Source organism: Lysinibacillus sp. UBA5990 (assembly GCF_002429815.1).
Classification (GTDB): Bacteria; Bacillota; Bacilli; order Bacillales_A; family Planococcaceae; genus Lysinibacillus; species Lysinibacillus fusiformis.
Window position 1 is genome coordinate 52,122 of record NZ_DJAY01000002.1, and the last position, 57,671, is coordinate 109,792.

General features: G+C 37.0%; 41 protein-coding genes (1 of these 41 only partly in view). 24 read left to right on the plus strand and 17 right to left on the minus strand.

The annotated features are described in order from the left end of the window. The 3 genes from B3D94_RS01095 to B3D94_RS01105 all read left to right on the plus strand — a co-directional run. A partial coding sequence (locus B3D94_RS01095; RefSeq protein ID WP_291753738.1) for an InlB B-repeat-containing protein occupies positions 1 to 2,490 on the plus strand: 2,490 nt, incomplete at its 5' end. Between the two features lie 315 nt (positions 2,491 to 2,805). After that, positions 2,806 to 4,515, plus strand: coding sequence for an RTX toxin (locus tag B3D94_RS01100; protein WP_069479725.1), 1,710 nt, complete (start codon positions 2,806 to 2,808; stop codon positions 4,513 to 4,515). A gap of 24 nt (positions 4,516 to 4,539) precedes the next feature. Then, positions 4,540 to 7,011 (plus strand): S-layer homology domain-containing protein, encoded by a 2,472-nt coding sequence (locus B3D94_RS01105; protein ID WP_291753742.1) that lies wholly within the window; start codon positions 4,540 to 4,542, stop codon positions 7,009 to 7,011. Positions 7,012 to 7,057: 46 nt separating this feature from the next. On the opposite strand, the gene B3D94_RS01110 is transcribed toward B3D94_RS01105, so the two are convergent. Both B3D94_RS01110 and B3D94_RS01115 read right to left on the minus strand, forming a co-directional pair. After that, positions 7,058 to 7,762: a response regulator transcription factor gene (locus tag B3D94_RS01110; protein ID WP_291753744.1), complete on the minus strand. Its 705-nt coding sequence runs from the start codon at positions 7,760 to 7,762 to the stop codon at positions 7,058 to 7,060. A gap of 4 nt (positions 7,763 to 7,766) precedes the next feature. Continuing rightward, entirely contained in the window at positions 7,767 to 10,790 is a 3,024-nt protein-coding gene (locus tag B3D94_RS01115; RefSeq protein WP_291753746.1) for an ATP-binding protein, read from the minus strand. A gap of 278 nt (positions 10,791 to 11,068) precedes the next feature. Between B3D94_RS01115 and B3D94_RS01120 the strand changes: the two genes are divergently transcribed. After that, positions 11,069 to 11,884: a metallophosphoesterase gene (locus B3D94_RS01120; RefSeq protein ID WP_069479729.1), complete on the plus strand. Its 816-nt coding sequence runs from the start codon at positions 11,069 to 11,071 to the stop codon at positions 11,882 to 11,884. Positions 11,885 to 11,898: 14 nt separating this feature from the next. Here B3D94_RS01120 and tatC read toward each other — a convergent pair whose 3' ends face one another. Genes tatC through B3D94_RS01140 form a run of 4 tightly spaced genes read right to left on the minus strand, consistent with a single transcriptional unit; the run spans position 11,899 to position 15,461 of the window. Further along, positions 11,899 to 12,744: a twin-arginine translocase subunit TatC gene (tatC, locus tag B3D94_RS01125; protein ID WP_069479730.1), complete on the minus strand. Its 846-nt coding sequence runs from the start codon at positions 12,742 to 12,744 to the stop codon at positions 11,899 to 11,901. Between the two features lie 11 nt (positions 12,745 to 12,755). Further along, positions 12,756 to 12,959, minus strand: a complete 204-nt coding sequence (gene tatA, locus B3D94_RS01130) for a twin-arginine translocase TatA/TatE family subunit (protein ID WP_069479731.1) — start codon at positions 12,957 to 12,959, stop codon at positions 12,756 to 12,758. Between the two features lie 28 nt (positions 12,960 to 12,987). Further along, positions 12,988 to 14,700, minus strand: a complete 1,713-nt coding sequence (locus tag B3D94_RS01135; RefSeq protein WP_036220295.1) for a GMC family oxidoreductase — start codon at positions 14,698 to 14,700, stop codon at positions 12,988 to 12,990. An 11-nt stretch (positions 14,701 to 14,711) separates the two neighbouring features. Further along, complete coding sequence (locus B3D94_RS01140) at positions 14,712 to 15,461, minus strand: gluconate 2-dehydrogenase subunit 3 family protein (protein ID WP_193834142.1); 750 nt, start codon at positions 15,459 to 15,461, stop codon at positions 14,712 to 14,714. Positions 15,462 to 15,790: 329 nt separating this feature from the next. Here B3D94_RS01140 and B3D94_RS01145 point away from each other — a divergent pair, with 329 nt between their 5' ends. Next, positions 15,791 to 17,788, plus strand: a complete 1,998-nt coding sequence (locus B3D94_RS01145; RefSeq protein ID WP_069479733.1) for a methyl-accepting chemotaxis protein — start codon at positions 15,791 to 15,793, stop codon at positions 17,786 to 17,788. A gap of 48 nt (positions 17,789 to 17,836) precedes the next feature. Here the strand turns inward: B3D94_RS01145 and B3D94_RS01150 are convergent, their stop codons facing one another. Next, positions 17,837 to 19,015 (minus strand): alanyl-tRNA editing protein, encoded by a 1,179-nt coding sequence (locus B3D94_RS01150; RefSeq protein ID WP_291753764.1) that lies wholly within the window; start codon positions 19,013 to 19,015, stop codon positions 17,837 to 17,839. A gap of 158 nt (positions 19,016 to 19,173) precedes the next feature. Here B3D94_RS01150 and B3D94_RS01155 point away from each other — a divergent pair, with 158 nt between their 5' ends. The 7 genes from B3D94_RS01155 (at position 19,174) to B3D94_RS01185 (ending at position 25,878) form a co-directional block, all read left to right on the plus strand. Then, positions 19,174 to 19,461 (plus strand): DUF6509 family protein, encoded by a 288-nt coding sequence (locus B3D94_RS01155; protein ID WP_036122218.1) that lies wholly within the window; start codon positions 19,174 to 19,176, stop codon positions 19,459 to 19,461. A gap of 255 nt (positions 19,462 to 19,716) precedes the next feature. Further along, a complete protein-coding gene (locus B3D94_RS01160; protein ID WP_193834138.1) occupies positions 19,717 to 20,862 on the plus strand; it encodes a VanZ family protein in 1,146 nt (381 codons plus the stop codon). A 13-nt stretch (positions 20,863 to 20,875) separates the two neighbouring features. Continuing rightward, positions 20,876 to 22,210, plus strand: a complete 1,335-nt coding sequence (locus B3D94_RS01165; protein ID WP_291753767.1) for an FAD-dependent oxidoreductase — start codon at positions 20,876 to 20,878, stop codon at positions 22,208 to 22,210. 17 nt (positions 22,211 to 22,227) lie between these two features. Then, positions 22,228 to 22,701 carry a glutathione peroxidase gene (locus tag B3D94_RS01170; protein ID WP_291753770.1) on the plus strand — a complete coding sequence of 158 codons (474 nt, stop codon included), beginning with the start codon at positions 22,228 to 22,230 and terminating at the stop codon, positions 22,699 to 22,701. Positions 22,702 to 22,894: 193 nt separating this feature from the next. Beyond that, positions 22,895 to 23,662, plus strand: a complete 768-nt coding sequence (locus B3D94_RS01175; RefSeq protein ID WP_069479738.1) for an ABC transporter ATP-binding protein — start codon at positions 22,895 to 22,897, stop codon at positions 23,660 to 23,662. Continuing rightward, entirely contained in the window at positions 23,649 to 25,517 is a 1,869-nt protein-coding gene (locus tag B3D94_RS01180; RefSeq protein WP_291753772.1) for an FtsX-like permease family protein, read from the plus strand. The genes B3D94_RS01175 and B3D94_RS01180 overlap by 14 nt, the downstream gene beginning before the upstream one ends. 1 nt (position 25,518) lies before the next feature. Then, the gene (locus B3D94_RS01185) at positions 25,519 to 25,878 is read left to right on the plus strand and encodes a YxeA family protein (protein ID WP_025116912.1); all 360 of its coding nucleotides are present in this window, start codon (positions 25,519 to 25,521) and stop codon (positions 25,876 to 25,878) included. Positions 25,879 to 25,903: 25 nt separating this feature from the next. On the opposite strand, the gene B3D94_RS01190 is transcribed toward B3D94_RS01185, so the two are convergent. Together B3D94_RS01190 and B3D94_RS01195 are read right to left on the minus strand one after the other, a co-directional pair. Next, a complete protein-coding gene (locus tag B3D94_RS01190; protein ID WP_069479740.1) occupies positions 25,904 to 27,292 on the minus strand; it encodes a sensor histidine kinase in 1,389 nt (462 codons plus the stop codon). Then, positions 27,289 to 28,011: a response regulator transcription factor gene (locus B3D94_RS01195; RefSeq protein WP_069479741.1), complete on the minus strand. Its 723-nt coding sequence runs from the start codon at positions 28,009 to 28,011 to the stop codon at positions 27,289 to 27,291. Before B3D94_RS01195 ends, B3D94_RS01190 begins: the two co-directional genes overlap by 4 nt. A gap of 217 nt (positions 28,012 to 28,228) precedes the next feature. Here B3D94_RS01195 and B3D94_RS01200 point away from each other — a divergent pair, with 217 nt between their 5' ends. The 4 genes from B3D94_RS01200 to B3D94_RS01215 all read left to right on the plus strand — a co-directional run bounded on the left by B3D94_RS01200 (position 28,229) and on the right by B3D94_RS01215 (position 32,740). Then, a complete protein-coding gene (locus B3D94_RS01200) occupies positions 28,229 to 28,843 on the plus strand; it encodes a PH domain-containing protein (protein ID WP_036122248.1) in 615 nt (204 codons plus the stop codon). Between the two features lie 120 nt (positions 28,844 to 28,963). Next, positions 28,964 to 30,319, plus strand: a complete 1,356-nt coding sequence (locus B3D94_RS01205; RefSeq protein ID WP_193834132.1) for an acetamidase/formamidase family protein — start codon at positions 28,964 to 28,966, stop codon at positions 30,317 to 30,319. Positions 30,320 to 30,514: 195 nt separating this feature from the next. Continuing rightward, the gene (locus tag B3D94_RS01210) at positions 30,515 to 31,069 is read left to right on the plus strand and encodes an HPP family protein (RefSeq protein WP_069479743.1); all 555 of its coding nucleotides are present in this window, start codon (positions 30,515 to 30,517) and stop codon (positions 31,067 to 31,069) included. 195 nt (positions 31,070 to 31,264) lie between these two features. After that, positions 31,265 to 32,740 carry a hypothetical protein gene (locus tag B3D94_RS01215; protein WP_291753781.1) on the plus strand — a complete coding sequence of 492 codons (1,476 nt, stop codon included), beginning with the start codon at positions 31,265 to 31,267 and terminating at the stop codon, positions 32,738 to 32,740. A gap of 48 nt (positions 32,741 to 32,788) precedes the next feature. Here B3D94_RS01215 and B3D94_RS01220 read toward each other — a convergent pair whose 3' ends face one another. Further along, on the minus strand, positions 32,789 to 33,973 hold the full coding sequence (locus tag B3D94_RS01220) for a CaiB/BaiF CoA transferase family protein (RefSeq protein WP_291753784.1): 1,185 nt from the start codon (positions 33,971 to 33,973) through the stop codon (positions 32,789 to 32,791). A 496-nt stretch (positions 33,974 to 34,469) separates the two neighbouring features. Here B3D94_RS01220 and B3D94_RS01225 point away from each other — a divergent pair, with 496 nt between their 5' ends. Together B3D94_RS01225 and B3D94_RS01230 are read left to right on the plus strand one after the other, a co-directional pair. Continuing rightward, a complete protein-coding gene (locus tag B3D94_RS01225) occupies positions 34,470 to 36,038 on the plus strand; it encodes a sensor domain-containing diguanylate cyclase (protein WP_291753786.1) in 1,569 nt (522 codons plus the stop codon). A gap of 446 nt (positions 36,039 to 36,484) precedes the next feature. Further along, positions 36,485 to 40,735 carry an S-layer homology domain-containing protein gene (locus B3D94_RS01230; protein WP_291753787.1) on the plus strand — a complete coding sequence of 1,417 codons (4,251 nt, stop codon included), beginning with the start codon at positions 36,485 to 36,487 and terminating at the stop codon, positions 40,733 to 40,735. A gap of 420 nt (positions 40,736 to 41,155) precedes the next feature. Here B3D94_RS01230 and B3D94_RS01235 read toward each other — a convergent pair whose 3' ends face one another. The 5 genes from B3D94_RS01235 to B3D94_RS01255 all read right to left on the minus strand — a co-directional run bounded on the left by B3D94_RS01235 (position 41,156) and on the right by B3D94_RS01255 (position 46,887). Next, complete coding sequence (locus B3D94_RS01235; RefSeq protein WP_291753790.1) at positions 41,156 to 41,956, minus strand: alpha/beta hydrolase; 801 nt, start codon at positions 41,954 to 41,956, stop codon at positions 41,156 to 41,158. Further along, positions 41,953 to 42,945, minus strand: coding sequence for an ABC transporter substrate-binding protein (locus tag B3D94_RS01240; protein WP_291753792.1), 993 nt, complete (start codon positions 42,943 to 42,945; stop codon positions 41,953 to 41,955). Before B3D94_RS01240 ends, B3D94_RS01235 begins: the two co-directional genes overlap by 4 nt. Positions 42,946 to 42,990: 45 nt before the next feature. After that, on the minus strand, positions 42,991 to 44,178 hold the full coding sequence (locus tag B3D94_RS01245; protein WP_291753794.1) for an AraC family transcriptional regulator: 1,188 nt from the start codon (positions 44,176 to 44,178) through the stop codon (positions 42,991 to 42,993). Positions 44,179 to 44,204: 26 nt separating this feature from the next. Further along, complete coding sequence (locus tag B3D94_RS01250) at positions 44,205 to 45,833, minus strand: ABC transporter substrate-binding protein (protein ID WP_291753797.1); 1,629 nt, start codon at positions 45,831 to 45,833, stop codon at positions 44,205 to 44,207. 97 nt (positions 45,834 to 45,930) lie between these two features. After that, complete coding sequence (locus tag B3D94_RS01255) at positions 45,931 to 46,887, minus strand: ABC transporter substrate-binding protein (protein ID WP_291753799.1); 957 nt, start codon at positions 46,885 to 46,887, stop codon at positions 45,931 to 45,933. Between the two features lie 226 nt (positions 46,888 to 47,113). Here B3D94_RS01255 and B3D94_RS01260 point away from each other — a divergent pair, with 226 nt between their 5' ends. Both B3D94_RS01260 and B3D94_RS01265 read left to right on the plus strand, forming a co-directional pair. Beyond that, complete coding sequence (locus B3D94_RS01260; RefSeq protein WP_291753801.1) at positions 47,114 to 48,280, plus strand: MFS transporter; 1,167 nt, start codon at positions 47,114 to 47,116, stop codon at positions 48,278 to 48,280. Between the two features lie 90 nt (positions 48,281 to 48,370). Beyond that, the gene (locus tag B3D94_RS01265) at positions 48,371 to 49,345 is read left to right on the plus strand and encodes a helix-turn-helix transcriptional regulator (protein ID WP_291753803.1); all 975 of its coding nucleotides are present in this window, start codon (positions 48,371 to 48,373) and stop codon (positions 49,343 to 49,345) included. A 37-nt stretch (positions 49,346 to 49,382) separates the two neighbouring features. On the opposite strand, the gene B3D94_RS01270 is transcribed toward B3D94_RS01265, so the two are convergent. Further along, on the minus strand, positions 49,383 to 50,339 hold the full coding sequence (locus B3D94_RS01270; protein WP_291753806.1) for an ABC transporter substrate-binding protein: 957 nt from the start codon (positions 50,337 to 50,339) through the stop codon (positions 49,383 to 49,385). A 99-nt stretch (positions 50,340 to 50,438) separates the two neighbouring features. Here B3D94_RS01270 and B3D94_RS01275 point away from each other — a divergent pair, with 99 nt between their 5' ends. The 3 genes from B3D94_RS01275 (at position 50,439) to B3D94_RS01285 (ending at position 55,472) form a co-directional block, all read left to right on the plus strand. Continuing rightward, positions 50,439 to 52,004, plus strand: a complete 1,566-nt coding sequence (locus tag B3D94_RS01275) for an ABC transporter substrate-binding protein (RefSeq protein ID WP_069479756.1) — start codon at positions 50,439 to 50,441, stop codon at positions 52,002 to 52,004. A gap of 101 nt (positions 52,005 to 52,105) precedes the next feature. Continuing rightward, complete coding sequence (locus B3D94_RS01280; RefSeq protein WP_291753810.1) at positions 52,106 to 53,050, plus strand: ABC transporter substrate-binding protein; 945 nt, start codon at positions 52,106 to 52,108, stop codon at positions 53,048 to 53,050. A 493-nt stretch (positions 53,051 to 53,543) separates the two neighbouring features. Then, positions 53,544 to 55,472, plus strand: coding sequence for an AraC family transcriptional regulator (locus tag B3D94_RS01285; RefSeq protein WP_291753813.1), 1,929 nt, complete (start codon positions 53,544 to 53,546; stop codon positions 55,470 to 55,472). 85 nt (positions 55,473 to 55,557) lie between these two features. Here the strand turns inward: B3D94_RS01285 and B3D94_RS01290 are convergent, their stop codons facing one another. Continuing rightward, positions 55,558 to 56,850: a hypothetical protein gene (locus tag B3D94_RS01290; RefSeq protein WP_291753816.1), complete on the minus strand. Its 1,293-nt coding sequence runs from the start codon at positions 56,848 to 56,850 to the stop codon at positions 55,558 to 55,560. 463 nt (positions 56,851 to 57,313) lie between these two features. Between B3D94_RS01290 and B3D94_RS01295 the strand changes: the two genes are divergently transcribed. Beyond that, positions 57,314 to 57,671, plus strand: partial view of a response regulator gene (locus tag B3D94_RS01295; protein WP_069479760.1) — the 5' end (the start) only. Its footprint extends 803 nt past the window's final position; only the first 358 of its 1,161 coding nucleotides appear in the window; the start codon lies at positions 57,314 to 57,316; its stop codon lies off the right edge, out of view.

A 57,671-nucleotide genomic window follows, 5' to 3' on the forward strand; every position in this document is an offset into this window, starting at 1 on the left:
ACAGAAAACACGACAATTTATGCCAAGTGGAATGCACAGACGTATACCGTGAGTTTTAATACAGATGGAGGAAGTGCGGTATCTAACCAATCAGTACTGCACGGTGGAAAGGCAATAATACCAGAGGTACAGCCGACGAAAGCGGGCTATACATTTGGAGGCTGGTATAAAGATGCTGGTAATACAGAGATTTATGACTTTAATAGTGTTATCACTGAGGCTACAACAATTTATGCGAAGTGGGAACCACTGAATTATACTGTTAGTTTTGAAGTGGACGGAGGAAATCTAGTACCAGATCAATCCTTAGCCCATGGAGAAAAGGCAAGTGAACCAACCCCAGCACCGACAAAAGCAGGCTACACATTTGGAGGCTGGTATAAAGACGCTAGTTATACAGAGACCTATGATTTTACTAGTGTCATCACAGAAAACACGACAATTTATGCGAAGTGGAAACCACTGAATTATACCGTAAGTTTTAATACAGACGGAGGAAGCGCAGTATCCAACCAATCAGTACCACACGGTGGAAAGGTAACAATACCAGAGGTAGAGCCGACGAAAGCGGGCTATACATTTGGAGGCTGGTATAAAGACGCTGGCCATGCACAGGTCTATGATTTCACTAGTGTCATCACAGAGGCTACGACAATTTACGCCAAGTGGAAACCACTGAATTATACCGTAAGTTTTAATACAGACGGAGGAAGTACAGTATCCAATCAATCTGTAGCTCATGGAGGAAAGGCAAGTGAACCAACCCCAGCACCGACAAAAGCAGGCTATACATTTGGAGGCTGGTATAAAGACGCTGGCCTTACACAGGTCTATGATTTCACTAGTGTCATCACAGAGGCTACGACAATTTACGCCAAGTGGAATGCACAGATGTATACCGTGAGTTTTAATACGGACGGAGGAAGTGCAGTATCCAATCAATCTGTAGCTCATGGAGGAAAAGCAAATAAACCGACGTCAGTGCCAACGAAAGCAGGCTACACATTTGGAGGTTGGTACTCAAGCAATACACTAGAAAAACTATTTGACTTCGAAAGTAGTTCTATTACAAGAAACATTACTATTTATGCCAAGTGGGTCAGTAATGTATCACCACCTACCAGCAATAATAGTAGTAACAGTGATAGCTTTACTCCTACAACAAACACGGAACGTATTGTTGTAGAGGTCGAAGGAGAAGACGGTGTAAATTTATCTAAAACTCCGATTACTCGTACAACGATGCCAGATGGAGTTATAAAGGATCATGTTTCGATGTCAGAGGATATCGCTAAGGAAACTATAGAAAAAGCGAAACAATTGGGTAATGATTTTGCTCGTATTATTATTCCTGATACAACTGATAAAGTTAGTGAAGTTGTCATTGAGATTCCCAAATCTTCATTAGTACAATTAAGTTCTGGAAACATAAAGTTAGAAATGGCTACTGCAAATGTGGTGATTTCGATCCCTGATTTATCGAATTTTAACGATGATTTATACTTCCGTTTGGTTCCTATTAAGTCATCAGAACAGCAACATCGAGTGGAAGAAAGAATATTAGAAGAAGATATAATTAAGAATTCAATACAAAGTGAAAAAGTGCATTTAATTGGTCGTCCAATGACAATCGAAACGAATATGCAAAATCGTCCTGTGACTTTAACACTACCATTACCAAAAACTATCACTCAAGAACAACTTGATAATTTAGCTATTTTTATCGAGCATAGCGATGGCACAAAAGAGTTATTGCGTGGGAAAGTCGTAGATTATCAAAAAGATATGCAAGGTTTGCAATTTGAAGTTCAGAAATTTTCTACCTTCTCGATTCTCTATTTGCCAGAGAAGGGAAAAGTGGAGGAACCGACAACTAACCATGTGACACATATACCTTATATTCAAGGCAATTCAGATGGTACATTCAGACCGAATGCTTCTGTAACTCGCGCCCAAATGGCAAGTATGTTTGCTAGACAACTAACTGGTAATACAATCCCTACGTCGAAGGCAACATTTACAGATACTGTTCAGCATGATGCCAAAGATGCAATTGAATTTGTGAAAAATACAGGTTTATTTAACGGTGTTACGGAGACAAGCTTTCATCCAAATGGCTTCATTACACGTGCCCAAATGGCTTCAGTAGCGGCTCGTTGGATAGAAAAGCATTGCGCAAACAATCCAAACGCAGGTTTTTGTAAACCGACTTCACAAGGTAGAGTTTTCAAAGATGTTAGTAATAATCATTGGGCTGTTCAAGCCATTAATACTGTTAATGCAAGAGGGATTATGACCGGTACAATGGCAGACGCATTTGACCCCGAGGTTTATTTAACACGTGCACAAGCAGTGAAGGTACTTAATCGCTTGTTTGAGCGTCAAGCAGTGACAGAACTTCAACAGCCAATATTTAAAGATGTCCCAAGCGATCATTGGGCATTTAACGAGATTCAGGAAGCGGCCGTCAAGCATATCCATAGTAAATAACAAGTTAGATAAAATGGCTAGAAGTTGTAAGCACTTTAGCTAAGTAAAACCCAAACAATATTACAAAACTATCATTTTAGTTTTGTAATAGTTTGGGTTTTCTGTTTTATTGCTTAGTTAACGACAGCAAGATTATGTAATTGTATTTGATATATCAAATAAAGGTTAAGAAAAATTAACTTTTGTTATTATGATATTCCGTAGTTAGGTTTTTAGTACTGATATATAATAAAAAATGAGTTGAAAGTCATGATAAAGGAGAGGTTATTTGCCGATTGTTGTATTTACATAATTTTGAAAAGAGGAGGGGTCACTTTGTATCGAAAAAGAAAATGTCTTATGATAGCCATTTTACTAACTTTAATCTCTAGTTTTTGTTTTCAAGAAAAATTAGCCTATGCAGTATCTGTTAATCGTCCACCTGTAGTTGTAGCTTCTGAAATAATTCCAAAGCAATCCATGACACTTGGTCAAGAGAAAATTGTCATTGATTTAAGTAAGTTATTTTATGATGCTGATAATGATCCTTTAATACTTAAAGCTATTACTGAAACTGTAGGCATTGTCACAACCGAGGTAAGTTCAAATTTATTAACAATTGAGGCACTATCACCTGGAAAGACAAAAATAAAGGTTAGTGCTGATGATAGAAAGTTAGGAAGAGCAAGCAGTAGTTTTGAAGTAGAAGTTTTACCTAAGTCGAATAATATGCCAGTAGTAACGCAATTGATAAATGATCAAACTGGGCATGTTGGTGATCCGCCAATGCTGATTGATGCAAGTCACGTATTTACTGATGTAGATAATGATCCTTTAACTTTATCAGTTAGTTCCACTGATGAATCAGTTGCTATAGTGCAACTGAATTCTCAAATGATAAGTATCGCACTAGTAGGATTAGGTCAGAGTATCATTTCAGTACAAGCGGATGATGGTAACGGAGGTAGCGAAACGACAACATTTGCTGTTACCGTAACGAGCCCACCAAACCAACCTCCTGTGGTTGAACAACCTATAAGTAACCAATTAGGTATTGTGAATGATGAAATCATTATAGATGGCACTGGTATTTTTTTTGATGCAGACAATGATGTTCTCACAGTAAACGTTACTTCCAGTGATGAATCCATTGCTACAGTTCAAATAAATGCACAAACCATTACTGTTCTACCGATTGCTGCTGGTGTAAGTACAATTACAGTCCAAGCAGATGATGGAAAAGGAGGGCAAGTATCTACAACCTTTTTAGTTACTGTATCAACTCCTACTGTAAATCATCCCCCTAAAGTTGCTAAGACCATTAGTAATCAGAGAGCAACAATGGGAGGGGATAGTTGGAATGTCTTAGTGGATGGTATATTTTCAGATGATGATAACGACCCATTAACATTAACTGTAAGCTCAAGTAATAGTGGAGTAGCAACAGCTAGTCTGAATGGTACGTCTCTTAAAATTACTCAACATTCATTGGGGACAAGCGTTATAACTATCACAGCAGATGATGGAAAAGGAGGGCAAGTATCTACAAGCTTTAATGTCAGTGTAGATGCACCAGGACTTTTTATATCAGACTTTGTGCAAAATGGAGAATATAATGATGTCCTAGAAATTTATAATGCAACAATGGTTCCTCTATCAAATTATAAAGTAGAAATACAGCAGTATAATTTAATATTTAAACAACATACGGTCCAAACATTAAATATACCTTTAATACACCCAAACACTAATTTTGTAGTAATCCATTCTTATTTTTATGATTTTTTTGATATTACTGTTTCACCATATTTCAATGATGAATTTGTTTTTAGAGATGCAACTAGAATAACAGTATCCATTACATTAAAAGACAGTAATGGAAATGTCATAGATATGTTAGGAACTCGGGATTCGAACATATCTATATTGCAAAGTGGCGGTGGCTTTATAAGAGATAAAAGGCTACAATCGGGTACTTCAAATTTTAATCATTCGGAGTGGTTATTATTGCCTAAAGATGACTATTCTACAATCGGTCATTATTAAAATTTGATTCTAAATAAAGAGAGGGTGATTGTTATTCGATACTCTAAAAGAAAAGTAATAAATTTAATGCTGCTAACTATTTTAATAATTTATATGATGCCTATATCTCCAGTAGCAGCAAAAAGTGATTATTATTCATTTAATGATGCAACTAATAACGAAGAAATGAAATTGGCCATGACTACGGATTGGCATGTATTACATTACTCTGCTAAAGGAAATGAATTATATCAAAATTTTAAATTAGCTGATCAAAATTATTTGGCTAATAAATTACTAGTCGAACGTCCACAGACAGGGTATCAATCTACAAGTACATTGCGACAAGTATATTTAAATGCTGTCAATGATCGTTCCTACCTTATAAATGTTAACAATGCGACAGACGAACTGACACTTTGGACCATTTTTATGGATGATGAACATTTAAATTATAGTCATTTTAATCTCCTTACGATTGATGATCAAGATAAAGTCTGTCAGCAAATTATGATGGCACGTCCTAAGCAAGGTTATGATGCAATAGAAACTTTACAAGCTGTGTTGGATAGTAAAGTTAATAGTATTTTAAAACAAAAAGTACAGCTTGATAAAGATGGACTTACTATTGTATATGCTCAAGATGATACTTCAGAAAATGTAACAAAAAATCTTGTTCTACCGATTGTTGGAGAAAATGGTGCGACAATTACTTGGGTATCTGACAAACCCCAAGTAGTGAAAGATAATGGAAATGTTATACGCCCATCTGCAGACAAAGGAAATCAAATGGTTACATTGACTGCTAAAATTTCCATAGGTGAATATGTGGAAACTAAAGTTTTCTCTATTCTTGTTAAAGCATTTTCTCCTAGTCAAAATGCATTTTTAAAGGAGTTAACGATTTCATCTGGTACCTTAAATATCCCATTTAACAAGAATACATTATCTTATATAGCCCATGTTCCAAGTACAGTAGGTAGTATATATATAAGACCTATGGCTGAGGATGAAAAAGCTAGAGTAACAATAAATGGTAAGGCAACTACCGAAGCAATAAAGCTTTTAACAGGTGTGAATACGATAAAGATTTTTGTAACTGCTGAAGGTGGTAGCCAAAGGGAATATACAATTTTAGTTACTAGAGAAAATGCTCCTAGTAATAGTAAAGATACAACTGCCTCTGGATCTCCAGAAACTCCTTCTCCAGAAATTATTACTATAAATATAGAATCTAGTAGTGGGGAAACGGTTTCTAAAACGGCTATTAAACGATTAAAAGATGCAGATGGATCAATGAGAGATGAAGTAATTTTAACCGAAAAGAATATGTTGGAAGCTATTACTAAACTAAAAGAGGAAGGATCAGATCAAGCGCGTATCGTTATTCCCGATTCGCACGATAGAGTAAAACAAATTGATATATCAATGCCTAATAGTATTATTACCCTGTTGAAAAACAATCAATTGAATTTAAATATCTCAGCTTATCATGTGAAAATCGATGTATCTAAATATTCCTTGGCAACATTTAATGACAATTTATATTTCCGACTAATCCCTTTAGGTGAGGAGAACGACCGATTAAAAATCGAAGAGCGTGTGAATGGTGAATTCATGGATCAAGAGATAACGGGTAGTTCATTTAGTAAGGTATTAGGGGGGGCGATGAAAATCGAGACTAATATGCAGAATCGCCCAGTCACATTAACCTTACCTCTGCCTAAAGATTTATCCGAAGAACAGCTTAATAATCTAGCTATCTATATCGAGCATAGCGATGGTTCAAAAGAATTATTACGTGGGAAAGTTATTGATTATCAAAACGATATGTTAGGTTTACAATTTGAGGTTCAAAAATTCTCTACCTTCTCCATTCTCTATTTGCCAAAGAATGAAGATGTGGAGGAGCCTACGACTGACATTACACATACGGCGTATATCCAGGGCTATGTAGATGGTACTTTCCGTCCGAATGCCCCTGTTACACGAGCACAAATGGCTATTATGTTTGCTCGTCAATTAACAGGTAATGCAATTCCGCAAACAAAGGCAACCTATACAGATACAATACAACATGATGCTAAAGATGCGATAGAATTTGCGAAGGAAAAGGGTCTGTTTGAAGGGATTACGGCAACCAACTTTAATCCAAATGGCTTGATTACCCGTGCACAAATGGCAACAGTGGCTGCCCGCTGGATAGAAAAGCAATGTGCAGTTCGTCCAAATGTAGATTTTTGTCAACCGACCTCACTAAGTGCAGAATTTAAAGATGTGAGCGTCAATCATTGGGCTCATAAAGCGATTCATACTGTCAATGATTGTGGCATTATGATCGGTACGACGGCACTGACATTTAATCCTGAGGGTTATTTAACACGTGCGCAATCAGTAAAAGTCCTTAATCGCTTGTTTGAGCGTCAAGTAACAATAGAACATCAACAGCCAATATTTAAAGATGTCCCAAGCGTGCATTGGGCATTTTATGAGATTCAAGAAGCGGCAAAAAAATAAAACGAAGCACGACGATTCAATAACTAATCGTCGTGCTTTTTTGTCTTTATGCAAATAGGAATTGATAACCAGATCCTCTGACCGTTACAATTTTAGCTTGGTGTCCAGAGATAGACTCCAACTTTTTTCGTAAATTACTAATATGCACTTTTAATGCCTGTGTTTGTCCTAAACTATCTTCTGCCCAAATGAGCTTATACAGGTCAGATGGATGAAAAATTTGCCCTGGTCGCTGTGCTAAAAAGTATAGAATATGAAACTCTTTAGTTGATAAGGTTAAAGCGACTCCATCGATGTACATCTTTCCTGAATGTAGGTGAAAGTGAAAATCTTCGATGACTTGAACATCTTCATTTCGTATACTTCCGTCTGTTAGTTGCTGAACTTCCCCCCTCCGAAAAGAGATCCTCTCAATTGTTTTCATTAAACGGGCTTTTTCAATAGGCTTTAAAATATAGTCAATAGCCTGAACAGAAAACGCCTCAATCGCATAATGCTCGTAGGCAGTCACAAAAACGATGTCCAGTATAGGTGTTAAATTTTCTATTTTACTAGCGAAATCAATACCACTCATCTCAGCCATTTCAATATCTAGAAAAAGAATATCTGGTTTGAGCGTAGGAATGTTTGCTATAGCTTCTAAAGGATTGAGAAATTTTCCAATAATATCAATAGCCCCATTGTCCTTTAACATAGCCTCTAATAAATTGATTGCTAATATTTCATCGTCCACAATGATTGCTTTTAACATTCTTTCACCTCTTTTCATCCAAAAATAGTGGGAATCTTAGTTTTACAATCGTTCCTTTATTTACAATACTTTCGATATGGAAAGTGGCACTTTCATATTTTCTTAGACGTTTAGTAATATTGCGGATTCCGACGCTCTGGTGAACGGATGGCTCCTCCGATAAAACTTTTTCAACTAGATCTTGTGTCATTCCATTACCGTTATCCTCTATTTGAATATCAATCATTTGTTGATCTTTCTTAATAGTCATTATTACTTTTCCATTTGCTTGCTTGTTTTTTAAACCGTGAAAAAGAGCGTTTTCTACTAAAGGTTGAAGTAGCAGAGGGGGAATCAGTATATGTAAAGGCTCCTCCATCTGAATTTCCCATTCAAGTTGATCAGGGTATCTTGTCTGGTGAATATTGACATAAGCTTGAATTAGCAGAAGCTCCTGTTCAAGAGAAATAAGGCTATTTGTATTCTCAAAAGCAAGGCTGCTTCTTAAGAACGTAGCAAAATCAGTTATCATAATACGGGCCTTATCCAAGTCTAAATAGCTTAGCGATAAAATAGAATTTAAAACGTTATAAATAAAATGTGGTTTTATTTGTGCTTGCAAAAAAGCAGTTTCCATTTTGATGGCAGTTTCCGCTGATTCCTTTAATAAAGTAAGATTTCGCACTCTTGTTTTCAATTCGGCAGTATCTAATGGTTTATGAAGAAAATCATTTGCTCCAGATTGGAATGCTGCTAGTAAATCCTCTGGTCTAATGGCCGCTGTAAGCATTAGAATTGGTAATTCAGCAGAAGAATAGTTTTTTCGAATTTGTTGGCAAACCTCATATCCAGAAAGGTTGGGCATCATAATATCTAAAATCAATAAGTCTATATCTGGATGCAATGTTAATTGTTCAAATACTTGCCGACTATCATCAACAGCAATGATTGTGTAGTTATCCTTTGCCAGAATATCGATTAGTACTTTGAGGTTAATATGATCATCATCAGCAATCAATATTTTCTTACCCAATGTTCTTTCCTTAAAATAGGGGAACTTTATTGGTAAATAGTCTTTTGTTAATATAATTTTATTCTGCTGTTGCTTTTCTTGTTGATCTTTCTTAATTGGCTCCACTGGTAATTTGACGCAGAAAGTTGTTCCTTGTTCAACTACTGACTGGACGGTGATTTCTCCACCATGCAGATTGACAAGCTCTTTTGTAACATTAAGACCAAGTCCGGCCCCTTTACTGGCATCCTCTAACTGTCTGAATGGCTCAAAGATTGATTCTAAATGCTCTGGAGCAATGCCTCGACCAGTGTCACTTACTTCAATAGCAAGGAACCCCTGCTCTTCGTAGCAGGATATCTCCACTTTTCCATGCCTAGTATATTTAACAGCATTTTCGATAATGTTATAAAGAATTTGTCGCAGTCTATCCTCGTCCGCAACAATAAATTTTCCTCGTTCAATGTAATTGTAAATCTTTACGTCCTTATTGCCGATGTATGACAATATTTCAACGATAACATGGGTGACAGAATAAAGGTCTACGTTAGTCAGACGTAACTTTAGCTCTCCCTCTTTTAGCTTTGAAAAATCTACTATGTCATTAACAAGATGTGATAACTTCTCTGTAATATTAAATATAAGTGATATTTTTTCCTTTTGTTCCATCGTTAGTGTTGAGCTCTCAGGAGGCTCTAACATGGACTGAGAAATGGCAATTACACCGTGTAACGGAGTGCGAAACTCATGTGACGTTTTTGCGAGAAATTCATCTTTTAATTTATCCACTCGGAGTAAAGCATTTGTTAATCGTCCTTTTTCCAAGTAAGAATCTGTAAAACGATGAGAAATATAAAGAGAGAGCATCGTTAAACAAATAAAAGGAAGCAAAGGAGGTAGAGAGTAAATTTCTAAATTAATATTAAGATTTAAAGTTGCTACAACCATATAGATAAGAATCGCCATAGTACTTATCCATAAATAAATAGCCCCTACTAAACGTTTAAAGATTGCGATCGTTTGAATATAAAGCAAGTAAAAGATATTGATTAAAATATAAATAGAATAGACGGCTTGTAAGTATGAGCTAATGGATATGGGGAGCATCACCGTAGCTGATAATACAATGCCAATCATACAAAGTACTTTCACAAATTTTTTATAGGCAATTTGCTGAAGGGCATGGTAAAAATACAGCAGCATGAAGATACCTGAACCGATACTTGAAATGATTTGGACTCGTATCAGGGATTCATAGGTGATAGGGAGTAATTCCATTATTACTTTTTCTCCATGAGATATACTGTATAAACCAACCATAAAGCAGAATAAAGAAAAATAGAGCTGCTCAATTTCAAGCTTGGCATATAAATAGGAACCAGCAAAATAAATAAACATTGTAAAAAAGGCAGCAATAGTGATTAAATCGTAGAAAAGTGAGCTTTCTCTTAATTTACCAATACTCTGTTGATCCCCGATGAAAACGGAACCAATAATTCCTCCGCCTGATGCATAATCAAAGTTAGCGACATGAATGATGATTTCAAGTTCATCCTTGTCAGGCGAAAAATAAGCAACATATGGTACATTTTGTTGTACATATGTTGAATCCTCGGCTGGTTCTCCACTTTGTCCAATACGTTTTTCATTTATGTAAATGGCATTCGACATACGAATATTACCTGTTTTTATGCCCAATATAGCATCGGTATGATTGATGAGAACTTTTAAACGATAGGTACCGCTACCAAGTGAAGTGAAATTTTGATCATCAAGCTTGTACCTAGACCATAGTGATGGGACATTTACTAAATAAGAATGATAGGTTTTGAATTCTGAATAGTTCAATAATTTATCGGGAACGAAATCCCATTCTCCATCCAAACTTACAGTGTTTTCGTGCAAGTCATACTGCCTAAGATCGATTACACCTGCAACTGCTTTAGGCGCATTTGGGCTTTCATTATTAAGTAATTGAGTTGTTAACCCAATCACTACAATACTAATAACAATAAAAATAAGTAATAACTTTCTCATCTTTGTTCTCTCATTCTTGTCAAATTGTAAGGTGCAGATATTTAAAATTTTTGAATGAACATAATTATGAAATTATACCCATATTATATCATGTGAAAGCTGACTACGAATAGGTAAAATGCGCATGATTTCCTATAAAGGGGGGAGGGGTATAGTTGAATTTTGTGCATTTTATGTAATTAAAGTGCATATACTTACAATCAATTTGTTTTTTGCTTATAATAGGGAAGTCAGAATTTTTTTCTGAAAAAAAGTAGCCGCAAAGTGAGCGATTGCGATTGAAAAAATTATTATATGGTGTTTTTTTCGTTGTTTTTATAGTCATTTTTTTGTACGTAAACAATCACTGGCTAGTCGTGAGTAAGCATGTATTCGAATCAGAAAAGGTGCCTGCCAGCTATGATGGGCTACGCATTGTACAAGTATCGGATTTACATGATGCCCTCTTTGGTAACAATCAGCAAAAACTGATTGCTAAAGTTAAGGAGACAAATCCTGACTATATTTTTATCACAGGTGATGTGATTGATAGCAATCGCTATGATTTAAAACAAAGTCTACAGGCAGTCAAGGGACTAGTTGAAATAACGGATGTTTATTATGTGCTAGGAAACCATGAAGTGGCGACGAATAAGGTAAGTGAAATTTATGAGGCGCTATCATCGTTAGGGGTACATATAATGGCCAATGAATCGACCGTGTTAGAGCGCAACGGGGAGCGCTTGGCGATTGTTGGAATTGAGGATCCGTTAATGGGTAGATCAACAGAAGAAATGTTGGAGTTGGCTACAGCTTATTTACCAGATGATATGTTTAAGATGTTACTGGCGCATCGACCTGAAGTGTTTAATACGTATGTAAATGATGGCATAGACTTAGTATTTTCTGGGCATGCACATGGTGGGCAAGTTCGTATTCCAGGTCTTGGAGGACTTGTTGCACCTGGACAGGGGCTATTTCCAAAATATACGGCGGGTGTCTATGATGAAGGAACAACTAAGATGGTGGTTAGTCGTGGTCTAGGCAATAGCTCGGTACCATACCGCATTTTTAATCTTCCAGAAATTATTGTGATGGATTTAAAGAAAAAATAAGCACTGCGTAAAATTTACGCAGTGCTTTCAATTTGTTTTCGTTCTGTGCGTTTGACAAGATAGATACTTATTTCATACAAAATAATCATAGGTATTAATACGAGGAGTTGACTAATAAAATCAGGCGGTGTTATGACAGCGGAGCTTACACCCATTCCGATATATGACCAGCCTCGTATTTTTTTCATGGATTCAGCAGTCAGTACCCCAATAGCTGATAAAAACAGGGCAACGATGGGTAATTCGAATAATAGACCAAGCGGTACTGTAGTCATAATTAAAAAATGCATATATTCACTAGCGGATACCATGACATTAAAATTAGTAGCACCTATGCCGACTAAAAACGAATAGCTTAGTGGGTTTACAACAAAATAGCCAAAAGCAATTCCCAATATGAACAGTGCCAGCATAACGGGGGCATAGAGTCCTAAAAATCGACTTTCCGCTTCCTTTAGCCCTGGTTTTACAAAACTCCACAGAAAATGAACAAGAAAAGGCATGGCAAGACCAAATGATAAGGTAGTTGAAATGGTCATATAAAATTTAACGACCTCAAGCGGCCCTAAAATAATGAGAGAATGACCACGAGTTACAAAGGGAAACCAAATATTAATAGTAGAAAAAACAACAATAAAAAATAAGATAAAAACCGTTAGCCCTTTTATTATTTGTTTACGTAGTTCTGAAAGATGTTCCAATAACGAGTTAACTGGTATAAGAGGCTCATCTGCTATATGCTGCTCTTCCATTTTTACCGCTTGTATTTCAACTAAAGCCTCCATAGGTAACGGAGGCTCAGCTTGTGGTTTATCAAGAGGGCTTAAAAACTTTCTTTTTCCATCCTCATAAGGATCCATAGGAAACCCTCCTACGAAGCATCAGATTTTTTTTCGACCTTTTTCACGGAATCTTCATCATCGTCTATAAGTCCCTTAGTGGACTTTTTAAATTCTGCAAACGTTTTACCAACTGCTCCACCGATTTCTGGTAATTTTTTTGGGCCAAATACAATTAATACAATAACTAAAATAATAATTAATCCAGGTACACCAATTGCTCCTAGACCTCCCATAAGTCTTGCCTCCTTTAGAATGATTTTTTTATACTAAAGAACCACCCGATTGACTATATTTTATGACACCTTCTGCACAACGGTAGGCTAGTGCTCCCAACGTTCCGGTTGGATTGTAGCCGCTATTATGTGCAAAGTTTCCAGCGCTTACAGCAAAGAGATTATCAACATCCCAGTGCTGCAAGTAATTATTCACGACACCTTGCTCTGGCGTTAAACTCATAACAGTCCCGCCTGTGTTATGTGTTGTTTGGTAAGGCACGATATTATAATCGGTAATTTCAGCATTTGGGACGATTGTTTTTGCGCCCATTTGCTTCATAAGATCTGCTGCACGCGCAGAAATAAATTTATGAAGCGCACGATCCTGATCCGTAAAGTTATACGTTAGTTGCATTAAAGGAAGCCCATATGCGTCCTTGTAGGTTGGATCTAATGTTAAATAGTTTTGCTTATGTGGCATGGATGCTCCTTGCGCACCAATCCCGAATGAACGTGTATAGTAATGAATAGATTGCTTTTTAAATTCTGGTCCCCATGTAGGTGTATCGGGAGGGGTTGGATTTGACCCAATTGGTCGGGTCCCTGTTTGTGTAAGAGCGATGTTTCCACCATGAATAAAATCTAATTCACTATGATCAAAATTGTCGCCATTATAGTCGTCTACACACATGCCTAAAGAGCCTGCTCCCATAAATGTATTGTATTGTTCGTCAAAGAAACCAGCAGCCCCAGGTAAGATTTGATAGCAATAATTTCGTCCAAGTGTCCCTTTACCAGTAGTAGGATCATATCTTTCACCTATGTCAGAGACCATTAAAAGCTTAGCATTGTTAAAGACGTAACTAGTTAAAACGACAGCGTTGGCAGGCTGAATAAATTCTTCTCCTGATACGGTATCGATATACCTTACACCAGTAACCTTATTGCCTTGTTTTAAAATTTCAACAACATTGGAATTGTAGCGTAAATCAAAATTACCTGTTTTTAATGCAGTAGGGACAACTGTAATTTCTGCAGAAGATTTTGCACCATATTCACAACCAAAACGTTCGCAGAAACCACAATATTGGCAAGCATTAATGGTTTCACCATCTGGGTTTTTATAAACCTCAGAGACGTTGGCTGATGGCACCATATAAGGTGTTAGCTTTAAGTCCTGTGCCGCCTTTTCAAATTGCATAAGCATCGGAGTTTTCTTCATAGGTCCGGTTGGATAAGGGTTTGAACGTTTTCCGCTAAATGTATTTTTATCATCTCCAGAAATACCAGCTGTTTTTTCAAACTTGTCCATATAAGGCTCAAGTTGATCATATGTTAATCCCCAATCCTGAATGAGATAATCTGGCCCAAGCTTGTTTGGACCATACCGTTTATCTGTTAGCGTTTTTATTTGGAAATCATAGGGTAAAAAACGATACGTCATTCCGTTCCAATGTGTTCCTGATCCTCCTAGCCCCTCTCCGAGTAAGAAGGAACCTAGCTGGCGCATCGGTAACGCCTTCATATTACGATCATTGCGAAAAGTAACTGTTTCTTTGGATAGATTTTGCATTAAATCATAACGAATGGCATAACGGTATTCATCATGAACGTTTAAATAATCTTCAGTACCACGCTTTTGCCCTCGCTCTAAGCCAACTACCTTTAAACCGGCTTTCGCACATTCAGCAGCAACGATACCACCTGTCCAGCCTACACCAACTGTTACAACGTCTACACTTGGTAATGTTTTGGCCATGTTTTTCCCCCCTAGTGGTTGCCCAAAGATTTAGGCTCGATTTTTTGGAATTTCTTATCTTCAATTTGTGATATATAAGCCATTTGGTGGCCAGGGAAGTTCTTCATGCGCCAGCCATCCATATTACGATTCCCTCCATACATTGGGTCAGAATAGGCGCCCTCTAATGTGGCAGCTCGTAACAATATAAAGAAGAATGCTGATTGTACACCAACCATTTCAACTTCACCCTTTTGAAAGGCTGTTAAAATTTCATCGATCTGTTTACCATCCAAATCGTTGAAGCTTTTCTTAAAACGTTTTTGTGCTTCATCGTCCATTTTTTGAATGCCCTGTCTGAAAATTTCAGCTCGCGTTAGGCGGCTTTGATAGCCTTGAGTAGGGGAACCTACATCAAAAGGGCCTTGCATATATTCTTTAGAATTACTCCCATAATTTCCTGCTAATTGATGATCGATAAAATAAGGGACATCTAATCCTATAGCACCTGGCCCTAAGTCATCTTCAGGAAAAATGCGTTCTGTTGCCTTCGATAAAATACTAAAATCTTTTTCATTTCTAAAAAACATTTTTGCTTTTGGCGAACCAAGAGCTTCATTCGTAGTACCGTGTCCACCGTGTTCCAGAGTAGAAGTACCTTTACCATTGATGTTGTAGCCTACTAGTCCTCCAATTAATCCACCGCCGACTAATGTACCAGCAGCAATACCAGTTGTCTTTAAAAAGTCTCGACGTGAAACATTGTTCTTGTCTGAACTCATCGTAATCCTCCCCTCAAAATGTTTTGAATCTATCCTATTTCTAATAATCAGCAAAAAATGTGAATTATAATCAATTTCTGTTGGAAAAAGTTTTAATTTCATCCATTAAAGCCAATGGATTTTGTCTATATATAGCAAAAGATATCGATAAGTTAAAAAAATGTAGAAAATTGTTAGCACTATAGCAATAGGGAAAATGGTATTATTATACATTAATAAATCTTATTGGAAAAGTTTTATTGACTTCTTCTATTGCTGACCTTACTCTGAAAGTAATGTATAAATAACTGAATTTTATAGCTAATAATGGAAGAAGTGAGAAAAAGGGAATGTGGATAAAAGGAATTGGCGGTAAATTAGTCGTTGCCATTATAGCTCTTGTATGTGTGACGTGTGGGACGCTGGGACTGTCTACTTGGATAAATAGTACTAAGGCAATGAATGAGCAAGTGGAATCAAACTTGGTATCTAGAGCTGAGGATGTTTCACAATACATAGAAGAACACTTTCAATTAACGCTAGTAGAGGTTGAGGCAATAGCGGAGCAAGAGGCAGTACGTAGTATGGATTTTGACAAGCAAAAACAATATTTATCGAAGCGTCTTGCGGATAATAAAAATTACCTTGGGTTTGGCATTATAAAAGCTGACGGAGTGGCTCATTATTTGGATGATACAACTGCTGAATTAGGTGATCGTGATTATGTAAAGGAAGGCTTTACGGGTAAATCCGTTATGTCCGAAATTACGATTAGCCGGGTAACCGGTGAACCTGTTATTTTAATTGTCTCTCCAATCGACACTGTATCAGGTGAGAAAGCATTATTACTAGCTCGTATGGATGGCTATTATTTATCCAATATTGTAGAGGATATTAAAGTCGGAAACAGTGGGTATGCATTTATGTTAGACGCTAAAGGAACCATCATTGGACATCATAATCATTCCTATGTGAAAGAGCAAAATAACCCCATCAAGGAAGCAGAAGAAACAGGTTTAATGACAGGGAGAGCATTGGCTGCAGAAGAGATGATTGCACATAAAGGCGGTTATTTTTCATTTGAAACAGAGGATGCAGGTACTAACTTAATGGGCTACCATACGCTTGATAATGGTTGGAAAATGGGCGTTATTGCTTTAGAAAATGAGGTGTTCTCAGGGCTTTCTAAGCTCAAGACGAACTTTATTGTCACAACTATTATTGTTTCGTTACTAGGGCTATTTATATCGTTTGCTATTTCACGATCTGTTAGTAGACCGCTTCGTCATGTTCTCCGTATTAGCGAAGGCTTATCGGAGGGTGACTTTACACAAGAGATTCCTGAGAAGTATTTGAAACGTATTGATGAGATGGGGACAATGTCGCGTGCATTGAATCGTATGACTGAAAATATGAGGGAAATGATAGCAAAAGTGAGCCATGAAGCGACAACTGTAAATGAAGCATCATGTGATTTAATGGGAGATGTAATTGCTGTAACAAAGCATTCTAAACAAATAGCAGGCGCTATAAATGAAGTTGATAGAGGAGCACAAAGCCAAACCGTGATGGCAGAGGAAAGTGCTTCTGCTATGGAGCAAATGGCATTAGGTATACAAAATGTAGCTGAAGTAGCTTCAACTATTGCCTCAAATACAGATTTTATTTCCCAGAAAATTAATGAAAGTAATGATGCTGTCCAACAATCAATTCGTCGTATGAATGAGATTCAGGAAGGGACTACTGCTGAGCTGATGATTATTCATAAATTAGAAAAAGAGTCTGAGGAAATTAACTTAATTTCTAATATGATTACAGCTATTTCTGATCAAACAAATTTATTAGCACTCAATGCATCTATTGAAGCTGCACGAGCCGGAGATGCTGGTAAAGGCTTTGCCGTTGTGGCAGAAGAGGTTCGCAAGTTATCAGAGCAAACAGCCGAGTCTGCTACTAAAATTAATGTGTTAATTGAGCGAGTTCAATCTTACACATTAGAGGTGGTGAAGGCAGCGGAATCAGGTGAAGATAATGTAGAACGAGGATTAGCATCCATTGCGGCAGTGGGCGAACGCTTCGAGGAAATAGTTCAAGCTGTTGGAGAAATAGCTGGCCAAGTCGAAGAAATGAATGCTTCTGCCGAACAAATGTCTGCCAATACAGAGGAAGTTTCAGCGTCTATGGAAGAAATGGCGGCCACTGCACATGCTGCAAGTGATTATGTGCATGAGGTAACTGATGCTACAACAGAACAGTTAAATACAGTTACAACGATGAATGATCAAACTGAAAAACTATCAGCAATGGCGAAACGTTTATATGGGGCCATTCAAAAATTTAAATATTAAAGAAAGAGGAGCGGTCACAATTGGACAGCTCCTCTTTTGTTAGCCATATTAAACGTTTTGCATAGCTTCTAGAAGATCTTCTTTAGAAATAATACATTCGCCGCCACCTTGCACCATTTGATCACTTCCGCCACCCTTACCATTAATGAGCGGTAATGCCTTTTCGGCAATAGCTTTCATGCTTTTAGATACATGTTTCCCTCTAGCTGCAACGAACTGTAGCTTGCCTTCACTTTCAGAAACAAGCAAAGTGACCATATCTTCTTGTTCAGAAACAATCGTACGAGCTAATTTTTGTAGATCTTGCATAGTTCTTTGTTGAAAAGCAGCAGCAACAAGACCTGAGCTACTTGAAACGAGCGCTTTTGCTTCGTATGTTAGGAGCTCCTCTTTGGCTGCAACAAGTGCTTTTTCGGTATGTTTCTGAGCGCTTAGTATTTTAGCGAGGGCTGTAGCCGCATCTACCTCAGGAACGCTTAGCTGGCGTGCCACATCACCTAATACTCTTTTACGCATAGCAAGTTCGTTTAAAACACGTTGACCACAAACGAAGGAGACGCGCACATTGCCCTTCATTTTTTCAGTACCTAGAATTTTTATGGCATTGACCTGCCCAGTAGATGTTGGATGAGTGCCACCACAGCCGTTGTAATCATAGTCAGGAATGATGACAAGTCGAATATCTCCAGTTACAGCAACTTCTTTCCGAAGATTAAAATCGGACAGTTCATTTTCTGTAATCCACGTAGTTTCTATCGGACGGTTTTCTAAAATGATTTCATTAGCTCGTATTTCGGCTGCTATGAGCTGTTGTTCTGTCAAAGTATCTACAGCAATATCAATTGTGACATGCTCACTTCCTAGATGAAAACTAACCGTCTGAGCATCAAAAAGTTCTACAAATGCCGCTGTTAAAATATGCTGACCAGCATGTTGCTGCATATGGTCGAATCGCCTAGGCCAATTTAACGTACCGTGCACGAAGCCTTCCAATTCTAATGCATGACCCTGCATATAATGGCGAATCTCTTCTCCGACTTTCTCTACATCTATCACTTCTATCCCATTCAATGTGCCAGTATCATGGGGTTGTCCTCCGCCAGTTGGATAAAATGCAGTATTAGATAACACAACATAATGACGACCAAATTCGTCGGTTTCTTTACTAATAATATGAGCATCAAACTCACGTAACATAACGTCCTGATAATATAATAAATCTTTCAAGTAAAAGCCTCCTTTTTATGTAGGTACAGTTTACGCTAGGGTAGATTCCACTTTATTTTGGCATAATTACTTACAAGTGTATATGGCTTTTCTAGTTGACCCATGCTGAAATTGATTTAATATAGAAAGGAACAGCTAAAGATAAAGGAGCTAGCATTATGGAAATTACACAATTCTCAATGGAAGAAATTTTAGACCCAACCAATATTATAGAAGGGAAGCGTTACGAATTTATTTTAGATATTGAAATTGATGAAGAAGATGAGCTATATCACGAAGCAGGTATTGAAATTCGTGTGCTTATAGGTGAAAAGGCAGGGGAGCCATATATTTTAAATTACTTCATCATGGAAAAAGCAGAGGGTGAATACTTAGATTTTGCTTTAGAGGATGATGAACTAGAGGAAATTTTAGTATTTTGTAAAGAGGAAATAACAAAGGCATAAAACGAAACAGGTAGAGAGTATATTCTTTACCTGTTTTTTTATTTTGATGATGTGGAAGTCTGCTACCTACAGGAACGGTTTATGAGCAAGGGGTTTATGTCGGCTTGATCAGCATCGTATTGCTCAAAAATCTAGGGTGAATGGATGGACTTAAGGATAATGTAAGCTTATTGACATATTCGCGTAGAGTGTGGGGATTAAACTGAGTTTTAGGTTTCATTAATTCGGGCAGTTTAAATAGAGAGGTGCTTATCTATGTCAACTTACACGCAATCCATTCTTATTGCATTTTTCATAACGATTATTTTATCATTTGTTCTTTTTATTCCATGGCTAATTTATACGTATCGAAAATATAGTTACTTGTCTATGTCGAAAACCATTATTATGTTCTCCTTTATTTTTTACTTTTTATCTGCGCTTTGTTTAGTATTACTGCCATTCCCATCTACAAGGGATACTTGCTCACTTCAATCGCCAGATACAGTCCATACAAATTTACGACTATTTCAATTTATTGAGGATATTTTAAAGGACAGTGGCGTTGTCTTAACCAATCCATCGACATGGCTTGCTATCACAAAACAGCAAGCATTTTATCAAGCGTTTTTTAATTTCCTATTATTAATGCCATTTGGTGTGTACTTGCGATATTTTCTTCAAGAAAGAAGGTACTGGAAACGTGCATTTATATTAAGCTTTTTGCTAACATTGTTTTATGAGATCACACAAAGAACAGGTATTTATGGCATTTTTAATTGTGCGTACCGCATATTTGATGTGGATGATTTATTGCTAAACAGTGTAGGTGCATTATTAGGCTTCTTTTTAGCTCCTATCGTGTGGGCACTATTTCCTTCTCATGAAGAGGTCGAGGCCAAAGCTGCGGAAATGGAAAAAAAGGATATTGTAAAACCAATATCCATTTTACTAGCATTGGTTATTGATTTATTTATCGTACAAGTAATTTGGTTCATTATCGGCGCTCTAACAGGTTATAGTGGCACCTTTGAGTTCTTAGTTGTCATTGCACTATACATGACTATCTTTGGCTTCATACCAAGTATGATGAAAGGCGCAACAGTAGGTATGAAAATTATGCGCTTTACAATGGTCAATAAGAAGGGCAAAAGTATAGTAAGGCAATCATGGAGACGCTGTGTAGCGATTGTTGCGACCGTATGTCTATTAGAGGCCATTTCAACAGTCGGTGAGATTCAATTAGATATGGATTCACCATTTTATGTTCTGCAAATTGTCATTTCTTTACTAGCCTCATTAGGAGGTTTTGCACTTACAATGATAATAGCTATTCATGTTATACGTGTCATTGTTAGCGGAGGAAAGCGTCGTTTGTATATCGACCAATACGCAGATTTAATGGCAACAAGGAAAAAATAAGGGGGCAAGTGGAATGAAATACGTCATCATTGGGGGAGATGCTGCAGGGATGTCTGCAGCAATGGAAATCTATCGTAATGTACCAGGAGCGGAAATAACTACATTAGAACGTGGCTTTATTTATTCATATGGACAATGTGGATTGCCATATGTTGTAGATGGTCGTATTTCATCAACCAAACGATTGATTGCAAGAGATGTTGAAACTTTTCGAGGTAAGTATGGCATCGACGCACGAGTTGGCTATGAGGTAGAAAAGGTAGATGTAGAGAAGCAGGTTGTTTCGGGGATACAGGCAAATGGCGAAGTATTTGAAATTCCCTATGATAAGCTTCTTATTGCAACAGGGGCAGATCCGGTTGTACCTGTTAAAAGAGGTGTTGAACTAGAAGGTATTCACACCGTAAAAACAATTCCTCAATTAGAAGATTTAATGGCTGATTTAACGCCTGATATTGAACAGGTAACTATTATTGGTGGCGGCTATATCGGCTTAGAGATGGCAGAAACATTACATGCCTATGGGAAAAAGGTAAGACTTGTCCAACGAGGAAGCCATGTGGCAAAAATTTTAGATGAAGAGCTTGCTCAACATGTTCATGAAGAAGCAAAAAAGAACAATGTAGAGCTATTATTAAATACAGATGTAGAAGCTTTTGAAGGGAATAAACGAGTGGAAAGGGTCATTACAAATAATGGGGTCTTGGAAACAGATTTAGTCATCGTTGCTTCAGGTATTAGACCAAATACGAAGTTTCTAGAAGGCACTGGTATAGCTTTTGCAAAAAATGGGGCTATTATCGTCAATCGTCATTTAGAAACTTCGGTGGAAAATGTTTATGCGGCAGGAGATTGTGCCACTCATTTTAATATTGTGAAGGAGCGCATAGATTATATACCTTTGGGGACAACTGCCAATAAACAGGGCCGTCTAGCGGGTCTTAATATGTCAGGAAAGTTTGCACCGTTCAGAGGCATTGTCGGGACATCTATTTTAAAGTTTTTTAATTTAACAATTGCTACAACTGGTATAAATGAACGCCATGCAAAAGAGCTTGGCTTTGATTACGAGGCCTTTAAATTATCAGCTCGCCATATTGCGGGCTATTATCCGGGTGCACAACGTATGTACATTAAGGTAGTTGTACGCAAACGAGATCAGTTGCTATTAGGTGCACAAATTGTTGGGCCAGCTGGTGTTGATAAGCGTATTGATGTGTTTGCAACCGCACTATATAGTAAAATGACATTACCTGATTTGCTAGATTTAGATTTAGCTTATGCACCTCCATTTAACGGTGTATGGGATCCTTTACAACAGGTGGCAAGAATGAATGGACGTTTATAAATAGGAGGTAGAAAGCAATGAGTATATATGATATTAACGTGACTTTAGAAGATGGTACTGACTATAGCCTAGAGCGTTATAAAGGAAAGCCGATGTTAATTGTCAATACTGCCTCAAAATGTGGCTTTACACCACAATTTGAGGAATTAGAAGGTCTCTTTGAAAAATATCAGGAAGAAGGTCTTGTTGTACTAGGTTTCCCGTCCAATCAATTCAAGCAAGAGCTGTCGACTGCTGAAGAAGCTGCATCACAATGCCGACTGGAATATGGGGTAACCTTCCCCATGCATAAAATCGTTAAGGTGAATGGTAAGGAAGCGCATCCGATTTTTGATTATCTCACTTCACATTCTAAAGGCTTTTTAGGTAACAGCATTAAATGGAATTTTACTAAATTCTTAGTGAATCGAGATGGCGAGGTTGTTGGACGCTACGCATCGGCAGATAAACCAAGTAGTTTTGAAGATGATATTAAAAAAGTTTTAGCATAATAGTTAGAAGGATTCATGCACAGACTGTGTATGGATCCTTTTTTTTATCAATTAAGCAAAAAAAGGCAATGTATTTGGATAACACCTAGTAATTTATTAAGAATAGATGATTTAAGGTTGCTGTAAGCTTGCGACAATTTTGCTGTAAGTTTGAGGGCGTATACTAAAGTCAGAAAGAAGAGGAGGAGCGTATATGACGCCATTATTACAGGTACAAAACGTTGAGAAAACTTACGGCAAGGGCGCTAATACTTTTACAGCGCTATCTAATATATCATTTGAAGTAAATAAAGGTGAATTTGTGGGCGTAATGGGTCCTTCAGGGGCTGGGAAATCTACGCTTCTCAATGTATTAGCTACGATTGATACACCAACAACTGGTGAAATTATTATTGGTGATACGAACTTAGCACGTATGAAAGATGCTGAATTAGCAGATTTTCGTCGTGATAACTTAGGATTTATATTCCAAGACTATAACTTACTTGATTCTTTGACTGTACGTGAAAATATAGTTTTGCCATTGGCTATTGCAAAGATGCCAACAAAGGCTATTAGCGCTAGAGTCGACCGTATTGCTTCATTGTTCGGCATTAGTGAATTATTGGATAAATATCCTTATCAAATATCGGGCGGACAAAAGCAGCGTACAGCTTCGTCACGCGCTTTAGTGACAGAACCAAAATTAATCTTTGCTGATGAGCCTACAGGTGCACTTGATTCAAAGTCAGCAACCGATTTACTGGAAAGTTTAAGTGATTTAAATCAAACACAGGCGGCAACCATTATGATGGTTACTCATGACGCTTTTGCAGCGAGCTTCTGTCAGCGCATACTATTTATACAGGACGGGCAGTTATCCAAGGAAATTCATCGTGGAACTCTAACCAGGAAACAATTTTTCCAAGAGATTCTACAGGTGCTGTCAAGCATCGGGGGTGGAGTAAATGACGTTATTTAGTTTAGCGCGTAAAAATATTCAACGTAATCTATCCAACTACTTTTTATATATTGCCTCAATGGTATTCAGTATCGTCATTTATTTTACATTTGTGACACTAAAATATAATGATGATCTTTCAGCCTTAAAACAATCCTCTCAGCAAATTAAAGGATTGATGAGTGCATCGTCTGTTGTTTTATTGTTCTTCATTGTCATCTTTATGGCCTATTCTAATTCATTTTTTATGAAGAAACGGAAAAAGGAAGTAGCACTCTATTCACTATTAGGCGTGCGTAAGCAAAAGATTGGCCTCATGCTGTTTTTCGAAAACCTAGTCATAGGGTTAGTTTCTCTAGTACTGGGCATCATTTTAGGATTCTTTATGTCGCAAGGATTGTTAATGATATTAGTACGATTAATGGGATATGAAATTGTTGGAAGCCTAACATTTTCTGTAGAGGCACTGGTGAATACAGCAGTCATTTTTACAATACTGTTTTTATTCACGTCATTACAAGGCTATCGTGTTATTTATCAATTTAAATTGATTGACTTATTTCATGCAGAAAAACAGGGTGAGCAAATTCCACGTGCCTCTTTAGTAGCTGCGGTTTTAGGAACGGTGCTTATTGCATTTGGTTATTATACAGCTGCCTCTGATATGTTTACGAGTGAAATTTGGCGATTCTTTACGGTTCTAGGCACACCACTAATGGTCATCGGCGTAACTATTGTGGGGACATATCTTTTATTCCATAGTGTAAGTGTCTTTGTGTTAACAGCTTTAAAAAGAGCGACATCTTGGTCATGGAAAGGGTTAAATTTAATCGGGGTTTCTCAGTTATTGTATCGTATCCGTGCAAATGCTAAGTCATTGTCGATTATTGCCATTTTAAGTGCAACAACAATTACAGCAGGCGGTGGCGTCTTTGGTATGTATTATAATGCAGAAGCATCTGTACGTCAGATGCTGCCAAATACATTTATGTGGAAAGGCGATCCCATCGAGTTTTCACAAAAAGACGTTATCTATAATGAATCACTGTCTGTGAAGAATTTACGTGTCGATACTGAATTTTCATTTTTCGAATATACATTACTTAAGGAATCTGATTATAATCGTTTAGCAAAATTACAAGGTAAGGATCAAAACCTGCATATTGCTGATGGATCGGCCGTTCTGCTGGACGCAGCTTATGATGAACGATTTTCACATGACTTTATTGGTGAAGATTTCAAGCTAAAGAATGGTGATTCCTTCCATGTGAAAAAAATGTATACAGAGAGCGTTCTTAACTTTATTCCTGCGGGGACTGTACTTGTCGTGAATGATCAAGAGTTTACTGCGACTAATGCAGAAGAGGTAAAGATGCAGGCTATTGGTTTAGACAATGATTTGAAACAACAGGCCGTGTCAAAAAACATATTCAAGCAATTGTCGACAGAACAACAAGAATCTTTCTCTAGTGTTCCACAAAGCTATGAGGATAGTATAGCCACAGTAGGTGCATTACTGTTTGTTGGTAGCTTCCTTGGACTAGTTTTCCTAGCGGCAACAGGAAGTATCATTTATTTCAAAATCTTAACGGAAGCCGAGGAAGATCAGGCGAAATATGCGATTTTAAATAAAATTGGTGTAAACAGTAAGCAAATCTTAAAGACTGTAGCCGGACAAGTGGCTGTCATCTTTAGTGCACCACTTATCGTAGGTATTGTGCACAGTGCATTTGCATTACTAGCATTTTCACAGTTATTTGGTATGAATATTACGAAGCCAGTCATATTATGGATGATTGCGTATTCAGCTATTTATTTCATCTATTATATATTTACTGTACGTTCGTTCTACAAAATTGTAAGACAGGGGAATTAATATGAAAAAAGTATTTTTCGGAATAGGTGCATTGCTTATCTTATTCGTAGCAGGGTTAGTTGTATTGATGACTGTAGACTTTAACCGTTTAAATAAAGACACTTACTATGTCCATATTGCGGCTGATGGTGAGGTAGAGGAGTATAAGGCAAGTAACGGTGAAATTTTCAAAATGTATTGGTATGAGCTGCCTGCCTACAATAAAAATGGCGAAGAAAAAACATTAAAATTCTCAGCTCACAAAAATTTACGCCATGATGCTTATTTAAAGCTTTATGTTAAAAAAGAGACAGAAGTCACTTCCTATGATGAGGTAAAATTCCACGAGTTACCGAATAAAGCGCAAGATCAAATGAAATAGCAAAAAGGAGCATCCACTAGTCAAACTAGGGCTGCTCCTTTTTTAAATAAATGGTAACGGATGTACCCTTTCCTTCTTCTGAAGTGATAGTAACAGTACCTCCATGGGCTTCAATAATATCCCTAGCAATGGCGGTGCCTAACCCGGTACCTGCTGTATTATCCGTATTTGTACCACGGTAATAGCGCTCAAAAATATGTTCTAAATCCACTGCGGAGATCCCTTTGCCATTATCCGCTATCGTAATGGAATCTTTATCGATAGATACATGGACAGATACATTCGGCGTATTGTGAAGCAGGGCGTTGTGTAAAAAGTTCATGATAGCTCTGCGCATAAAATGTTCGTCAATAAGATGGTGGTTGTTTTCTGAGATTGCTTCAAACTCTATATGGGATAGTTCAAACTGTGGGGTATTTAATGTATCAATCACAATCTCACGAATAAAAGGTACCATGTTGATTTCTTTTAAAGTGAGCGGTAGCTGCTGATGTCTTAAGCGCATCGTTAAATTTAAGTCATCAAGCAGATTTTGCATATGCAATGACTGTTTCTCGATAATTTGTGCATACTCGGCCTGTTCTTGAGAGGTGAGTGTCTCGTCGTCTAAAAGCTCTGCATAACCACGAATAGAGGCAAGCGGTGTTTTCATATCATGAGAGACATTGCTAATCCATTCCTCACGCATCAGTTCAAGACGCTTGCGTTCCTGCTCATGTGCAGCGAGTTCTCTGGATACTTCATTTAAATTTTCAAAAACTGTTTTATATACACCACCAGGCGTTTTAACTGGCTGATGCTCATGATTTTTTAAATGACGAATGCGTTCTATCAAGGCATAGAGAGGGGTCGTTAGCGTACGACCAAATAGCCAGCCAACCAGTGCAGCGACTATTAAATCAGCAATAACAATGAATAATCCGAATTTGCCAACAAACTGTAAGAAAGAGGTACCAGAAATATGCATGATTAATCTCGCAACAGTACTCCCTTTAATGCCAACAAGATAACTAACCTGATCTTTAACACCAACATAAACTGTCGTATCAGCATCAAATTCCTTATATTTGTATACTTGTATCAAATCAATGGGTGCGTAATGGGAAGGTGCTTCCTCTGGTGCAAATTGAGAACCAATAACTTGACCATTCATATCAAGTAATTGAATCCAAGCATTTCGCTGATGCAACTGTTCTAATCCTTCTGTACTTATGGAAGTTGCTCCATTTTCTATTTCAATATACTGCTGAAAATTGCGTACGAAATCCTCTTCTTTCGATTCAGTAGCTCCATCAGAATCATTAATAAGTCTATATGACAAAAGCCCAATGAGAATGGCCGTATTGACGAAAATTACGATGATCACAATGGATAGAACAGAAAAGAGGAAGCGAGCAGTCAATTTCCACTTCATGCTTGCACCTCTTTTGGTATGACGAACTTATACCCAAGACCTTTTACAGTTGTGATAAAAAAAGGTTTAGAGGCATCCTGCTCGATTTTTTCACGCAAACGTCGAATATGCACCATGACAGTATTATCAGAACCAAAAAAATCCTCTCCCCAGACACGCTCAAAAAGAGTCTCTTTACTTAAAATGCGATTAGGGTTTTTCATAAAACATGCCATTAAACCAACTTCCTTAGCCGTTAACTCCAATAAAACCCCATCCTTGTGTACTTCAGTTTCATCAGCATTAAGCTGGAAGGGGCCAACTTGTATCGTTTTTTCCGCAATGCTTGAAGTTGTTTCGTATGTTTGATAGCCAACTCTACGTAACTGTGCCTTTACACGGTAGGCAACTTCCTTAGGGCTAAAGGGTTTTGTAATATAATCGTCGCCTCCAATGGCAAGTCCTAAAATTTTATCAATTTCTTCATTTTTAGCAGACATGAAGAGCACTGGTACATGCGATACTTCACGGATCTGCCTACATAAATCATAGCCTTCCCCATCAGGAAGCATGACATCTAGAAGCACAATATCGGGACTTGTTTGCTGAAAGCTTGTCCAAGCATCGTGAATGGAGCCAGCTGTATAAATTTGTTTATAGCCTTCTTTTTGCAGGCTTACCTTTAGAAGATTAGCTAAATCTACCTCATCATCCACTACTAATATGGTTGGCTCTTGCATTTATTCACACATCCTTTCTTTTGATGAATACTTTCTCTTGAAAGAATCTTTATATGTTATGAACATCATTATAAATGAAATGTACTGAAAAGAGGAAATTAAGTATTACTAATAGAAGACTTTGTACTTACATTTGCGATTAAAATTGAAGATGGGGAATGAAACCTTTACAGCTACTAAACGTAAAAAGAGTATAAACGAATGAGGAGGAATGGCAATGTTTAAAAAAATAGCTGCCGATGCATTAGGATTATCTGATATTGGAGTAGTCGTTCAAAGAGAGGATTATGATAAAACAGATGCAGATGATTTTATACTACATGAAATTGATGAGAAAATTTACTTTTTAATTAAAACGAAGGCAGATGAATACTGCTTTACAAACCGTGCCATTCTCCATGTAGATGGCGAAAGCGCTATGAGTAAAAAACGATTACTACGTCGCTATGACTATTCTATGTACGCCATTACAGATGTTTTTCTCGAAACAGCAGGAACAATTGACCTTGATGTCGAAATTAAGTTTACAATCGGTAATTCTCCACTTTCCATCGACATTCATAAACGCTTTATTGATGACATTAAAGATTTATATAAAGCACTACATGCGATTAGCTACGAACAAAAGAACAATGCCTATAAGTTAGAAGTAGCAGAAAAAAGCTTGCATATTGCTTCTTCATCACTTGGACGAATTGGCAATGATAACATTTCTCCATCAGCCTCATTTGAGGCAATTACCCGCTTTGCGAATACTTGGATGATTGATCATAAAGATCAGTACAAAAAAGAAGATTTCTCACATATTTTTGATTTATATATGAATAATTAACTGTGCCTAGCAGTTTAGGCTGCTAATGTAAGAAGAAAAAAATAGCTCTCTGCGAATGTGGAGAGCGTTTTTTACATATAACCTCATACATAAAAAGACAAACTAGGAGCGTGACGAAAAATGACAAACGAATTGCATGTGCTTGACAAAGAGGGACTAGAAAGTGACTTTATACAGCAACCGCAAGCCGCTGAGACATTGTTCGTAAATGAGTTTATAGATGGTATTTTAGACCCTTCACAAGAAATGCTTGGGCCAGTTAAAGATGGAGGGACAATTATTGCCAACACCACACCGGGCTGCTGGGGCCCCATGTTAACACCAACTATAAGAGGTGGACATGAAGTAACGAAGCCTGTTTTTGTGGAGGGAGCTGAGGTGGGAGACGCCATCGTCATTAAAATTAAGTCTATTCAGGTTACTTCACTGGCCACTTCCTCTGGTCACGATGAGGCGATTACAGATCGATACATTGGCGATCCATTTGTTTCCGTAAAATGCCCAGGTTGTGGGAAGCTCCATCCAAACACAGTTGTTAAAGGTATAGGTCCTCAAGCCATTCGCTGTTCGACATGTGACACAGAGACAGCACCATTTAAAATGACGAATGGCTACACAATGACGTTTGATCATAAAGGGCAAATAGGTGTAACGGTTGGACGAGAGGGTGCCCGTCGTATTGCCCTTGATGCCAAAAATTACATGAGAACACCTGAAAACTCTACTCAAAATCCTGTTGTTGCACTAGCACCAAGTGACATAATAGGTGTCATGGCCAGAATGCGCCCATTTTTAGGTCAACTTGGTACAACCCCTTCAAAGGCAATGCCAGATTCTCATAATGCGGGTGATTTTGGTTCTTTCTTAATTGGGGCACCACATGAATATGCCCTTACACAGGATGAATTGGATTTACATCGCACTGATGGACATATGGATATTAGCAGAGTTCGTGAAGGCGCAACGATTATTTGTCCTGTAAAGGTTCCTGGTGGTGGTGTATACATTGGAGATATGCATGCAATGCAGGGAGATGGTGAGATTGCAGGACATACAACTGATGTAGCAGGGATTGTACAGCTTCAAGTTAGTGTCTTGAAGAAAGTAGCATTGGAAGGCCCTGTATTACTTCCGAATGAGGAAGATTTACCGTATACAGCAAAGCCTTTTACAAAGGAAGAAAAGCGTCGTGCTCGCGAACTAGCAGAGGAATTTGGCGTAAAACAGGTAGAAGAGGCATTCCCTGTATCAATCGTTGGTTCTGGCAAAACATTAAATGAGGCAACTGATAATGCTATTCGCCGAGCATCCAAGCTATTCGAATTACCTGAACCAGAGGTGTTAAATAGAGCAACTATCACAGGCTCTATAGAAATTGGCCGTCATCCTGGGGTGGTCACAGCCACTTTCCAAGTACCTAAAACGATACTGAAAAAGGTTCGAATTTATAAAACGGTGAAAAAACAATACGATTAAGAAATCAATTTGTCTGAAAGCAAACTTTCAAAGGTTTGCTTTTTTTTTGTAGGAGTTGTGAGTGGAGAAAGTGAATATTAGTCGGAAATTTGAAGTTAGAATTGAAATGTTATGATGGATTGATATAATGATAAAAGTTTAATATCCATCAATTTATAAGTATAAAAAATAGAGAAATAGCAAAGTCGGTGCTGAATGTCAGAATTAGTGCGAGTAGGAAATAAAATTGAAAAAAAGAATATCTTAAAGCCCTTTATTTTAAAGATGAAGGGAGGCGGACATGCACCCTCTCGGACAAATTTTGCTGATGCCTTTACTGGAGCGATAGGAGGCCTAATCTGTATTTTTGTGTTGCTTTTGTTAACAAATTATACAAATGCTCCTTGGTTAATGGCATCCCTTGGCGGGAGCTGTGTTCTTGTATTTGTCGTTTGGAATGCGCCATTATCTCAGCCTCGAAATATTATCGGTGGTCATTTGGTTTCTGCATTTATTGGCCTAGTGTTGTATTCAACATTAGGTTCGAGTATGTTGTCCATCAGCCTTGGTGTTGGGTTAACCATATTTTTCATGGCCTTGTTAGGCATTATTCATCCACCTGCGGGCGCCAATCCTATCATTATTATTTTAGGAGGATATAGCTGGAGTTACTTAATCATGCCTGTATTGATTGGGGCAGTCATTATTGTTTTCTTTGGTCTGTTAATAAATAATTTAAGAGAAACACGAAATTACCCACAATTTTGGTGATCAAGATTCCATCTACGAAGTACTCACTTCATAGATGGTTTTTTTTATTTGCATGCATTTTTGATAGGCATACCACTATTTTTTTAGCATATGTTAGTTAAGATTTGTTATATTGAAGAAAGAGTGTTAAAAACATGAATTTTAATGATAGGGGAAGATCTTTGTTGGTCGAACTTGATAGGAGGCTCCAATTGTATGCTGTTGGACTGTGATGAGCAATTATTCATGACATATAAACAAGGGAATGTAGAGGGTGCTGAAAATTTACTTACAACATGGTTAGAGGCAGAGGTAGATCTGCAAGAAGATCCAAAAATACTTGGTACTTCGCTCTCACCCAAACGATTTTTAGTAAACGAAGAAATGGCTATGAATATTGCCTTTTCCACAGCACGTAAATATTGGGGCCGTGCATCAACAGAAATGCAAATGTATTTTGACAAATATGGTTTAGATGCAAAATTTGTGAATGATCGGCTCAATGCCTTTTTTTATACACAAAAAGGAAAAGAAACTTTCTTTGAGCAGCTCTTTGCCCAACATACAATAGACCTGGAACGGTTAATTTGGCTGGTTTTTGGGAAAAGAATGCAGATGGAAATGCCAGTGAATGAGCTACAGACAATTATGTTATATAAATTTCAGGATGAGTATTTAGTGCATATGATGTATAAGGAACATACATCCTTTTGGCATTGGCTGTTCACAAAAAAGGTTTATTCACTTTTTATCCACAGACCATTAGAACAATTCACATTTCTTTATGAAATAATGGGTCATTTCGAGGATTCTATGAAAATGAGTTGTGAACATGTGGATAACTTTGTGAATAACTATAAAGTGATACTGGATAAGTGTATAACTCATGTGGATAAAAATAAATCTAGCTGTTTGGCTAAGAAACAGCTACGACTTTATCAAATTGTGACACATTATTGCTTATCGGAGGGCGACTATCATCGCGTCAAAGACTTTATTACTTCATTTGAAGCGGAATGGCGCTACTCCATGTACGCTCTAACAGAGAAGGAAAAAGTATTAATTGCCTATATTTTATTTCATATAGCAAATAGAGAACAGCAAAGTGAAAAAGTTATACATTATGGTGAATATTTATTAGAGGATGAGCGCTTAAATAATTACGCTATCGAAATTTTATTGGAATATAAAGATCTTTTGCCAAATCGGAAACCTACACCACCTGCAATTATAAAAAATTATCAACTAAATTATTTAGAAAACTTATATGCTGTTTTACTTGATCATTATGTAAAAGCGACACATTATGAAGATGGCTTACTGCTTTTAAAGGAACATGTATTAGCGTCTAATAAAAAGATAAATACCTCTTTAGTACAAAAAAATTATAGCAGTGAACAACTAATTGCTATTGAGGCGTACGTTCAACAGGATATTGCTCTACAGGTGAACAACTCACTACAGCATATTGGTTTGTCGGTAGAAGAATGGCGACAGAATTATCGTCAACCAGATGTACCTTACTATATAGTGGCACAGAGTGCTTCCTTGCATATGTTAAATATTTTACGGGTTTTATTTGTAACGGAGCAGTTCGAGCTATTTGAGAAATTAATAGAAATCTATAAAAAATATTTATTAATTGATGATCATTTTGAAAAACTCCGAGTATTTATTAGTGCCTATGTATAAAAAAGTGTCTAATACGTCCTTCATCGACAGTATTAGACACTTTTTCTTTTATTCCAAAACGCCTTTATCTTTCAAAGCCTTGATTTGTTCAGTATCATAGCCTAATGAACTTAGTATTTCCTCATTATGCTCACCTAGCTTAGCACCAACATGTTTGTATTCTGGATCAGAGCCATCAAATTTAAAAGGAGAAGCAACTTGTTGCTGTAATGTGCCATCCCCTTTGGGAATCGCAACAATCATTTCTCTTGCCTTTAGTTGCGGATGCTCGCAGGCTTCTGGGAATGTGAGAACAGGCTCCACACAGCCTTCAAAATCCTCATTAAATACTTCCAGCCATTCCTCATACGTTTTCGATAAAAAGGCATCATGAACAGCTTCTTTAAAACGAATTTGTGTGTAGTAGGAATCATTGAAAGTATTATCAATCAATTCAGGAATATCGAGTGCTTCACAAAGCAATTTCCGAAATTGAGGCTCTAAACTACCGACAGAGAAGAAGCGGCCATCCTTTGTTTTATAAAAATCATAATAACTGCCACCGTTTAAAATTTCCTGTTCTGGCTTTGGTACACGTCCACCTCCAATAAAGGCTGAGCCATACATAGCATTTAGTGAAAATACAGCATCTGTCATGCTAATATCAATGAATTGACCATCACCTGTTTTCTCACGATGAAGTGCAGCAGCCAGTACCCCAATCGCAGCATGCATCGTTCCACCTGCAATATCAGCTAGCTGAATTCCCATGGAGACAGGCTTTTTATCCTTATGGCGTGAATAATCAAGGACACCAGCTAATGAAAGGTAGTTATTATCATGCCCAGGTCGATTGCTATATGGTCCCGTTTGTCCATAGCCTGTAATCGCACAATAAATTACTCGTGGATTTATTTCTTTAAGTGCTTCATAGCCGATCCCGAGCCGTTGCATAACTCCAGGTCGGAAACCTTCAATTATTACGTCATATTCTTGTACAAGAGATTTCACAATTTCAATAGCTTCTGGTGATTTCAAATTTAACGTGATCGATTTTTTAGAACGATTTAAATGTTGATGGATGTAAGCTTCTTGATCATCATCGTAAGGAGGCATAATTCTTGTTAAATCGACGCGTTTGGAAGATTCAACATGTATAACATCGGCTCCTAAATCAGCAAAAATCATTGTTGCCATTGGTCCTGGTAGTAATGCAGAAAAATCGAGAATTTTTAACCCCTTTAAAATACCCAAATCTTCCAACCCCTTTTTGTGGGCTACACGACCATCCAGGATGGTAGAGTAGCGCCTTTCTCATAATCCCCATTGTGCGAAAAGCGTCGTGCAAAACTGTAATAATACAGAATATTTAATTTTAATCAGTATTATAACAGAATAAATCTTTTCTTGCCTATGTTAATTTTATTATAGAATAAACAATTCTACTTTTATATGTCAGAATAACAATAAAAGTAAAAAAATTTAGAATTTAGATTCTGCATCAACTGTCAGACAATTATTGTCAAATATTAGAAAGTTCAGTGAGAAGTAAAGAGCTTGTTGGAAAGAGAAAGTTTACTGGATAACCATATTATTCGACCCTCTTTATTGATACAATCCTAGAGATATGTTCTAGTGTTTAGCGGAAGGAGTCTCTTCAGAAATTTCCTTTTCTCTAGAAGAGCTGTTGCTTATAATAGGCACTAATTGTTAAAAATTATAAACATACTACATATATAGGTGGGAAGTAATGAAATCACATCAGTTAAAATTAAAGCATTTAATTATGGGAGTAGCTATGGCTGCATTCTTTTTTACAAGCATAGGTAGTGTTTGGGGCGGATACAGAATGAATGTTGATTCCATAAAGGAAAATACACTTGAAACAAATCGAGTGTATGCGCAAAAATTGGCTTCAACGGCAGACGCCTATCTTCATGAAGCCTTTCAAATTTTAAGTTATAGCGCCAATCAAGTGAGTGGAAGTTTGGATGATGAGCAAGTTTTAAATAGGGAAACAGACCGTCTAAGATTACAAAATGAAATGTTCAATTCAGTAGTCATAACAAATGCAGAGGGACTTGTTTTATCTGTATCACCACCCTCCATTGAAATTAAAGGTGAGGTTTTAACATCTCTTGGCGCACAAGAGGCATTAGCCCAAAAAATACCATTAGTTTCTAAACCTTACGAGGCGATGACAGGACGCCTCATTATTTTTATTTCCCATCCTATTTTTTCGCCATCTAACGAGTACTTGGGGATGGTAGCGGGAACAATTTATCTAAAAGAACCAAACGCCTTTAAAACGTTATTAGGAGAACATTATAGTAAGGATGGTTCCTACGTATATGTTGTAGATTCAGATGGACGAGTTATCTATCATCAGGACCCAAGCCGTATCAATGATGTTGTCACAAAAAATAAAGTCGTTCAAGCTGTGATGTCTGGTAAGAGTGGGGTTCAAATTGTTGACAACACAAAAGGAGTGAAAATGCTTGCCGGGTTTAGTACAGTGCCTTCCACAGGTTGGGGAGTTGTCGCCCAAAAGCCTTTAGAAGTAGCACTGGCACCTTCATTCGATAGAGTGCAGGAAGTTATTATTAAATCTGTACCACTTATGATAGTTTCAATTGTTATTGTGCTTTGGGCAGCGGCTCGCATTGCTAATCCTTTACAACAATTAGCCACGTTAACAGAAGAAAGTCTAGATAAGAAAAACGTAGAAGGCTTAAAATCAGTCAGTGGCTGGTACTTTGAAGCCCATTCGTTGAAGAATGTCTTAATTCGAAGTCTATCGTTTTTACATGGACAGGTTACATTTTTCAAGGATCAATCAACCGTAGATCCATTGACGGGTGTTACCAATCGACGAACGATGGATGCTATGTTGGCGGAGTGGCTAGAGAATAAGGTACCACATGCCATTATTTTGTTAGATTTAGATCACTTTAAAAGTGTGAACGACACATATGGTCATGCTGTTGGCGATAAAGTCCTGCAGTTTTTAGCCAAACATATGCAATCTGTAGCGCGAGAAGGAGATGTATGCTGTCGTTATGGTGGCGAGGAATTTGTAATGCTTCTGCCGAATACAACTGCCAAAGAGGCTGAGGAAGTGGCGGAACAATTGAGGGGAAAATTAGCTGAAACGGAAAGTCCATGTGGTAGACCCGTAACATTATCGGCAGGTATAGCCTTATATCCAGAAATGGCCCCTACGACTGAGACGTTAATTGAAGCGGCTGATGGAGCCTTATATGAGGCGAAACAAGCTGGACGAAATCAAGTTAAGGTTGCTGTACAAAAAATAAAGTAAAAATTGATTAAAATAAGCTTATGTTTTCGATTTTTTGGGTAATTGATTAATGCAAACATCATTTGGGCAAGCTATTTGTAAGTCATTCGCCAAATGACAGTAAACTATGTTCAAATGATATGTAATTCGGGTCACATCTCTCGATCGACTTGACAAGACGTAAGGTTATCCCCCTTTCCCTTATGACACCACAAGTACGACTAGATGTATGCCTATATATCGTGAAAGTCAAGTGAGCACCGATGCTCCTTGGCTTTTTTGTTGTTGGAAAATGGGGTAGAAATTTTTTGCTGGAAGAGTAGTCTCGAACTACTATGTTTATCAATAAATTTACTGGACTATTTTACATTTATCTATGAAGATTCGCCTTCTCTTGGTCGATATAAAGGGTATGATGAAAATGATATTTGTACGTATCAAAATACATAAGTGAAAGGAAGAGTGGAATGGATAAATCTAAAATCCAAAAAGTTAATAAAGCCTTGATAGCAACAGTATTTGCTTCAAGTGGGATTGCTGTTGTAGTGCCTTCACCACAAAAAGCGGCAGCGGCTACTTCTCCCTTTACAGACATAGATCAATACTCGGATAATTATAACGAAATTTTAAAACTATATTCACAGGGCGTGATGAGTGGTTTTGCGGATAATACTTTCCGCCCAGATGCAAGTGTAACACGTGGAGAGGCAGCGAAAATGCTGGCTACCGTTTTAAAATTGGATACGAAAAATATCCAAGATCCATATTATAAAGATGTGCCTAAGGGCAATGTCTATTATAAATATGTGGCGGCGTTGCAAAACGCAGGCATCATGTCTGGTTATTCAAATGGCACGTTTATGCCAAATGAAGTCCTAACACGAGGCGAGTTGGCTAAATTAGTAGTAGTTGGATTCCATCTAGAGGTTTCTCCTACGTATAATAATATTTTCAAAGATGTCAACAGCCAAACAAGCAATGCTATTTATATTCAAACTTTAATCGATTTGAATATTACAAAGGGTACAACACCTGTTACATTTGCTCCTTTTGATGCTGTAACGCGTGGACAATTTGCTTCATTTGTAGTGGGTTCACAAGAGAAGAAGAATAATGAAACATCTTACAAAATTACAAATGTTGATGATGACGCAGTCTATATAAATGGCCAATCTTATACAATTCCAGAAAGTCTTTCACATATTTTAAATGACTATAATGCACCAGTTTTAAAGGGGGCCTTAATTGAGGGGGATCTTTCTAGTAAAGCCCTTCGCTCCATCTCAAAATTAACTTTAAATGCTAGTGGTACAAGCTCTCGCTTCCTTGATTTTGATGGTAATTACGGTTCATTAGGTGCAACGATTGTAGTTAATGGCAACTATATTGAATTTTCGAATCTGAAAATGACAGGGACAATGTTTGTTAATGAAACAGTTCGCCCACCATTGAATTTAGGAACTACTTATAATCAACCACTAGCTCTTGGTCGTGTGGCAAGTAATAATATCTCATTTATCAATTGGTCCAACCCAGATAATAATAAAGGGGAAGATTCATCTAATAATAATAATTCAACGAATGATCTTCAAAATTGGACAAAGCCAAATACGGATAAAGACAAGCCATTAGTGAACTGGTCTAAAGAAAAACAGGAAATGAAAAATGTTGAAAAACATCTTGAATTTTATAACAGTAGTGTTTCTAGACTAGTTGTATCTCAAACTGGCACAAAGATTGAGACAAATACAAAATTACCTCGCGTAGACATCATTGGTAATGTGCGAGAGTTTGAAATACAAGGCGATATTGGCACGTTAAATCTCAATACAGAAACAAAGCTTACAATTTACGGTTCAGGAAATATCGATTGGATCAACTATAATAGCTACACAGATCTTGAGCTATACATCGATGGTCGAATTGGCACATTATTTGTAGAAAATTCCTATGGTAAGATTGATATTGGAGATTATACGTATATCGATAAGGTCATCTTACCTAAAGATGGATCGCCAAATAATATCTTCGATGATTTCCTTGATGATAAAGATAACATCGGCAATATTACTGATCCAGATGGCAAACCAATCGATAAAGATGAAAACGAGAATCAAAATCCTGATGATAAAACAAAGCCTACCGTTAGCATTACCAATGTCAAAGTACTAAATGGTAGTGAAATTCAGGCAGATTTTACATCGGATGAAGTCGGTACGTACTATTATATTGTCCGTGAAAAAGGTGCAGAAGTACCAAATAAACGCGAAATGGTCAATCATCTTTCAAATGAGAACGTAGCTTACGGAAGTGGTGCCGCTGTAAAAGGTACAAACTCCGTTAAAGTATCCAATCTAGGTGAGAAAAAAGAATATGTCATCTACATCATGGTTGTAGACGGCTCGAAAAATGCATCTGATATTGTGTCACAATCATTCCAGATGAAAGATGCATCACCGCCAGTAGTGAAATCTTTACAAGTTACACCTTTCCACGGAGGCACAAGAGCTGAGTTCAAATTTGCAGCAAGTGAGCCTGGAGATTATTACTACTATGTACGTAAGAAAACAACAGCAGCTGACCCGACAACGGCAGACATCGTCGCTAACCCAACAGACCAAGGGAAAGCAAAAGCTGGTGAACTTGGCATAACTGGAATCTTAACAGGTCTTGATCCAGAGACAGATTACCAGCTTTATGTCGTAATGAAGGATGATTCAGGAAACTACTCTGTAGATCCTGCTGTTGTAAAGGATTTTAAAACTGGTGAGCTTGATAATGTTCCTCCATATGTTGTGGGCGGTCAACTTGTTTTACTAGATGAGATTAAAAATGAATTTTATATAACAGTTAGTGAGGAATTAGATCCTGTTTCTGCAGAAAAAATAGAGAACTATGATCTTTCTGGGACTGGTATAGTCAACCAAGGTGATCAGCAACCAATTCATCCTACAAAGGTTGTCTATAATAAAGCTCAGAAAAGACTTACTTTCACCATCCCATCACTAACAGGTTTTGTTAATGGTGATAACCTAATTGTTACAATATCACCAAATGTCAAAGATTTGGCTGATATTGAGTTTGAAAATATCAATAATATTCCGAACAATACTGTTCCACGGAACACGGCTGAATATATTCATAATGATAATGAACTACCGGTACTTACAATTATCGGGGAGCCTGCTATTAATAATACAAAGGATCAAACGCTTTTAGAGTTTAATGCTTCAAAAGCCGGGACATATCATTATTTAATTATGGAGTCAGATTTAACTCTTACACGTGATGACCGCTTACGGTTAATTGAATCAGTCCAATTAAATGAGACAACATTTAAAGTTGGAACACAGGATGTGGCGATTGTAGGAAGTGGTGGAAATAAACCTGCACAATTAGGGAAGCAAAAGGTTACAATTCCTTTACCAAATACATTCCCACCATTAGATCCATTTAAGAGCTATTCTATTTATATGGTCTTGCGTGATCGTTCAGGAAATGTTTCAGATATACAAACTAAACATGTTATTGATGATAGAACTGCGCCAAAGATTGAAAATACCTCTATTAAAATAGCTGAAGGTGATAAAAAAGCTACCTTTAAATTTATGTCTGATGAAGCTGGTACGTATTACTATATTCTTAGAAAAGCTGGTGAAACAACAGTTCCAGTACCAACTAGTGCTGAGGAGGTTATTGAAAGAGGAAGAGCTAGTTCTATGCGAAAGGATACAAATGAAATTAGCTTTACCTTAGATCCTCATCAGAACTATGAGCTATATGTTGCAGTACAGGATAGATATAAGAATGCAACAATGCTTCAAGTAGGTACAGAGTCAATAATCTATACTCATGATGAAAAGCAAAATAAAACATTTAGTTTGACACCAAGTTTAAATAATACAGGGATAATGGCATATAAATTCTTCTCTGATGGTACACCACCAAAGGTAGAAGATCCAATCGTAAGACAGTTGGATGGTAAGACATTTGAAGTGACTTTCTCTGAGGCAGTTGAATTAACAGATTCAAACTTTCAATTAGTGAATCCTGAAACAGGTAGTGCAATTACTCCTACTTATGCTTCATGGAAATGGCAGGATAAAGTAGATGAAATTGATGGGTGGAAGCCACGTAAAATGATAATTACATTTGCTAATGAAGTTACACAAAGCTTCGATATGACTGTAGATGTTTCCGTTAAAGATAAAGGTGACTGGACATTTAGCAAGCCAAAAGCACAGTATCAATATCCAACAAAAGTTAATACAATTACTTCAGCGACATTGTTACCTGATACAGAATTCCCAAGTAATCCAAACATCTCTAAGAAGGTTCAGGTAGTTGCAAACTTGAATGCCGATATTACATGGGATCAGCATTACTATTATGCAGTTCTTGCGGATGGCTATGAACTAACATTAGATAATATTAGGGATATTATAGTTAGGGCTGATAATAGTAATTATACAGATATTCCTGGTGGTGCAATAATATCTTATGGTAAGGGACAAATAACAAAACCTTCAGATGCAAGTTCTGCTAAGACATTTACAGCAATACAAACAAGCAATAATCCAAATTCTACAAACGTATTCCAGAAAGATCAAAAAATATATCTATTTACTAAAGATAAATACGGAAATATAGTTTATGCAAAAGAGTCAACAGCTCCAACGGCTCCAAACTTTGTATTAATTCAACCTAGTACACCGTAGAATATAAGAACACTAGCTATGAATTCTAATAGTTAGTGTTTTTTTTGATTATAAAAGTGAATGGTAAATTTTATCCAATAGTGGTAGAAGTAAATAAAATAGACGGGAAAAGTTATACAGTTATGAATGTGACAATTACCGTATACACCTGTGGTATCAAGCGGAATTTCTATGTGGGGAGGCACAAATACTATAGCCAAATAATGGACCATATATTGAAATTGGTGAAGAAACACTTTTGGGTGATCGATTATTTGAATTAATTTCTGGGGATAAAGAGGCTCAAAAGGCATTTGATGAATTACAACAAGACTCATTGTGGAACTCTTTACCTGGAGTGAAAAACAATAAAGTTCGCTTTATTGAGGATAATACAAAAAGCCAAAGTTGCATAAATGCACTTTGGCTTTTCTATTTCAACTAAGAATCTAAAAACCTTGGCAGACGACCAAGCATGCAAGGTAGAACGCTCACATGGTCCTCTTCATCGAACTTCACATAATGAGTATGAATGTTTTTAACACTTAATCGCTTCATTCGTTCAGCAGCTAAATCAGCTCCCTCTAGCATATCTGGTAACTCGTTAGCACCGATTGTGAGTAAGAGATTAATAGCATGTTGACCGTTCCAATCTTCAAAAAATTGGTCTATTACTTTTAGTACCGCATTATCAGCCCACCAAACAGAGGGACTGCCAGCTATAACGTGACTGAATAAATGAGGCCTTGCACATAAAGCGAAAAGTGTGAAAAGACCGCCTAAGGAATGTCCAACAACCGCTTGTTTCTTTTTGTTGATGGGCCATTCCTTTTCGACAGTAGGCATTAGTTCATGTTCAATAAAGTCTAGAAACTCATTGGCACTGCCGTTTGGAGGCCAAGGGGTTCCATCTGGACGTGGTGGCAGCTTCCCTTCACTAACAGGGAGGGTAAAATCATTGCAGCGTCGTTCCATATCAAAAGGTTCCTTAGAGGGATAGCCAATACCAATAACAAGAATGGGCTCATAGCCTTTTGGTTTGCGCGTTTGTAATTTTACCGCCTCTGCAAGCGTTGGAAAAACGGCATCCCCATCTAATGCATATATAACACCATAACCATCTGCCGGTGGTGCATCTGTTGGGTTAGCAATTAATATTCGATAGTCTAATTGGTTGTGGGATGTCATGGCATATTCAAAATAGGTTTCTGATACATATGGTTTTTTTGTCATTGTTGTCATGGCGCTAGAAACTCCAATACATCGTCTATCACTTTCCCCTGTGCATGAATACCACCATTTAGCCAATAATCTCCAGATGTTTCAAATACCTGATTACTCTTGAAGGCGTCTGTACTTTGCCAGATTGTACTCTCCTTCAATTCATTTAAAAATTCATCGCCAAGATTGCCATCATTGATTAGGAAAATATAATCGGCATCTAGTTCAGGTAGAATTTCCAATGATACTTCAAACGCACCATTTTTTACGTAGCTACTTTGCTCGAATCCTAATTCATGTGTTAATACATACCCACTGAAATATTCATCTGTCATGAAAAACATCCCTTTGGCGTTAAAGCGAATTAACGCTACTGTTTTGCCTTCCGTTTTGAAAGCCAGCTTTGATTTTGCTGCATCCACCTTTTCTTGATATTCCTGTATGGCTTGCTGTGCTTTATCAGGCTTGTCTAGTAATTGCCCTAACATTTTAATTGAACCTTCTATATCAGTCGCTGCATTTTTGAACACATAGGTAGGTGCAATTTTTGCATATTTTTCATATGTGCCATTTTCAACATAAAACGAATTATGCAAAACAATTAAGTCTGGCTTATCTGCCATAATCGTTTCAGGAGATGGGGGACCGCTTGCAAAGCTAATTTCAGGTATGCCTTGTAGCTGATCCTGTAAATAGAGTTGCGGTTTAACACCATTCGACCATTGCATAGTAGGCTTAATACCAAGAGCTAGTAAGGAATCCTCCAAAACAGGCGCGAATATTTTAGTGGGCTTAGCTTTTAATGTTACTTCATTGCCAGCCTCATCCTGTATGGTTAATGGATAAGCACTTTGCTCCTTAATATTGTCTGAGTTTGCCTGTGTTTCAATCTTTTTTTCTTTACTGCTTGATTGGGCATTGCAGGCAGAAAGTAATCCAATAGCTAGCATTAAAGTGGCCAGAATATAGACAGATTTTATAATCGTTTGACAGTGGTTACGACCATCCATTGTTGTTCAATGTCTCCTTTCATTGATAATCATTCTCAAAAGGAATTATAATTCACTGTCGGATACGATACCATGGACGGGAACAGGAAAAGAGTTTGGATTTTTTCCGGTTAACATGAGCAACATTTCATCTAGCATTCGGTTTACCGCAATAGCAGAGTATTCAAACCAAGGATTTGATGGCAAAACATAGACATGTCCATTTTTTACAGCTCGGAGCTCTTTCCAATGATCAAGGTATGGTAAAGTGAGCCAATAATTTCGAGTCGGGGAATCTGGACAAACGATAAATAGTAAACGATCTGGGTTTATGTCTCCTAGCTGATCAAGCGTAATTAGCTCATTACATGTTTGCTGTTGCGCATCAATAGGGCAGAGCTGCAAATCTGTAAATAGGACATCCTGAATCCCTTTATTGCAATATAAAAATAATTGGTCGCCACATAATCGTAAAACGGCAAAACTATCTTCCTTGGTCACTCGTTTAATTTCTTGCTTTGCCTCTAATACCTTTTGTTCGTAGGACTGTATGAAATGCTCACATGTGCTGTGTCTTTTGACAGCAACGGCTATTTCTCTTAGTTGTGTTCGCCAATCCTTAGCTTCTATATAAACACTTTTAATGCCAATTGTTTGAAGCCAATCAAGCATGGAAATAGAGGGCTCCTCTTGAAAAATATGAATATCAGGCTTCGCTGAAGCTAATTTTCTAAAGTTATCCTCTGATTCTGCATCAAAAATATTCACATGCACTTGGATTTTATCCTGATAATGATTGTAATAATAAGGACTCCATTTAGCATTCAGTGGGGCAGCAACAGGAACGATGCCAAGAGCTAATAAGTTTCCGATAGTGGACACAGAAAAGGTAGAAATACGCTGGCGGCCTATTTTACTAAAAGCAGAAGGTGAAACCCCAACCTCCTTTTTAAATTTGCGACTAAAATAAAATTCGTCACTGTAGCCTACTTTTCTAGCAATCTCACGCAGTAATAGGTCAGTATCACGCAATAATTGTTTGGCATGTCCAATGCGTAGCTCTGTTAAATAATCTGTGGCACTTTGCCCAAATGCCCTTTTAAATGCCTCTCCAAAGTAGCTAGAACTTAGACCAGAAATGATTGCGAGATGCTCAATCGTCAGAGGCTGGTGATGATTTTTAGCAATATAATCACGTATATCCTTTAATGATATTTGTGTCGTCGTTCTATCTGTCATACTTTCTGTTTTCATGTAAAATATCACCCCTTGAATTTATATTATTTTGCAGTAATTAATAATCTCGGTAAAGCGCCAAGTAATTTTTCTCTCGTAAAGGCATCGCTATAATTCCACTTTGTTGCATCTACTAAATATACGTGGTTGTTCTGTACAGCCTTGAGATCCTTCCAAATATCGCTATTCATTAATTTCATCGTGGCCATTTGCGAGTCGGGTTTATCCGATAAAAGCAGGAAAATTCGATCACCAACATACTTTGGTAAGTGATCTATTGGTATTTCTTTATATCCGTTGCCTGCTTGAAGCAATTTTTTTACTTGCTGGTGAGGCTGAAATCCATCTGGATGAAAAAGAGCAGGAGATAGACCTGTACAGCCCATGACATAAAGGCGTTTACCATGATCAAAGGTCAAGACCGTTGCTGTTTCACCTGGGTCTACGACTGATTGGAGCTTTTGCCACATCGTTTTTTCTTGGACTTTATAGCGGGCTAGCCAATCTTCTGCACGTTGTTGTTGGCTAAGCCATTGTCCTAATAGAAGGATGCGTTCCTCTAAAGAATCCCAAGAATTTAAGGTAATAGTTGGAGCAATTGATGATAGTGCTTGATATTGCTGCTCATCATTATTTGTAAAGATAATTAAATCTGGGTTTAGCTTTGAAGATTTTTCAAGATTAATGGGAAAGGCAACATCTTGAATATAAGGAACATGGTTTTTATAAAAGGATTTACTAATAGACTTCTTGTCACCGCCTATTGGTTGAACATCAAAGATCAGCATATCCCCAAACGTTTCTCCGTGATAAATAATTCGGTGAGGGGCGGATGGGATCGTGACTTCATGTCCTGTCCAATCTTTTACAACCGTTCGTTGCCTATATTGTCGGGCAAACTGTTTTGGCGGAATACCGATCACCTGTCGGAAGCGGCGATTAAAATAATATTCATCATCAAATCCAACTTGTTGTGCAATATCCTTTAATGGCTCATTAGTTTGTAATAATAATTCCTTTGCGTTTGTAAGACGTAATTCTGTAATATAATCTAGCGGCTTCTTCCCCGTTAAAGATTGAAAGATTGTACTATATTGCCATTGGGCTATATGAGCAAGTTCAGCTAGCATCTTAACGGTTAAAGGCTGTTGATAATATTTATGTACATAATTGATCGTTTCCTCGACTGCCTTCGTCATAGTTAATTGGACATTTCTATGAAGCTGATGTTCAAATAATAAATTTAATAGTTCATATAAAATACCTTGCTGTTTAAAATAATCCGATTGGGTCTTTAATTGATACAGATCTTGTGTAAGACGGATAAATCGTGTATTCGGATAAACGGTATGCTCCACTTCATCAGAAAAAATAGGTCCTAGATAAGGAGAAGGGAGCTCCAGTTGTAGCTGGAAAGCCGTAAAGGTTATTTTATAGAAGCAGAATTCATTTGTTAGATCCGATAAATCGATCATGGAATGAGGTTGTATAAGAAAAATCTTTCCTTTGGTCACCAAATAGGGAATGTCATCTATTGTTAATGTCCCACAGCCATCCGTAAAAAGTATCATGGTATGGTGTGATGGGCAAATAAAAGGGTAGCTCTGTGAAATACAGTCAATATCTTCTAAATGAAATAATAAATTATGTCTAAAAGAATGATTGTCTTCCATTTATTCACGTCCTTGCTAAATGAAAATGATTATCAATTAACTTTATTGTATAAAAAGTAAAGAGACATTTCAACAAAGATGAAATGTCTCTTTAAATCTATTTTTTTAACATAGTAGGTAATTCGGTTAATAACCATTCTCTAGTTGAGGCATCGCTATCACTTTTTTGAATATCAATTGTGTAAACATGCCCATTTTTTACAGCAGGTAGGTTTTTCCAAATTGGACTATTCATCATTTCTTTTGTCGATTGTTTTGCTTCATCATCTACTGGTGTTAGGATGAAAATTCGATCGCCAGCATATTCAGGAAGAAGCTCTGTAGAAATTTCAGCAAAGCCTGTGCCATCATCAAGTATTTTTTGAATCTTATCATCAGGCTTAAGAACATTTGAATCGTATAAAACTTGAGAAAGCCCTGCACGTGCCATTACAAATAATCGATCACCTGGATAATATGTTAATACAGATGCAGTTTCATCTGGTTTAACCGTCCCATCAGTCACAAGCGACTCCCACATTTTATCCGCTTTTTCTGTATAATCAGCTATCCATTGAGCGGCTTCTTCTTTTTTATTCAGTATATCGCCCAGTTCCGTTAAACGTTGGTTCAAAGGTGCGAACGTATCAAACACTATTGTTGGAGCAATTTTAGAAAGCTGTGCATATGTTTTATCATCAGCAGTACCAATAATAATAAGGTCTGGCTTTAATGACAATGTTTGCTCTACATTAATCGGAAAACCAACGTCCTCCACATCTTTTACACGATCTTCCCAAGCATAATCAGTAATCCAGGAGAATCCTGCACCAACTGTTTTGAAATTTAATGCAAGCACATCCCCGTATCCTTCGCCATGATAAACTACTCTCTCAGGATTCACAGGGATTTCTACCTCATGACTTAAATAATCCTTATAAATACGTGTTGTCGGTTCTGCCGTTGCTGTCTCTTTTTGATTAGTCTCTTCATTGTTAGAACCACAAGCAGCCAATAGGACTCCAACCAGTAGTAAGAGGCTACAAATGAGCATATGTCGATTTACTTTTTTCATATCTTTTCCTCCGTAATTGATAATCATTATCATACGTTAGCATAAATTAAACCTTATTTTAGAACAATGGACAAACTAAATATAGTTCATTGAGGTTTATCCAAAAATTGCATTGATGATGTTTTACGACAGAATTTAAAATCCGTTTAACCGTAATATCATCCTTTAATCGGTAGAAAGTTAACCTTTTATTACTCTATGATTCAACAATGAAAGGGGTGTAAGGATGAAAAAATTTTGGGTGTTCGTCATAACAGGTATGTTATTAATCGTCACGACTACAGGATTTGCTCGTATGTCATATGGTATTATTTTGCCTTTTATGCAGGAAGAAATGAGCTTCACAACCTCTCAATCTGGTTCTCTAGGTACGATATTATTTTTAGGTTATTTATTTACTGTAGGCATGTCAGGAATACTTACAATGCGTATTGGTGCAAAAAAAGTTCTATTAGTAGGAGGGGGCAGTGTCGTTTTAGGGCTAACGAGTCTAGTGTTCGTCACTAACTTTGGGTGGGCTGCTATTTCACTGTTTTTTGTCGGAGCAGGGAGTGCACTTGTGTATACACCATTATTATCGATAGCTGTTAGTTTATATCCCAAGAAGCGAGGGATAGTGATGGGGCTGTTAATGAGCGGCGCTGGTATTGGGATGCTATTATCAGGGTTACTCGTACCATTTATGCTACAGTATTTTCCTGTATTAGGTTGGCGTGGAACTTGGCTAATATTCGCGTTTTTGACGATGATTGTTATGTTGCTGGCTTTTTGGACCATAAAGCAACCGCCTACTGCTAAAAAGGATATTGCACAGGAACAAATGGCGGCATGGCGCAGTAAAGGACTGTATATAATAGCAGGAATTTATTTTGCAGTAGGTCTTGTCTATCTCATACCAAATATATATCAAACAAGCTATATGATGAATCTTGGTATGTCCAATGCAACGGCAGGTACTGTGTATGCCATCGCAGGGATTGTTTCGATTGGAGGTGCACCGTTCTGGGGAATGCTAGCAGATAAAATGGGTGTTAAAAAGGCATTAATAACAGCATTACTATTATCAGTCGTTGGAGATTTATTGCCTATTATGTTAGTTAACATTAGAGGGTTTATAGTATCCTCCATAATTTGGGGATCATCACTTGGTGGTGTGCTGATTTTAATACAAATGAAAGCCAGTCAAGAAGTGTCTCCTCAGTATGTTGCACCGGCTATCGGTTTTATTTCTATTTTTTATGCAGTGGGTCAAATGATAGGACCAGGCTTAGCTGGCTGGTTGATTGAGTATTTTGGTGGATTTTCAATTGCGTATGGCTTTGGAGCGATTATTTTCATTTTATGTATAGTACTCGTATGTACATTGGTTGAAAAAAAGAATGAAGAGGTATAATGCCATAGCTTAAAGATCGGACGTAGGTTATACTTTAGATAATTAATGATAATAATTCTCAATTGCAGTGCTAAGGAGGTGGTGAACTGTATGAATGTGGACTTTCACCAAAATTTCACTCAATTTTTTCAGGCATTAGATGTACTAAAGCCACAGGAAACGTCCATACATTATATGGAATTCCAATCAACCATGAAGGAAGGGGCAATTCATCGTCTCTTGCCCCGTACAGATTTAGAAGTGGTTATATCAGATTATTCATTTCATCAAGACTATCAAATGAATATTTTAACAACGAAGCCAATGGTAGAAATAAGCTACTGCTTGCAGGGAACACGAAGCGTTCACATTTCTAATTGTGAATATAGAGTAAAAGCAGGGACATGCACACTGCAATTGATGGAATCTATAGAGGCAAATTTTTTATTTAATAAAGATGAGTCTTATCAGATGGTCAGTATTGGTATACCTGTAACAACGTTTAACCATTACATGAAAAAAATCAATGAGTATGATGGTGCTTCCAGCAGATTTTCAATGATTCTTCGTGGGTCTCCTTATCGCTTGTTTCAAAAGAAAATAAACCCACCAGACTTGCTTATGGTAAAACAACTTCTAGAAGCGATAGCAGCTAATCAGATAACTAATTTGCAATTAGAAAATATAGCTTTACAACTTTTAACAAGTACATTTCAGTCCTTTTTCCCTCAATCCATAAACCAGGTGGAATTCTCACTTGACGATAGAAAAAAACTTTTTCAAGCACAAGCTATCATGGTTGAGAATATGATGAATCCCCCTTCTTTAATGGAGCTGTCTCGTTTAATTGGTTTAAATGATTTTAAGCTGAAAAAAGGCTTTAAAGAGATGTATGGTACAACAGTATTTGGCTATTTACGTGAGAAGCGTTTGGAGCAGGCAAGTTTATTATTACAAAACGGAACAATGAATGTTATGGAAGTAGCTAATGCAGTGGGCTATTCTAATCCAAGTCATTTTGCTGAGGTGTTTAAGGAGAAATATGGGGTGAGCCCTCGAGACTTTTTAAAATATCGAACACAATAAAACCCTTCAGCATGATAAGGTAGCTGAAGGGGTATTTCTACTTAGCGATACTATCTAACACATTTTCAATGATTTGGCGATTGGCAATGGCCCCAGAATATAACCAGCTTGAGCTTTGGTCAAATTCATAAACGTGGCCATTTTTTATGGCGGGTATATTTGCTAGGAGAGGATCGCTTAGTAATGTAGAACTGCCTGCACGATCACTGTTAATAACAAAGAGATAGTCTGCATCTATTTGTACGAATTTTTCTAAAGATACTTGTGACCAATCACCAGCAGCAGAGGCGGATATTTCTTTCACTAGGCTAGGAGTTTTTAGCCCAAGATCCTCATAAAGAACAATACCACTCGAGGCTGTATTGCTTACCATATAAATTGTATTGTTAATATTCCAGATGACAGTGGCGGAAGGGTTCCCTACTTTATTGTGAATATCCTCCTTTGCCTCTTTAGCAAATTGATCATAATCTGTAAGGACTTCCTTTGCTTTATCTACTAGATTAAAAATTTCTCCCACTTTCAGAAGCTTATTACGCCAATTATTACCTTCTGCTCCCATTACATATGTAGGCGCAATTTTCCTATATTGCTCGTATTTTTCCCCTTCTGCGATTTCTGATGAACCGATTACAATTAAATCTGGATTAAAGCTTGTAACTGCTTCAAAGGGAAGGTCAAACTCAATTGTTGGAATGTCCTTTAATGATTCCTGAAGGTAGTCTTGAATAGACGCCCCACCTTTTACTGACCATTGTGCTACTGGCTTAATGCCTAAAGCGATGAGGTGATCTTCTAGGTAGGGTGCAATAATACGCTGGGGACTTTCGGAGACTGTTACTTCATTACCTAATGAATCTGTTAATACACGATTTGAGTGATCAATGTTAGCCTTATCTGCTGATGGAACTGATTGATTTCCACATGCAGCTAAGAGCATCGAAAAAATAAGAATACCTGTGAATAAGGAATTCTTTTTAAAAAAATTTGTCAAAGCTATAATCCTCCCAATGCAATTGATTTCTAATATTCTATTCCATTATAATGAAAATGATAATCAATATCAATTGAGAGATTAGGAGATAGAACTAGAATGTACAAAGATAATGAGTTACTGTGCCAATTTTTTTATCAACCTATTCAAATTATGAGATTAGTGGAACTATTATGCGATAAGAGAGGGCGTTTGGCATACCCATTTATCATTGTCGTTTATGAGGGTCATGCCATTTATACGCTCCAAGGTCGACAGCTTCAGCTTAGCTCAAATTCTGTTATGTTTGTGGATGATGGAGACGATTTTCAACTACTTAAAGCAAATGAATGTATAGGGGTTGTCATTATTTACCGTGCATATGGCCCGAATATAGTTAATTTATTACAAGATACCACTTTAATGGTACATTGCACATATCGTCTCATGAATTTAGTCAAGGAGATAGAAAGAGAAGCGAAGATTACAGTTGAAAGTAATCCGTTTCGTTTACAAAAACTATTTGGTGAAATGTTAGAAGAACTGTACAACCATTTACGTACTAACAAAGAACAAGAAGGTTTGTGGATTGATAGGGTACTTGATTATATGAATCTACATTTCAATGAAGACTTAACAAGAGAGGAAATGGCTGAAAAAGCGCAGGTAAGTCCCGAACATTTTTCTCGTACGTTTCATAAGCACACTGGATATACGTATAGCGAGTATTTAACATTATTAAGGATAAGGGAATCTCAGAAAAAACTATTATTAGGGATGCCAAAATTAGATGATTTAGCCCAGGTAGTAGGATACAGAGAGGGGACCTATTTAAGTCGGAAATTTAAAGAAATTGTCGGTGTATCGCCTACAGTTTATTATCAAAAATCTAAACGCCTTATTGTACTGAATGCCAATCATACTGCCTGCTTACTTGCCCTAGGGGTTACCCCAGTGTTGGGGGTGTACTCTCCATTTTTAGAAAATATTAAGTCTGTTCCATCCTCGCAGAAACTTACGGGATATGAGCAAGATATTGCTTCCAATTATCAGGAAATAATTGCTGCTTGTCCTGATGTCGTTATTAACTATAGTGGTAGCATGGAAAAACAGGCTTTACTGTCAATAGGCCCTGTTTTTGAGCTATCCTGTAGCCAATTAAGTTGGCGCGAACAATTTGGGCTAATTGCAAATTTAGTAGATAGACGAGAAGTGTACAATCATTGGCTTCGACAATATGATGAACAGATAGTTCACTGTAACCAGCTTCTTGATCGACGATTTGGGGCAAGGGGTACTGCTATTGTTTGGGAAATAGGTAGTCATGCAGCTTATTGTCTAAATAGTAGTCATGGGAGGGGAAGCCATATACTTTACGAGGATTTAGGGTTTAGTCGGCCGGACGAAATTGTCGCACATAATATAGAAAAGACAGGATATTTAACAGTAAATATTGAAGAAATCGTACATTTTCCAGCTGATTATATTTTTGTTACGGCACTTCCAACAAAAGATTCAGGAAAAGAGAGTCTCTTAGCCGTATTACACTCTGAAAAATGGAAGTCGCTGGCGGCTGTTCAAAAGAAACAGGTGTATTTTATGAACCAGTATGAAACATTTTATGGGTATGATCCATTATCTACAGCAGTTCAATTACAAAAATTGATGGAAGTACTGACATCATAAAATAACATGGCAATAAATCACTTTCATGCATAGACAGTTATTTGGCATTCTTCTACAATTATTGAGAATGGTTATCAATTGTTGTGTATGGAGGGAAAAAATTGTTTAAACAAAATAGAAGGATTGTAGGACTATTGTTTCTGCTCATAATGCTTATGTTAACAGCTTGCGGCCAAGAGGAAAAGGCAGTTAATCCAACTGGAGAGCAAGATGCGAAAGAAGCAGAGACAAAAACGGTTCAGACTATAAAAGGGGATATTGTTATTCCGACTAATCCGAAGCGTATTGTAGCAGAGGAATATATCGCAAGTCTACTTGTTTTAGATGTGAAGCCCATAGGAGCTCCTGGTTTGGCTCTTGAAAATTATTATGTTAAGGATGCATTAGAGGATGTAGAGGATATCGGTGTTTATGGGAAACCGTCCATTGAGAGGATTTTAGGACTCAAACCTGATTTGATTATTACTGGCAATGGAGAAAACTATGATGCTTTAAGTAAAATTGCTCCAACTGTAGTTATCCCATACGGGGAATTGAAAAATGCGCATGAGGAGCTTACATATTTCGGTGAGTTACTTGGAAAAGAGCAAGAAGCAAAGGATTGGCTCTCCCAATATGATCAGAAGATTGCTGATGCTAAAGCACAGGTAGATGCGATTATCCCAGAGGATGCAAGCTTTTCTATTATTGAGGATGCAGGTAAATCTATTTATGTTTATGGTGATAACTTCGGTCGGGGAGGACAGCCAATCTATCAGTCACTTGGTCGAAAGCTACCTGCTAAAAAGGCAGATGAAATTATGGAAAAGCAGTGGGCGGAAATTTCTGAAGAAGTATTGGCAGATTACGCAGGAGACTACATTATTTTGACTTCGAATGATAGAACGGTTGAAGATTTTAAGAAAGATCCGATATGGGGAAATTTACCTGCTGTGAAAAATGACCATCTTTATGTTTGGCCTGAGGAACGTTCATGGTATTATGACCCAACAGCGGTCTTGGCGCAAGTTGAGGAATTAACAAATTGGCTAACGAATCAAAAATAGTAGAAAATGGTGAGCGATTTTTTAGTTTAACCGTCTCAATTAAGAAACTTATAGAAGCATCTTTCCTAGTGAAGATGCTTCTTTTTATTATTACATTTTTAGATATTATTGAGAATTTTTATCATTTATAATGTTTACAAGAGGGGGTATTCTATTATTTGACTTGAAAGGTGTGTATACAAACAGTGAATATAGATGAAAAAGTGAACCTGTTTGGAAAACACTCGATGCCGTACAAAATGATCAAATTTTCGAAATCGATGGATGGAGTTTCTGGTTTTCAGATCCAATTTCTATACTTGGGCAAATCGAAGAAGTAACGGAAATGATAGCCCAACAAGTTAAAGGAAAATAAAGATAAGTTCAAAATCACTCTAGCATTGTACCGCCAGAGTGATTTTTCTATTAATATCTATTTATTAAAAAATATAATTGAGAACTATTATCAATTATAATAAACTTGGAGTAGCTGAATGGAAAGGAATGATAAAGAATGCTACCTGATGAGGAGTTTCTATTTCTTTGGAATCATGCCACGACAAAAATACTAGATATACGTTATGAGCTATTCAAACCTGAGGAAATTGGTAAATTGTATAAATTACCTGCTAATATGTTTCTTTATGCTACAGGAGGTAGTGCAGATATCTATATAGACTTAAACAAATATACACTAGAGGGCTTTCATCTTATACACAGTGGGAAGGGTTCTACTCTGCAAATCATGGCTAAAGATAAAGGATTTGAATACTATATGGTATTCTATCGAGCCTTCATTCCTTTAACTTCTAATAAAAGGGTAGTAGCGGCCATGTATAGAAATAATCCTTTCAAATATCAATACGGTTTTGTACCAAGCTCACCTGTTACCATGTTCGAAAAAACACATCAAATGTATAGTAAATGGAAAAATGCCAGTAATCTAGATAAATTTACAGTTAAATCACTATTTTATCAATTTTTAAATGAAATTTTTATACAGTTAGATCAAGAGAGTCTCGACATCCCAAAGTTGAATGTCTCTTATCAAATTCAAGCATACATAGAAGAAAACTTCGCAAAACCATTGACGTTAGACACAATTGCCAAGGCATTACGTTATAGTCCATCACATTTATCTATTCAATTCAAGCAACAGATAGGCTGTAGTCCTATTGAGTATTTAATTCAGCTAAGAATTGGAAAGGCTTCCACTTTGCTTGTGGAGACAGATGCTAGCATACGTGATATCGCTATGGGCGTCGGCTATCATGATGTTTATTATTTTAGTAGACTATTCAAAAAAAGAGTAGGCATCTCACCCATAAAGTTTCGCCAAAAAGAACAAATAGATCGTCTAGTAAAAGATAGTCCTTCAATGTCTGAAAGATACTCCATTGTCGATTGGAACTTCCAAGATTATATTGAGAATGGTTATCAATATAAAGGAAGGAAGTATGAATCAATGAATAAAAGAGGATTATCAACTATTGCAACACTTTTTCTATGCTTAACACTTTTATTAAGCGCTTGTAGCAACGGAACATCTACGAATACGGGGAGCGAGGGAAAGACCTCTGTTGCACAAACAGCAACTAAATCACAAACAAAGGTTGTATCCACTATTAAAGGGGACGTTGAAATACCTGTTAATCCTGAGCGAGTAGTTGTGATGTATTATACTGGTGACGTCCTAGCATTTGGTGTAACACCTGTGGGATCTTCTAAGATACAGGACGGCGCTGCATTTGAGGAGGCATTAAAAACAGTCGAAAGTTTAGGTGAATGGTTTGAGCCGAATGTTGAGGCAGTGATTCAATTAAAGCCGGATGTCATCATTATTCCAAAGAATGAAGAACTATATGGGCAGATGAAAAAAATAGCTCCAACTATTGTGATAGATGACGCCACAACATCTCTAGATCAACGTTTAGAAAAAATTGGAGAAGTGCTGGGGAAAGAGAAAGAAGCAAAAGATCTTTTGTCTAATTTTTATACAAAAGTAGAAGACAGTAAAGAACAGCTAAAAGCGGCGGGTGTATTAGATAAAACAGTTAGTATTATGGAAGGCGGCAAAGGGAAAATGTCAGTTGTAACAAGTTATACCTTCGGACGTGGTTCTCAAGCATTGTATGAATATTTAGGAATGCGTGCGCCAGAAATTATTCAACAGAAAATAGATGATAAGAATAATACTCAGGAGGCGATAGATGTATCCTTAGAAGTATTAACGGAGTATGCAGGAGATTATGTTTTTCGTTCATCATATGAAGGGATGGTAGATTTAACTGACCATCCAGTTTGGTCCGCTATTCCAGCTGTTAAAGAAGGCAGACTTGTGGAAATTGATTTTGGTTTTTGTTACTACAATGATATATATTCATTAACGAAACAGTTGGATTTCGTTGTTGATCGTCTATTAGCTACAGCAAATAAAAAATAAATGTGCACCAAAACTTGTTTATAAGGCACACCAAGAAAGCACTAAAGAAACCTTTGAAATTGGTCTCTTTAGTGCTTTAAAACGTTTAATTTCTAATAATTTGGAATGTCCCAGGTGTTGTTGTTTGGATAATGTGACGGTTACCGCTAACGATAAAGTCGGCTGGTACTTGCTTGCCAAAGTCATTTAAGTGGTTGATCGATGAGTTTGCTGATAAACCTTCAATAATAATCTCCATGTTCGCATCGAAAGTAATTTGCTTTTTATTTAATGTAGCCTGAAGAGTAATGCGATTTCCCCTTTTTGTTACTTGAATGTCTATTACACCTTCATCTTCATTGACTAATGTGTAAAGTGGTGGAATGATAATTGTCATTTTATTTTTTGTTGTTAAAATAAAGCGTTCCGTATCAATCTCTGAATCAGCAACATTTATTTTTGCTGTATAAATATTTTTGTTTTTTGTCATAGCTGTTGTTTTACCTGGTACAGCGGCTTTATCTGATAGTACAGGTTTTTTAGGGACGTTATCTTTTGTAGGAAGAGAATATTTTCCTTGAACAAAATCAACTAAAGTCCAAACATTTGGCACGAGTTGCTGCTGTACAGGTGTTAAACCTTCAAAAGCGGTTTTGACTTCTTGTACATCCTGGGCAGTAGACGTTTTGGGTGATAAAGCAGCAATTGCATCTTCTACTTCCTTGGCCGAAGCCTTATCCTTCAATACTAGCTGTTCAGCATCAAGTAAAAGCTGTTCAATGCCCACAGGTAAAGAGATATTTGAAAACCTACGTAAGGCATTCAGCTCTGCTCGAGCATCCGCTACATCTTTATGAAAAGTAAGACGAGATGAATTAATTAGTTGAATTTTATTAACTACTTTATCAACAGATGTATTGGGTGAAATATAGGAAGTTAATATTTTTTTGGCAGAATCACTAACAAAGGATTTTTGTGCTGCATTTAAGGTGTTATACCAATCTCTTGTTTCCATGATATTTTGATAATAATTAACAGCTGTAGATTCTACTGAATTTAACTTATCCTCAATTTGTGCAGCCAGCTTGCGATAAGCAATTCTTGTCTGTTGATGTGCTGACAATGTGGAATAGTTTGTTACATACTGTTTTTCCAATTCTGTTAAAGCATTATAGGCCTTAAGTGCTGCCTCCAAATTTACTTGGAAGGTAGAGGTAGTATTGTTTATATTGTTAATCATTTGCACAACATTTGACACGTTAGAATTGTAGTAAGAATTACTGTATATGTATGCCGTGCTCGGTTGTCCAGTTACATTAGCTGCAGAAGCTGGTGCACTATAAAGGAGTGAAGGGACAGCCACTAAAGACAGCAGGGCTAACTTTTTTTTATTTTTCATGCTATAAAATGCCTCCTAATTATATTATTCGAAACGGAAATCTATCCAATATATGGTGTTACATTAATTTTATCATAGCCTGGGATCTTTTTATGCATTTTTTGGTTGAATAGGTAGATTGGTTATGTTTTTAAGTAAGTACATACAACTTTTGGACCTATAATAGTACATTAAGAAAGTTTAGTTCTTCTTAATAATCATACTGATAAAAGGAAATTAATATATCTGACAGAGAGTTTCGAAATAGACAGATTGAGCCGTTTGAAAAATTCAACCGAGTATAAATCGTGAAAGTGTAAAAAGAAAAAATACAGTAATTTTTTACGGAGTACTTTCTTTTTTATCATAAACAATAAATGTATAAAAATTGGTTTATTTATCATTCAAAAGTAATGCTATCTCTTAAGTGTTTCGGAAAATATACGATAATAAATAAAGAAGTAGTTTTTAAGGAGGGGTAACAATGAGAATAGTGCTAGTAGATGATGAATATTTATCATTAACGAGATTAAAAACTTTGCTTGAAGAAAGTAAGGTTGGGGGAATTGAAATAGTTGGAGAATACACGGATTCTTTAAAAGTGATTGAAGAGATACAGAGCCTACAACCAAGTGTTGTATTTTTAGATATAGTCATGCCGGATATGGACGGGTTAGCACTAGGGGAAAAAATTCAGGAATTATTGCCAGATGTAGAAATTGTTTTTACAACAGGGTTCGATCAATATGCGTTAGATGCCTTTAATTTACATGCCGTCGATTATTTATTGAAGCCCGTACAAATTGCGCGTTTAAAAAAGACATTAGAACGTCTTGAACAGA

What these genes read in the sequence shown, in the direction of transcription:
- B3D94_RS01290 (WP_291753816.1), bottom strand. Translation starts at nt 56,850, where the DNA reads ATGAAAAATAAAAAAAAGTTAGCCCTGCTGTCTTTAGTGGCTGTCCCT.
- B3D94_RS01230 (WP_291753787.1), top strand. Translation starts at nt 36,485, where the DNA reads ATGGATAAATCTAAAATCCAAAAAGTTAATAAAGCCTTGATAGCAACA.
- B3D94_RS01170 (WP_291753770.1), top strand. Translation starts at nt 22,228, where the DNA reads ATGAGTATATATGATATTAACGTGACTTTAGAAGATGGTACTGACTAT.
- B3D94_RS01235 (WP_291753790.1), bottom strand. Translation starts at nt 41,956, where the DNA reads ATGACAACAATGACAAAAAAACCATATGTATCAGAAACCTATTTTGAA.
- B3D94_RS01255 (WP_291753799.1), bottom strand. Translation starts at nt 46,887, where the DNA reads ATGAAAAAAGTAAATCGACATATGCTCATTTGTAGCCTCTTACTACTG.
- B3D94_RS01165 (WP_291753767.1), top strand. Translation starts at nt 20,876, where the DNA reads ATGAAATACGTCATCATTGGGGGAGATGCTGCAGGGATGTCTGCAGCA.
- B3D94_RS01210 (WP_069479743.1), top strand. Translation starts at nt 30,515, where the DNA reads ATGTCAGAATTAGTGCGAGTAGGAAATAAAATTGAAAAAAAGAATATC.
- B3D94_RS01115 (WP_291753746.1), bottom strand. Translation starts at nt 10,790, where the DNA reads ATGAGAAAGTTATTACTTATTTTTATTGTTATTAGTATTGTAGTGATT.
- B3D94_RS01140 (WP_193834142.1), bottom strand. Translation starts at nt 15,461, where the DNA reads ATGAGTTCAGACAAGAACAATGTTTCACGTCGAGACTTTTTAAAGACA.
- B3D94_RS01205 (WP_193834132.1), top strand. Translation starts at nt 28,964, where the DNA reads ATGACAAACGAATTGCATGTGCTTGACAAAGAGGGACTAGAAAGTGAC.
- B3D94_RS01160 (WP_193834138.1), top strand. Translation starts at nt 19,717, where the DNA reads ATGTCAACTTACACGCAATCCATTCTTATTGCATTTTTCATAACGATT.
- B3D94_RS01200 (WP_036122248.1), top strand. Translation starts at nt 28,229, where the DNA reads ATGTTTAAAAAAATAGCTGCCGATGCATTAGGATTATCTGATATTGGA.
- B3D94_RS01250 (WP_291753797.1), bottom strand. Translation starts at nt 45,833, where the DNA reads ATGGAAGACAATCATTCTTTTAGACATAATTTATTATTTCATTTAGAA.
- B3D94_RS01285 (WP_291753813.1), top strand. Translation starts at nt 53,544, where the DNA reads ATGCTACCTGATGAGGAGTTTCTATTTCTTTGGAATCATGCCACGACA.
- B3D94_RS01185 (WP_025116912.1), top strand. Translation starts at nt 25,519, where the DNA reads ATGAAAAAAGTATTTTTCGGAATAGGTGCATTGCTTATCTTATTCGTA.
- B3D94_RS01240 (WP_291753792.1), bottom strand. Translation starts at nt 42,945, where the DNA reads ATGGATGGTCGTAACCACTGTCAAACGATTATAAAATCTGTCTATATT.
- B3D94_RS01135 (WP_036220295.1), bottom strand. Translation starts at nt 14,700, where the DNA reads ATGGCCAAAACATTACCAAGTGTAGACGTTGTAACAGTTGGTGTAGGC.
- B3D94_RS01110 (WP_291753744.1), bottom strand. Translation starts at nt 7,762, where the DNA reads ATGTTAAAAGCAATCATTGTGGACGATGAAATATTAGCAATCAATTTA.
- B3D94_RS01155 (WP_036122218.1), top strand. Translation starts at nt 19,174, where the DNA reads ATGGAAATTACACAATTCTCAATGGAAGAAATTTTAGACCCAACCAAT.
- tatC (WP_069479730.1), bottom strand. Translation starts at nt 12,744, where the DNA reads ATGGATCCTTATGAGGATGGAAAAAGAAAGTTTTTAAGCCCTCTTGAT.
- B3D94_RS01190 (WP_069479740.1), bottom strand. Translation starts at nt 27,292, where the DNA reads ATGAAGTGGAAATTGACTGCTCGCTTCCTCTTTTCTGTTCTATCCATT.
- B3D94_RS01195 (WP_069479741.1), bottom strand. Translation starts at nt 28,011, where the DNA reads ATGCAAGAGCCAACCATATTAGTAGTGGATGATGAGGTAGATTTAGCT.
- B3D94_RS01225 (WP_291753786.1), top strand. Translation starts at nt 34,470, where the DNA reads ATGAAATCACATCAGTTAAAATTAAAGCATTTAATTATGGGAGTAGCT.
- B3D94_RS01215 (WP_291753781.1), top strand. Translation starts at nt 31,265, where the DNA reads ATGCTGTTGGACTGTGATGAGCAATTATTCATGACATATAAACAAGGG.
- B3D94_RS01180 (WP_291753772.1), top strand. Translation starts at nt 23,649, where the DNA reads ATGACGTTATTTAGTTTAGCGCGTAAAAATATTCAACGTAATCTATCC.
- B3D94_RS01265 (WP_291753803.1), top strand. Translation starts at nt 48,371, where the DNA reads ATGAATGTGGACTTTCACCAAAATTTCACTCAATTTTTTCAGGCATTA.
- B3D94_RS01245 (WP_291753794.1), bottom strand. Translation starts at nt 44,178, where the DNA reads ATGAAAACAGAAAGTATGACAGATAGAACGACGACACAAATATCATTA.
- B3D94_RS01145 (WP_069479733.1), top strand. Translation starts at nt 15,791, where the DNA reads ATGTGGATAAAAGGAATTGGCGGTAAATTAGTCGTTGCCATTATAGCT.
- tatA (WP_069479731.1), bottom strand. Translation starts at nt 12,959, where the DNA reads ATGGGAGGTCTAGGAGCAATTGGTGTACCTGGATTAATTATTATTTTA.
- B3D94_RS01275 (WP_069479756.1), top strand. Translation starts at nt 50,439, where the DNA reads ATGTACAAAGATAATGAGTTACTGTGCCAATTTTTTTATCAACCTATT.
- B3D94_RS01175 (WP_069479738.1), top strand. Translation starts at nt 22,895, where the DNA reads ATGACGCCATTATTACAGGTACAAAACGTTGAGAAAACTTACGGCAAG.
- B3D94_RS01260 (WP_291753801.1), top strand. Translation starts at nt 47,114, where the DNA reads ATGAAAAAATTTTGGGTGTTCGTCATAACAGGTATGTTATTAATCGTC.